Raw genomic sequence first — 57,671 nt, 5'->3', positions numbered from 1 at the left:
CTCACCATGGCCATACCCATCGGAGCCAACCTGGGCGGTATGGGAACCCCTATCGGAACACCGCCTAACGCCTTCGCCTTCAAGGTATTGAACGACCCAGCAGGACTCAACCTGGGCATCAGCTTCGGCGATTGGATGCTGATCATGGTCCCTATGGTGCTCATCATGCTCGTGATGGCATGGATCATCATACGCAAGATGTTCCCGTTCTCTGCCACGACCATCGAGCTCAACATCGAGGGCAACATGCAGCACAACTGGCGCACCACGGTAGTGGCCGTCACCTTCCTTGCAACCATCGTGCTCTGGGTATTCGGCAAGCAGCTGGGCATCAACGCCAACACCGTGGCCATGCTCCCTATCGCCATATTCGCCCTTACGGGAGTGGTTACAGCCAAGGACCTGAAGGAGATTGACTGGGCTGTCATCTGGATGGTGGCAGGCGGATTCGCCCTCGGATTGGCGATGAACGGCACCGGTCTGGCCGAGGCAGCCGTAAAGAGCATTCCGTTTGCAGAATTCAATCCGCTGGTCATCATGATCGTATCCGGACTGGTATGCTTCATCCTGAGTAACTTCATCTCCAACACCGCCACCGCTGCCCTGCTCATCCCAATCCTCACGGTGGTATGCGCCGGCATGGGCGACAAGCTCAACACCATCGGCGGCACCTCTACCATCCTCATCGGAGTAGCGGTATCGGCCAGCTGCGCCATGTCGCTGCCTATCTCAACCCCTCCTAACGCCATCGCCTACTCTACCGGACTCATCCAGCAGAGCGACATGGTGAAGGCAGGACTCACGGTGGGCATCCTGAGCATGATAGTGGGCTACGTCGTGCTCATCACCTTCTGCAAGATGGGCGTGCTCTAGAGGGGCATCATCTGCGAAAATACACATTATTATATATATAAAGGAATGAAAAAGATTGTTATAGGAATCGACGTAGGCATCTCTACGACCAAGATTGTGGGCATCGATGAAAGCGGCGTGGTGGTAAGCCCCATCCGCATCAAGGCCACCGACCCTATCACCTCGCTCTACGGAGCCTTCGGCAAGTATCTTCACGACAACAAGATTGCGCTGAGCGATGTAGAACAGGTGATGCTCACAGGCGTAGGTTCAGCCTATATCGACGAGCCCATCTACGGACTGCCTACCTCGAAGAGCGAGGAGTTCGTGGCCGACGGACTGGGCGCCCGATACGAGAGCAAGCTCGACCGCATGATTGTGGTGAGCATGGGAACCGGTACATCGCTCGTAAAATGCGATGACAACGAGATAAGACACATCGGAGGCATCGGCATAGGCGGCGGAACCCTGGCAGGACTGAGCCGCATCATGCTCAAGACCGATGACATCAAGCAGATCATCAACCTCGCCAAGGACGGCGACGTGAGCAAGATAAACCTGCTGATAGGCGACATCAGCGCCAAGCCTCTGCCCGGACTCCCGATGAACGCCACCGCATCGCTCTTCAGCAACGCCAAGGCCAACGCTTCGCGCGAAGACATCGCCATGGGACTCATCTGGATGGTGCTGCAGTCGATAGGTTCGGCTACCATCCTCTCATCGCTCGAATCGGGCATCAAGGATTTCGTGCTCATAGGCAACCTCACCCTGCTGCCGCAATGCCGCGAGGTGTTCCCAGCCATGGAGAAACTCTACGGAGTGAGGTTCAGAATACCGAAATACTCGGAATTCTGCACCGCCATCGGAGCTGCGCTCGACTATAAGCGACAAGCAAAATAATCACCCCCGAATCGCCGCAATGCCCTATACACGGGCGTTGCGGCGATTTTCATTTCCACCCCCTGCACGGCACACAGACAACAAGGGGAAAAACGCACACAAGCGCACAAAATGCGCAACACGCTGATAGATAACAACTTAAACGTTTCGGAAAACAGAAATTTGTCAAAGTTTTCCAAAACTTTTTCGTTTCCTACTGATTATCAGTAACTTAATATTTTTTAACGATAAAAAAGTTATCCAAAAGTAATTACTTTCAGAAATATTTTATATCTTTGCAATGTCAAAAGGAGGTACATATCTACCTCTTCAAGTCATAAAGACTTAATACTAAGTAATTTAAACATTAATCGTAAAAGTAATACTAAAATGATCCAGACAGTAGTAAAGCGTGACGGACGCATCGTTGGATTCAACGAACAGAAAATCATGGCAGCCATTCGCAAGGCCATGTTGCATACCGACAAGGGTGAAGATACCACTCTTATCGAGCAGATAACCGACCACATCTCTTATCGCGGCAAGAGCCAGATGAGCGTTGAGGCCATTCAGGACGCCATCGAGCTGGAACTCATGAAGAGTGCCCGCAAAGATGTTGCCCAGAAGTATATCGCATACCGTAACCAGCGTAACATCGCCCGCAAGGCGAAGACACGCGACGTGTTCATGAGCATCGTCAATGCCAAGAACAACGACATCACCCGTGAAAACGCCAACATGAATGCCGACACACCAGCCGGCATGATGATGAAGTTCGCTTCAGAAACCACTAAACCATTCGTCGACGACTACCTCCTCTCAGAGGATGTACGCGACGCCGTCATGCACAACTATATACATATTCACGATAAGGACTATTACCCAACCAAGAGTCTCACCTGCGTGCAGCATCCGCTCGACGTGATTCTGAACCACGGATTCACAGCCGGTCACGGTTCAAGCCGTCCAGCCAAGCGCATCGAGACCGCAGCCGTGCTGGCTTGCATCTCTCTCGAGACCTGCCAGAACGAGATGCACGGCGGTCAGGCCATCCCAGCCTTCGACTTCTATCTGGCTCCATACGTACGCATGTCGTACCAGGAAGAGGTGAAGAACCTGGAGAAGCTGACAGGCGAAGACCTGAGCAACCTCTATGATGCGCCAATCGACGACTACATAGAGAAGCCGCTCGACGGATTGCAGGGCCGCGAACGCCTGGAGCAGCACGCCATCAACAAGACCGTAAACCGCGTGCATCAGGCAATGGAGGCCTTCATCCACAACATGAACACCATCCACAGCCGCGGCGGTAACCAGGTAGTATTCTCAAGCATTAACTATGGTACCGATACCAGCGCCGAGGGCCGCTGCATCATGCGCGAAATCCTGCAGAGCACCTATCAGGGCGTAGGCAATGGCGAAACAGCCATCTTCCCTATCCAGATATGGAAGAAGAAGAGAGGCGTAAACTATCTGCCTGAGGACAGAAACTACGACCTCTACAAGCTGGCGTGCAAGGTAACAGCCCGCCGTTTCTTCCCTAACTTCCTGAACCTCGACGCCACCTTCAACCAGAACGAGAAGTGGCGTGCTGATGATCCGGAGCGCTACAAGTGGGAGATTGCAACCATGGGCTGCCGTACCCGCGTGTTCGAAGACCGCTGGGGCGAGAAGACCAGCATCGCCCGCGGTAACCTGAGCTTCTCTACCATCAACATCGTGAAGCTCGCCATCGAGTGCATGGGCATCGAAGACGAAAAGCAGCGCATCGACATGTTCTTTGCCAAGCTCGACAATATCCTCGACATCACAGCCAAGCAGCTCGACGAGCGCTTCCAGTTCCAGAAGACGGCGATGGCCAAGCAGTTCCCTCTGCTCATGAAGTATCTCTGGGTAGGCGCTGAAAACCTGAAGCCGGAAGAGACCATCGAGAGCGTCATCAACCACGGAACCCTGGGTATCGGCTTCATCGGATTGGCAGAATGCCTGGTTGCCCTCATCGGCAAACACCACGGCGAGAGCGAGAAGGCACAGGAGCTGGGACAGAAGATTGTTACCTACATGCGCGACCGTGCCAACGAGTTCAGCGAGCAGTATCATCACAACTACTCTATCCTGGCTACTCCAGCCGAGGGATTGAGCGGTAAGTTCACAAAGAAGGACAGAAAGCAGTTTGGCGTCATCCCTGGCGTTACAGACCGCGACTATTATACCAACTCTAACCACGTGCCTGTATACTATAAGTGTACAGCCCTGAAGAAGGCACAGATCGAGGCTCCATACCACGACCTGACCCGCGGCGGCCACATCTTCTATGTAGAGATTGACGGCGATGCTACCCACAACCCTTCTGTTATCGAGAGCGTGGTAGACATGATGGATAAGTACAACATGGGTTACGGCTCAGTAAACCACAACCGCAACCGCTGTCTCGACTGCGGCTACGAGAATGCTGACGCCCACCTCGAGGTATGTCCTAAGTGCGGCAGTCACCACATAGACAAGCTGCAGCGCATCACCGGTTATCTGGTAGGTACTACAGACCGCTGGAACAGCGGCAAACTTGCCGAGCTCCACGACCGAGTAACCCATATCGGAGGAGAAAAGTAGTGATTAGTGATTAATTATTAGTGATTATTGATTAATGATTAGCGTATTAAGCATCGTACATGATACGATGGTAGACGGTCCGGGCTTCCGCACATCCATTTATTGTGCGGGATGCCCCAACCATTGTCCGGGCTGCCATAATCCGCAGTCGTGGGACATCAGCCACGGCACGATGACCTCTACCGACGAGCTGATGAAGGAAATCATGAGCGACCCCTTCGCCAACGTCACCTTCTCGGGCGGCGACCCTATGTTTCAGGCAAAGGGCTTTGCCGAGCTGGCGCGCGCCATCAGGGAGCAGAGCAGCAAGAGCATCTGGTGCTTTACGGGCTATCTCTTCGAAAACCTCGTGAAGAATCCCGAGCAGCTGGAACTCCTCCGCCAAATCGATGTATTGGTAGACGGCCCCTTCGTACAGGCATTGCGCGATGAAGACCTCTTCTTCAGGGGCAGCAGCAACCAGCGCATCATCAACGTGCAGAAGTCGCTGAAAGAAGGAAGAGTGATAGAACTCAATCTTACAACAGAAAACCCGAATCCGGTATTGTAAATCTACATACCAGATTCGGGTTTCCCGTTTATTTTTTTCAGGCACGGATTACACGGATTTTCTTATCTTACAGAAGTTTCGCAAGTTTCAGTGATTTATCGGCATTCGCGCCATAAATCCGTGTAATCCGTGTAATCCGTGCCAAAATCATTATCTCTTAGCATCCTTCTCTTCGAGGTAGCTGATAGAACTCTGAATATAATCACGCTCCCACTCGCTCTCGTGCAATTTCTCATCGCCATAGAGCAGAAGATCGAGATCCAGCGGAACATCTACCTTACGATAAGGACCACGGGTTCTGCGTCCGCATCTCTGCTCCACACTCCGCAGCGCGGCAAGCACAGACTTCTTAGAGCAGATGGTCTCCCCCAACATCACCTGATTCAGAAACTTATCTGAATTCTCCAGTCCGATAGGCTCAGTCCACATGCGCGGACCGAAGAGGCTGTTCTTGAACATACATCTCAGATATTCATGCGCCTTCAACACATTCTCCTCCTGATTTCTGTTAGAGCCGATAGCTATAATTACTTTTGTACGAGTTTTCATTATTAAAATCATTATTTCTACAAAACAAGTCAGTTTCTCTCAGAAGAGACAGATAGCCCCTGCATTTGTATGTCATATTTTGTGCAAAGATATTAAAAATTTTGTAATAAACCGCGATTTATCCGTTTTTTTTTATATTTTTGCAGAATGAATCATCTAAAAGCAAACATTTTAGGGCTCGCTCTGCTCTGCTGCCTCCCGATGGGCGCACAGATGAAGTGGAACCAGGCCTATCAGACATATATCAATCAGTATAAGGATCTTGCCATCGAGCAGATGCTCCGTTACCGCATTCCAGCCAGCATCACCCTAGCACAGGGACTGTTTGAGAGTGCGGCAGGAAGGAGCGACCTCGTACGCCAGGGCAACAACCACTTCGGCATAAAATGTCACAACTGGACGGGCCCAACCCAGTACCACGACGATGATGCCCGGGGCGAATGCTTCCGCGTATACCAGGACGCAAGAGACAGCTACGAAGACCACAGCAAGTTTCTGGCGCGCCAGCCACGCTACGCACGCCTCTTCGAACTCTCGCTGCACGACTACAAGGGATGGGCTCGCGGACTGAAAGCCTGCGGCTACGCCACCAACCCGCAGTATGCCAGCAAGCTGATACAGATCATAGAGCTCTACAAGCTCAACCAGTATGACAAGGCCAAGCGCTACGACCGCTTCATGGCTACCCACAGCGGTACCGACCAGCCTGTAAACGCCGAAGGATTGCTGCACCCTATCCATATCTTCAACAAGAATTACTATCTCTATGCCCGCGAAGGCGACACCTTCAAGAGTATAGGCAAGGAGGTGGGCATCAGCTGGCGCAAACTGGCTCGCTACAACGAGCGCAACAAGCACGCCGTGCTGCACAAGGGCGACATCATCTATCTGAAAAAGAAACGCTCCAAGGCACCTAAGCAGTATAAGAAGCGCCCTCACGTGATACAGCCGGGCGAAAGCATGTACACCATCTCGCAGAAGTATGGCATCCGACTGGAGAAACTCTACAAGATGAACCATCTCGACCCTAACATCCCGGTAAGCGTAGGAACAAGACTGAGGGTGAGATAAGTGATTAGTGATTCGGTCACTTGGTGATTCGGTGAGAAATGTGAATGTGAATGTGAATTTTAAATGAAAATACAATGAAGAGAATGATATTATCCCTCGCCACCATGGCGATGCTGATGGCACCCGGCACAATAAAGGCGCAAAACTTTGACGACTATTTCACAGACAAGACGCTGCGGGTAGACTATACCTTTGCCGGCAACCAGAAACAGCAGATGATAGCAGTAGACGAACTCAACGTAATGCCACGCTGGTACGGAAAACGGCAGCGACTGGCCGAACTCCCGGTAGAGGGCAACGGACAGATAACCGTACGCGACCACCGCTCAGGCAAAATCATCTACCGCAACTCTTTCTCCACCCTCTTCCAGGAATGGCTCTCCTATCCAGAGGCAGAGAAGAACACGCAGAGTTTCGAGAACGTATTCCTCGTTCCGATGCCGAAAGATACCGTAGACATCACCCTCGACCTGCGCAACAACCGCCGCGAGATAACCACCACGCTCACCCACCAGGTAGCGCCGAAGGACATTCTGATTCATCAGAAAGGCAACAAGCCTACACCATACGTCACCCTGCAGCAGGCTGCCGACACCACCCGATGCATCCACATCGCATACGTGGCTGAAGGCTATACCGATGCAGAGATGCCTGTATTCCTGAAAGATGCGCAGGAGGCTACAGAGGCCATCTTCGCCCACGAACCCTTCAAGAGCATGAGAGACCGCTTCAACATCGTAGCCGTAAAATCGCCATCCAAGCAGAGCGGACCTAGCATTCCAGCCCAGGGCATCTGGCACGAGACCGCCCTCAGCTCTCATTTCGACACCTTCTACAGCGACCGCTACCTTACCACCCTGCATCTCAAAGACCTGCACAACTGGCTGGCAGGTACCCCCTACGAGCACATCATCGTGCTGGTAAATTCGGATAAGTATGGCGGTGGCGGCATCCTCAATTCATACAATCTCACCACCTGCCACCAGAAATGGTTCAAGCCGGTAGTGGTGCATGAGTTTGGGCATTCCTTTGCCGGACTTGCCGATGAATACGCCTACGAGCAGGAGCAGATACCGATGTATCCTCACGATGTAGAGCCTTGGGAGAAGAACATCACTACCCTTGCCGATTTCCACGGAAAATGGGAGAACATGATAGACAAGAAGACCAAGATTCCTACTCCGCTCTCAAAGAAAGAGAAGGAGGCGGTGAGCAAGGTGGGTGTCTTCGAAGGTGCCGGATACAGCTTGAAGGGCGTTTACCGCGGTGTGCAGGACTGCCGTATGCGCATCAACGAAACACCGGAATTCTGCCCGGTATGCAAGAAGGCGCTGCAAGACCTCATCGACTTCTACACGAAATAAAGAAATCATAAAAACATTATATCTATGAAAGAGCAAAACCTAAACATCAGATACATGGTGGCTCAGCTCTCGGAGTTGAGCCAGCAGGAGCAGGAGCTCGTAAACAGGGCGAAGGCTGCCACCAGCAATGCGTATGCTAACTACAGCCACTTCTATGTGGGAGCAGCCCTGCTTCTGGGCGACGGCAGGATCGTAATTGGAGCCAACCAGGAGAACGCCGCCTTCCCGTCGGGACTCTGTGCCGAGCGCAGCGCCATCTTCGGTGCCCAGAGCAACTATCCCGACCAGCCTATCCTGACGCTCGCCATAGCAGCGAGAAACGGGAATGGTTTCCTCAAGTCGCCTATCTCGCCATGCGGAGCCTGCCGCCAGGTGATACTGGAGATGGAAGACCGCTACCAGCGCCCCGTACGCATCCTGCTCTATGGCGAGAACGGCACCTACTGCTTCGACAGCATCAAAGACCTTCTCCCCTTCAGCTTCGTAGATTCGAACATGAAGGAATAAGATACAGAAAGGGTGTGGCATAAAGCTTGTCCTCTACAGTTTTAAGGCACGGATTACACGGATTACACGGATTTTTTATAAGATTATAATCGCTTAGATTAGAAACATAAATCCGTGTAATCCGTGTAATCCGTGCCTTATCTTATACCCTAGGCAAGAATCTTATGACACACCCGCTTCTTATTCCTCCCTATATTCAAAGCATCCTGCGGCAGGCTGCTCTTTCTTTCTCGGCAAACCATCACGGTCGGTTGCAGGCAGGGTTTCTGCATCTGCCTTACCTATTGCTGCCGACTCCTTGCGTAGATGGAAATCATACTTCAGATTGTCGGTGTCGAAAAGACGGAAATGCTTCTCGGCAAACACCGTCGTATCCTTGATGTCCTCATAAACCACATGGGTGAACTTCAGACTGTCGTCCGTCTCCAGCTTCTCCGTGCGCAACACACAATGGTCGAAGAGGAAATTGAAGGCATCCTCCTCTTTCGGAGCCTCCCAGACCACCTCATCATCATGATAGCCCGTTACGAGCGAATTTCTCACCTCGAAACGAGGCAGCGGAGAGGCAAAACCGATGGCAGACTCGCGGCGCCCGTCAAACGGATAGAACTGGGCTATGGTGCAGCCGTTTACCTCTACATCTCCACCCTCTACATAGAGCGGATGTTTCAGGCAGTTGGTTATCTGCGAGTTATAAATCTGCACCTTGGCAGAATCAATTCTCACACCGTAGCCCTGACTGTTATGAATCGTAGCGTTCTCAATGAGCAGTTTCTGCTTCGTAGCATCGCCCGCTTCTATCATCACAGCATCGTAGGCACTATGAATATCTGCAAACGAAATCCTGCAGTCATGAGCCGAAGACATCAGTCTGATTCCCTGCCATTGTCCCGGCGTGCGGTCATAAGGCAGATAATCGAACATGTGGTCCAGTCGGTCGCCCCGCATCACCACTTCCCTGTCCTTTTCGCCCTCAATCTTCAGCGAACCGAACACCTGCAAACCCGCATTCTCGTGGAAATAGAGTTGGGTGCCCGGAGCAATGGTCAGCGTAGCAGCCGAATCAACCCTGATGCCGCCATAAACCACTACCGGCAGCGTACTCTCCAGAAGCTGGTCCTGTTTCACCTCGAGCGAATTGAGTTTCATCGCATCCCATGAAAACGCCCTCAGGTTCACCTTCTGCTCCACGCCACTTTCCAGCGCAAACACCAGGTTATCGCTCACCAGCTGCGGCTTTTCGCTGTTCTGCATCGCCGAAGTCAGTTCTACGAACACACGTATGCTGTCACCCTTCCTGATCTCCACATTCAGCGTCTGGAATCCCGCTTCGCTGCCCAGATAAGATCCGTCAACATTCACCCTATAGCCCTTCTGGTTACCATTTTCCAGACGCACCGACTGGCAGCGCAGCCCCTTGCCCGTACGGTTGTAAACCCAGAAGCTTCGGGTAGGCGTAGGCACATTCGAGAAGGTGGTGTCCATCTTCAGCGTATCTACCGAAAACGAGAGCACATCTCCCCTCGACGTTGAGAAACTCTCATCGTCGGCACAACTGGCAAGCAGGGCGCTCATCGCCATCCCTACACCCATTATATACAAAAATCCCTTTTTCCGTTTCATATCTATAAAAACGGAAAAAGGGAAATATTATTGTATCTGATTCTACATAAACAAGGCAAAGATGGATGAGCCAACAACCGTCATCACACCGCAAACCACGATGCTCAGACTGCTCATGGCTCCCTCTATGGTACCCATTTCCATCGCCTTTGCCGTACCCAGCGCATGGGCAGAACAGCCGATGGCGATACCTTTGGCAATAGGCTCCTTGATGGAGAGAAGCTTCAGGAACTTCTCGGCAAAGATATTGCCCAGCACACCCGTTACGATGATGACAACCACCGAAACCGAAACATGACCGCCCAACTCCTCAGAAACGCCGATACCGATGGCGGTAGTGATGCTCTTAGGCAGGAAGGTAACGTAGGACGCATGGTCGAAATGGAAGATGAGGGCGAGAATGAGCACGGAGCAGAGACTCGCCAGCACGCCCGAAACAATGCCGATCAGCACAGCCCGATAATTCTTCTTCAGAAGCTCAACCTGCTGATAAAGCGGCACAGCCAGACAGATGGTGGCTGGTGTGAGCAGATAGCTGATACTGTTGGCGCCCGCCGAATAGGTTTTGTAATCTACGCCCGTCAGCAGGAGCGTGATGATGACGAGGATGATGGAGATGAGCAGCGGGTTCATCAGCGACCATCCCGTCTTCAGCTTCAGCAGCATGCCTATGCCGTAGGCAGCCAGACTGATGAGAACGCCGAAGAAGACAGAATCCTGGAATAACTGGTTCATTTCTTCGCCTCCTTTCCTTTTCTGATTACCATCTGCGTAATCCAGCCCGAAGCACCCATCACGACGAAGGTGCTGACCACCGTAACTACGATATACTGGAACCATGCATTGCCGATATCCTGATAGGAATCAATCAGTCCTACGGCAGCCGGAATAAACATCACGGGCATGATGGCAATGAGGAAACTGCTGGTTTCGCGGATATGCTTCACCTTGATCAGTTTTGTTTCCAGCGCAAGAAAGAGCAGGATGATGCCATAGATGCTTGCCGGAATAGGCAATGGCAGCAAAAAATGGAGCAATTCTCCAGCAAAGGAGAACGCTATGATTATCAAAAATTGAATTAAAAACTTCATGTTGAATTACTTTAAACCTTGAAACTTTGAACTTGGAACTTTATGATTACCATGTCTCCCTCCGAGCCACCGTTGAATCCGATTCCATCGGATTCCCTCAGGAAAAAGGTCCGAAAGAAGGCCAAAGGTAAAGCCCTCTCTTATATCAAGCTAACGTACTGCTCAATGAGGCTTGCCGTCTCTTCTACGCCCAGGCGCACAGTATCCAGGCAGATGTCGTAATCATCGGCATTTCCCCAGGTAAGGCCTGTATAATACTTATGATAAGCCACTCTGCAATCCTCGGTGTGCTCTACAAACTCCTCAGCCTCATCATACGAAAAGCCCTTCTCCTCCTGAATCTCCTTGATGCGAGCCTCCAGATTGCCGCTCAGGAAAACAGAAATCAGGTCTTTGCGCTCGCGGAAGATATAGTTTCCGCAACGGCCGATGATGATACAGTCTTCATCGCCTATCATATCGGCAAGTGTATGGAGCGGTTTTTCTGTCAGCGCCCTCTGCGTTTCGCCAAGCGACGACATCGAGAAGAGCAGTTCATCTACCGGCCGCTCATCGAAGAAAGCCTCCATCTCGTCGAGCACTCCTCTCTGTTCAGCCATTTCCATCATATTTTTACGGGTATAAAAAGGAATACCATACTTTTCGGCGAGCAGCTTGCCCACGCGAACAGCGCCACATCCACACTGGCGCGCTATCGTAATAATCATGATTCTATAAAATTAAAACGTATATAATAATTACTCTGTTCCGTTATCCACCTCCAGCCCATCCATGGCGGGAGTTTTATATAGCAAAAAAGCTAAGAAGATTTGACTCTTCTTAGCTTTCTTGTTGTCGGGGCGACAGGATTCGAACCTGCGACCACCTGTTCCCAAAACAGGCGCGCTACCGGACTGCGCTACACCCCGTTGGTGCTTTACTAAAGGTTTGACTGAGAGTAAATTGAGTCGGGGCGACAGGATTCGAACCTGCGACCACCTGTTCCCAAAACAGGCGCGCTACCGGACTGCGCTACACCCCGCTCACTCATCTCTACGACACCTTTTAAGCATTGCTTTAAGCATCATTTCTGAATTGCGAGTGCAAAGGTACTACATTTTTTCGATTCCACCAAATTTTTCCCTAATTTTTTTCAAAAAAATATGCATTTTAATGCAAAATGGCTGGGAAACAGGCAAAAAATAAGGGCAACCCCTATCCGGAATTGCCCTTATACCTTATTACATATATAGTAGCGGCAAAGAACCGCAACCATACTTGCTGAACTTTTAAATCAGAAATCTGATTTTACTTGATGATTCCCTCTTCTACGAAAATCTTCTTCAAGATCTGGACAGCCTGCTCAACCTGCTCTCTTGTATGAGTAGCCATGAGTGCGAAACGTACCAATGTATCCTGAGGAGCACAAGCTGGAGGAATAACAGGGTTGATGAACACACCTGCATCGTAAGCCATCTTGGTAACAACGAATGTCTTCTCAGCATCGCGTACGTAGAGAGGAATGATAGGACTCTCTGTCTCGCCAATCTCGAAACCTTCCTCGCGGAAACGCTTCAAGGCATAGTTGGTTACATCCCAGAGATTCTCGAAACGCTCTGGCTCATTCTGAATGATGTGGAGAGCCTCGAGAGCTGCTGCTGTGGCAGCTGGAGTGTTAGAGGCGCTGAAGATGTAAGTACGGCAGTTGTGACGGAGGAAGTTGATCGTATCCTTGTCTGATGCGATGAAACCGCCGATAGAAGCCAGACTCTTAGAGAATGTACCCATGATGAGGTCTACCTCATCGGTCAGACCGAAGTGGTCGCAGACACCACGACCCTGCTTGCCGAATACGCCAAGACCATGAGCCTCGTCTACCATGATAGAGCAGTTGTACTTATGCTTGAGCTTAACGATTTCAGGCAAGTTAGCCAGGTCGCCCTCCATAGAGAACACACCGTCAACAACGATGAGCTTGATAGCCTCCTCAGGGAGCTTAGAGAGCACGCGCTCCAAATCTTCCATATCGTTGTGCTTGTAGTGGAGCTGGGTAGCGAATGAGAGACGGCGGCCATCTACGATACTTGCGTGGTCGCGGTCATCGCAGATAACATAGTCGTTACGACCTACTACGCAAGCCAAGACACCCTGGTTAACAGAGAATCCTGTAGAGAAACACAAAGTTTCATCCTTGCCCATAAACTCAGCAAGCTCCTTTTCGAGCTGCACGTGCAAATCGAGCGTACCATTGAGGAAACGGCTTCCTGCACAACCAGAACCATACTTGTCGAGCGCAGCCTTTGCTGCATCAATAACACGCTGGTCGTTAGTCAAACCTTGATAAGCATTAGAACCGAACATCAGGATTTTATGACCATCGATGTCGGTTACCTCTGTCATCTGCTTACTTGTGATCTCGCGGAAATATGGATACACACCGGCAGCCATATACTTCTGAGGTTCACGATAATTCTTGTATCTTTCTTGTAATTGTCCCATTATTAATAGGTGTACTTTATTATCTTTTTTATATTTTTCTAAGTTTCAGGGTGCAAAGATACAAAAAAGAACTCAATAAATGGCTTTTTTTATAAGAAAGTTTACTTTTATAGTTTTTTTAATCGATATTTCTTGTTATTTTGGGTATTTTTATTACTTTTGCAGCCTAAATTTTACAAACTCTTGACTATATAATGAAGAAAAAGATACTTTTCATCATGAATCCGATTTCAGGAACAGCCAGCAAGGCGGCAGTTCCCAGTCTGATAGATTCTGTTTTGGACAAAGAGCTTTTTGAGTACGAGATAAGAATGACTGAAAGAGCTGGGCACGCTTCGGAAATTGCTACCGAAGCGAAGAACAACCATGTACATGTGGTTGTGGCGGTTGGTGGTGACGGAACCGTCAACGAGGTGGCCCGCTCACTGGTTCACTCCGATACTGCCCTCGGCATTCTGCCTTGCGGTTCGGGCAACGGACTGGCAAGACATCTGCTGCTCCCGATGAACCTGAAGAAATGCATAGAGGTCATCAACCAATGCCAGATTAGAGATCTGGATTATGGTGTCATCAACGACCACCCGTTCTTCTGCACCTGCGGCATGGGCTTTGACGCTTTCGTCAGCATGAAGTTTGCCGAGAGCGGCAAGCGTGGTCCTATCACTTATGCTGAAAATATCCTGCGCGAGGGATTGAAGTATAAGCCTGAGACTTACACGCTGGAGGACGAGACGGGCACCAAGCAGTATAAGGCGTTCCTCATTTCCTGCGCCAACGCATCTCAGTATGGCAACAATGCCTATATTGCCCCTCAAGCATCCATGAGCGACGGTTTGATGGATGTCGTCATCATGGAACCATTCGATGTAATCGAGGCGCCTCAGGTAAGTTTCGACATGTTCAACAAGACGCTGGACAAGAACTCGAAAATCAAGTCGTTCCGCTGCAAGAAGCTCCATATCACCCGCAGTCAGCCAGGCGTAATCCATTATGATGGCGACCCTGTAATGACGGGTGCAGAGATTGATGTTCACCTGGAAGAAAAGGGAATCAAGATGCTGGTGAACCCGTTTGCCAACAAGAACGACCGCAAGCCGAACATGATTCAGTCTGCCTTTGCCGATTTCTTCAACGACATCAATGCCGTGCGCGATGATATTCATAAAGACATCCAGCGCCAGAGCAAAAGAGTAGAAGCTATCAGCAAACTGGTACAGAAGAAGCTGAACCTTTGAAACAATGTTAAATGTTAAATGGTGATTTCCCTGAAGTTTCGCAAGTAAGCTCAGTTAATCATTAAACGCTATCCATTCAACATTTAACATTCAACATTCAACATTCAACACTCCTAGAAAAGGTAGAATTCTTCCATTATTTTCCTATACCATTCCGAGCGGTTTCCCTGCGAATCCATCATCGTTTCAACACACTCTTCGTAAGGCGAAATGCGATGCTTGGCAAAACTCAGCATAAAGCGCTTTGGCTGCTTGCGCTCTACCGTCCTTACACCACACTTCTGTATAAGATAAAAACCTAATATACAAGACTCTGCAACAAACTGCTCCACTACTTCTACGGGAACAATTGCAGAGAAAATACCATCATCAGAAAGTAACCGTTTTACACCCGCAAACAAATCGCGGAACGGAAGACTGTCCGTATGTCTCGCCATCGTCCTCTTACTGTCCGGATTTTTCAAGCTATCTACAAAGAACGGAGGATTGCTCACTATCGCATCAAAAACACCGGCAGCCTTCAAATCTTCAGCAGTCTCCAAAGCCTCAGCAGCTTCCGAAGCTCCCCCGAAATCCTGCAGTCTGCAGCATTCTATTTCCACCCTGTCGCGAAACGGACTTGCCATCACATTCTCCCTCGCCTGTCCGCAGGCATCAGCATCCATATCAATCCCCACTACCTCAGCTTCAGGAAAACGCTGCGCCATCATGAGCGAAATCAGTCCCGTTCCGGAACCAATGTCCAGAACCCGCCTGCCACCTTGCGCCCATGCACCCAGCAAAACGCCGTCAGTTCCCACTTTCATGGCACAACGGTCTTGCTCTATCTCAAACTGTTTAAATCGAAAATTACCCATAAATTCTTCTGTCTCTTTACAGAAGAAAACGAATGCGCCGCCGATTTATTTTATCGCAAACAGCAGAAATTGCCACTTCCACCTGCAAAAGCAGCTACTTACATCTATAAAAACGGGTACTAATATATAGAAAAAGCAATTTTATTATTAAATAATCTATCATCTTCCACGATATTTCATAAAAAATGAGTACCTTTGCACGGAAAATAGAAATCATAACAAAAAAATGGATAATAGAAGAACAAGTACCCGAATACAAATGATTGCAGATTACGAGGGCGACCCGAAAACCCTGATCGAAGACCAGGAAGAAGGCTTGTACCCTACCCTCTGCATGCGAGATATTGTAGTTTTCCCTACCAACATGACCCCTATCGTTGTGGGCAGAAAGGAAAGTCTGAATCTCGTCCGGATGCTGGAAAAGAAACCAGACACCATATTCTGCGTATTCTGCCAGAAGAACAAAGATACAGAATCACCCTACGAAGAAGACCTCTACCCTGTAGGTGTCTTCGCCAAACTCATCAAGGTGATTAAGATGCCTGGCACAGAGCAGATGAGCATCATCATCCAGGGTCTGGGCAGATGTCAGATGAAACATCTCGTTCAAAAAGAGCCTTACACAGTAATTGACGTAAAAAGTCTTCCGGAGAAATGGCCTGACGAGAACAACGATGAACTCTTCAGAATGCTCTACGAGAACTTCCATTACGAAGCGACAGACTATATCAAATCAAACGCCAACTATACTGACGAGGCCATCCAGGCAATCAACGAACTCTCGAGCATTCACATGCAGTGCAACTTCATGTGCTCCCTCCTCCCTTTCTCCATCGAGGATAAAATCAAGATGCTGAAAGAGGAAAATCTCAGCGAGCGCATCATGATTGCCATCAGATCCCTGAACAAGGTGCGCCATCTGCTACGCATACAGACTGAGATTGAGAATAAAACCCACTACGACCTTGATGAACAGCAGAAGGAATACTTCCTCAAGCAGCAGATTAAGAACATCAGGGAAGAACTGGGAGAAGGCAACGCCAGTCCGGAGAAGAAGGAGATTCTGGAGAAGGCGAAACAGAAGAACTGGAGCGAAGAGACAGCCAAGATCTTCAAGAAAGAAATTGCCAAGCTCGACACCCTGAACCCGCAAAGTCCTGACTATTCGATACAGATAGGATTCCTGCAGACCATGGTAGATTTACCTTGGAACTCCTACACCCAGGACGACCTCAGTCTGACCCGTGCCAAGCGCATTCTGAACCACGACCACTACGGCATGGAAAATGTGAAGGAGCGCATCCTGGAATTCCTCGCCGTAAGAGCACTGAACGGCGGCGGCAAGAGTCCTATCCTCTGCCTCTACGGTCCTCCGGGCGTAGGAAAGACCAGTCTGGGCAAGAGCATCGCAGCAGCCATGAAGCGCAAGTATGTACGCATGTCGCTGGGCGGTCTGCACGATGAAGCCGAAATCCGCGGTCACCGCCGCACCTATGTGGGAGCCATGCCGGGCCGCATCATCAAGAACATGCTGAAGGCAGGCAGCAGCAATCCTGTCTTCATCCTCGACGAGATTGACAAGGTGGCGCAGAGCAATTTCAATGGTGACCCTGCATCAGCCCTGCTCGAAGTGCTGGACCCGGAACAGAACAATGCCTTCCACGACAATTATCTCGATATGGATTACGACCTCTCCAAGGTACTCTTCATCGCCACAGCCAATGACCTGAGCGTCATTCCGCGTCCGCTCCTCGACCGTATGGAGCTGATAGAAGTAGGCGGCTACATCACCGAAGAGAAGACAGAGATTGCCAAGCGCCATCTCGTACCGGAAGAGCTGGAAAGCACCGGACTCGACAAGGTTTCGCCGAAGGTAAGTTTCAACAAGAATGCCCTCGAATTCATCATCGAGCACTATACCCGGGAGAGCGGCGTAAGACAGCTGAAGAAGCAGATTGACAAGAGTCTGCGAAAGATGGCTTACAAACTGGCCTGCAACCAGGAGCTGAAGAACTACACCATCACCCCTGCCGAAGTAAAAGACCTGCTGGGCAATCCGCCGTTCAACCGCGACATCTACCAGGGCAACGACTATGCAGGAGTGGTAACCGGACTAGCCTGGACCTCAGTGGGCGGCGAAATCCTCTACATCGAAACCTCGCTCAGCAAGGGCAAGGCAGGCAAGCTCACCCTGACCGGAAATCTGGGCGACGTGATGAAGGAATCAGCCATTATCGCACTGGAATACGTCAAGTCGCACATCGACCTGCTCCAGGTAGACTACCGCATCTTCGAGCAGTGGAACATCCACATCCACGTGCCTGAGGGAGCCACCCCGAAAGACGGTCCTTCTGCCGGAATCACCATCGCCACCAGCATCGCCTCAGCCATCACCCAGCGCAAGGTACGTGCCAACACAGCCATGACCGGCGAGATTACCCTCCGCGGCAAAGTGCTCCCGGTAGGCGGAATCAAGGAGAAGATTCTGGCAGCCAAGCGGGCAGGAATCAAGCACATCGTGATGTGCAGGGAGAACCAGAAGAACGTAGAGGAAATACCGGAGAAATATCTCAAGGGCGTAGACTTCCACTATGTAGAGAATGTGGCTGACGTCTGGCAGTTCGCGCTGACCGACGAGAAGGTGAAAAACCCTACAGACTTCAGCATTGAGGAAAATGATAAAAAAGAATAGAAATGAAATTTGAATTACAAGTAACAGATAAAGCAAGCGATGCGCGTACAGGCATCATCACCACCGACCACGGACAGATCAAGACCCCAATCTTCATGCCCGTAGGAACCGTAGGAAGCGTGAAGGGCGTCCACTTCGAGGAACTCAAGAAGCAGGTCATGGCACAGATTATCCTCGGAAACACCTATCACCTCTACCTGCGCCCAGGTCTTGACGTCATCAGGGCAGCAGGCGGACTGCACAAGTTCAACGGCTGGGACCGTCCTATCCTCACCGACAGCGGCGGCTTCCAGGTCTTCTCGCTCACCGGCATCCGCAAGCTCAAGGAAGAAGGCTGCGAGTTCCGCTCCCACATCGACGGCAGCAAGCACTTCTTTACACCGGAGAATGTGATGGACACCGAGCGCATCATCGGAGCCGACATCATGATGGCCTTCGATGAATGTCCGCCGGGACAGAGCGATTACCAGTACGCCAAGAACAGCCTCATGCTCACCCAGCGCTGGCTAGACCGCTGCATCAAGCGGTTCAATGAGACCGAGCCCCTCTACGGCTATCAGCAGAGCCTCTTCCCTATCGTTCAGGGCTGCACCTTCCCGGACCTGCGCCGCGAAGCAGCCAAATACATTGCCGACAAGGGAGCCGACGGAAATGCCATAGGCGGACTTGCCGTAGGAGAGCCTACCGAGGTGATGTATGAGATGATAGAAGTAGTGAACGAAATCCTGCCGAAAGACAAGCCGAGATATCTGATGGGCGTAGGAACCCCGCAGAACATCCTCGAAGCCATCGAGCGCGGCGTAGACATGTTCGACTGCGTAATGCCGACCCGCAACGGCCGCAACGCCATGCTCTTCACCTATCAGGGCACGATGAACATGCGCAACAAGAAGTGGGAGAAAGACTTCAGTCCGGTAGATCCAGACGGCTGCGACATCGACCTCGTAACCACGAAGGCCTACCTCCACCACCTCTTCAAGGCCCAGGAGCTGCTGGCGATGCAGATAGCCAGCATCCACAACCTCTCTTTCTATCTGCGCCTCGTGACCGATGCCCGCCATCATATCGAGCAGGGCGATTTCGTGGCATGGAAGAATTCCATCATCGACCAGCTTGGCCGAAGAATTTAAGTAAGCAAGCATCATGAAAGATTTTAAGAAAATAAGAAAACACCGCCGGCTCTACCGCACCGGCCGATGGGCTTCCCGCAAGTTCGGGTGGCTCATCAGGGCTGTGCGCTGGCTGGCTCACAAGCTCCGGTTCCTGCGCATATTCAGGTTTCTCAACCCGTTCAGGTACATCAAGAAGCTCGACTGGTACATTATCAAGAAGTTTCTGGGCTACTATTTCTTCTCCATCGCCCTGATCATCTCCATCGCCATCGTCTTCGACTTCAACGAGAACCTGTCAAAATTCACAGAGCACCATGCACCAGCGCGCGCAATCATCTTCGATTACTACGCCAACTTCGTGCCCTATTTTGCCAACCTCTTCAGTGCGCTGTTCGTGTTCGTGGCGGTCATTCTCTTCACCACCAAGCTGGCAAGCAATTCCGAAATCATCGCCATCCTGGCGTCGGGAGTATCCTTCAAGCGTCTCCTTCGCCCATACATGATTACCTGCGTGCTGCTCTCAGCCCTCTCCTTCGGACTCTCAGCCTACGTCATTCCCCACGGAACCGTTATCAGGCAGAACTTCGAGACGATGTACAAGAACAAGAAGAAGAATACCAGTGCCGAGAATGTACAGCTGCAGGTAGACAAGGGAGTGATTGCCTATATGCAGCATTACGACAACAGCATGAAACGCGGTTACGGATTCTGTCTCGACAAGTTCCAGGACAAGAAACTCGTAAGCCACCTCACAGCGATGGACATCCAGTACGACACCATTTCCGACAGCAAGTATCACTGGAAGCTGAGCAACTGGAAAATCCGCAAGCTCCAGGGCATGAAGGAGCATATTACGAGCGGAGCGCAGAAGGACACCATCATCATGATGGAACCTACCGACCTGGTCTATTCCAAGGGTCAGCAGGAAACCTTCACCAGTCCTGAGCTCCGCGATTACATCTCCAAGCAAATCAACCGCGGTTCGGGCAACGTAGTGCAGTACGAGGTAGAATACCACAAGCGCATCGCCTCTTCCTTCGCCTCGTTCATCCTCACCATCATCGGCGTCTCCCTCTCAGCCCGCAAGCGCAAAGGCGGCATGGGAGCAGCATTGGGCGTAGGACTTGCGCTGAGTTTCGGCTACATCATGCTGCAGACGGTTTCTGCCACCTTCGCCATTCAGGCCAACTTCCCGCCTGTCCTGGCAGCGTGGCTTCCAAACTTCCTCTTCGCCATCGTAGCCTACTTCTGCTACCGCAAGGCACCGAGGTAATTATCAATTAATAATTAAGAGTTTATAGTTTATAGCAGCCGTGCTCCCTATAAACTATAAACCGTAAACTGTAAACTATAGAAGAATGTATTTCGACGAATTAGATTTAAACGACAACGTGCTCGACGCATTATATGACATGCGCTTCGACACATGCACTCCAGTACAGGAAAAGTGCATTCCAGAGATATTAGAAGGTCACGATGTATTGGGTGTAGCCCAGACCGGAACCGGCAAAACCGCAGCCTATCTGCTGCCAGTATTGAGCAAGCTCGATGACGGCGGTTATCCGAAAGACGCCATCAACTGCGTCATCATGTCACCAACCCGCGAGCTCGCCCAGCAGATAGATCAGGCGATGCAAGGCTTCGGCTATTACCTGCAGGGCGTGAGCAGCGTAGCCGTATACGGCGGCAACGACGGCAACCGTTACGATCAGGAGTTGCGCAGCCTCCGCATGGGCGCCGATGTAGTCATCGCCACCCCGGGCCGCCTCATCTCCCATATCTCTCTGGGCAATGTAGACCTCAGCAAGGTAAGCTTCTTCATCCTCGACGAGGCCGACCGCATGCTCGACATGGGTTTCTCTGACGACATCAAGACCATCGCGGCAAAACTGCCAAAGACCTGCCAGACCATCATGTTCTCGGCAACCATGCCTGAGAAGATAGAAGAACTGGCTAAGACCCTGCTCAAGAATCCGGTAGAAATCAAACTTGCCGTCAGCAAGCCAGCCGAGAAAATCAAGCAGGAAGCATACGTATGCTACGAAACCCAGAAGATGACCATCATCAAGGACATCTTCAAGGCAGGCGACCTGAAGCGTGTCATCGTCTTCAGCGGCAGCAAATTCAAGGTGAAGCAACTCGCAGCCTCCCTCCAGCAGATTGGAGTAAACTGCGGAGCCATGCACAGCGACCTGGAACAGGCTGAACGCGACGATGTGATGTTCAAGTTCAAGAGCGGACAGTATGATGTTCTCGTAGCTACCGACATTGTGGCGCGCGGAATCGACATCGATGATATTGAGATGGTCATCAATTACGATGTTCCTCACGATACAGAAGATTACGTTCACCGCATCGGCCGTACAGCCCGTGCCAACCGCGATGGTAGAGCCATCACCTTCGTGAGCGAAGAAGACCAGTACTGGTTCCAGCAGATAGAGAAGTTCCTGGAGAAGGTGGTAGACAAAATGCCTCTCCCTGAGGGATGCGGCGAAGGTCCTGAATACATCAAGCTCAACAAGCCGAAGAAGAAAGGCGCAAACGGAAGAAACAACAGACGCGGTAACGGCGGAAACGGCGAGGCCGGAAAGAACAGTGCCAAGAACCGCCGACAGAAAGACCGCGACCAGACTTCTCACAAGCGTAAGCCAAACAAGCCAAACGAGCGTCAGGAAAAAGCACCACGCAGCAACGAACAGCAGCCACAGCAGGGCAATAACAAGCCTCAGCAGAAAAACGGCAAGCAGCCACAGCAGGGCAACAGGCAGCAGAACGCAAAGCAGCAGAACAGAAAGCCAGCCCAGCCAGGCGAGCAGCCAAAGAACAGCAACAGCCAGAAGCGCCGCAATAACAGCAATAACAGCAACCAGCAGCGCCCAGGCACCGAGAACAATGTTCGCCCAGGCAGCAACGGCCGTGGCAGAGGCGTAGCCCAGAAAAAGGGCGACAAGCCGGCTGCACGCAAGCACACCCCTATCGTAAATCCACAGAAGAAAGAAAACGCTGTGAAGACATTCATCAAGCGCATCTTCGGATTCAAGAAATAGATAAACTATCATCTTTTAAAAGGAAAGAGGAATGATGAAAGAGCTATCCCTCACCCCGCTCATGACCATCAGCCTCACACTGACGATCGGAATCATCATAGCCAAATGGGGCTATGATGATTTCAACATGCGCTTCTGGCTCATCATCTCCATCATTTCATGCGCCCCTGACAGCATCATCTTTTTCCTTACTGAGTTCTTAAGCCAAAAAACTTACTTCAGCAGGAGCCACCAGTTTCTCATCTTCTCCCAATGCGTGATGATTCATTTATGCATCCTGAGCCTTGGGGCTTTTCTTACCTGTAAGCAAATAGCTGATTCCCAAACCTCTGCACAACTGAAAAACTGGCAGGAACTGTCTTACCTCACACGGGCAAAAATCAATACCGAACGCTATAAAAGCAATATTGAAAGCAAACTGGTTTCCCTTCACGTAAAACAGCAAGACTATGCAGTCATCGCAGCCATGGCGCTGGGCGACAAGAGCGCACTCGATTCGAACACCCGAAACAGTTACTCCATTTCCGGAGCCAGTCACATCCTGGCAGTAAGCGGACTTCATATAGGCATTATCTTCCAGCTTTTTATCTTTCTGCTAGGCGGCAGAAAGTACTCAGTTTACACCATCATCCTGTCCCTCATCTCCATCTGGACCTACGTTTTTCTCATAGGATTACCGGCAAGTGCAGTCCGTGCAGCCATCATGCTTTCAGCCTACAGCTTAAGTTTAGCTTTCCATCGTACCGGTCTGCCGCTCAACATCTTAGCCTCAGCTTATATATTTATGCTCTTCATCAGTCCACTCTATCTTTTCGAGTTGAGTTTCCAGCTTTCGTTCCTGGCCGTAGCCTCCATTCTGCTGTTCTTCACACCCCTTTACACCCTCCTCCCCATCCGCAGCCGTTTCATCCGTTGGGCATGGGGACTCCTTTGCGTTTCACTGGCAGCCCAGATAGGAACCCTTCCGGTCATCGTCTACACCTTCGGCAGAATATCGTGCTATTCACTTCTCACCAATTACATCGCCATTCCCGCAGCAACCCTCATCCTATATCTTGGAGCAGCATTAATCCTGTTCTCCCCACTCACGTTATGGGCGCCCATAACACCGGTTGTCGCCCCACTCATCAGCCTTACATCAGGCGCCCTTACCAGCATCACCCAGTTTTTGAATACAGCCATAAAACTGATTAGCATGCTGCCTGGAGCAAGCATCGAAAACGTAAGAATCAGTCTGCCTCAGGTAATCAGTCTCTACGCTATCATCCTGCTCATTTATGCCCTATGGCGCAGGATAGATAAACAGAAGTCGTCAGAATGCAAGATTCCCTAAAACAGAAATAAAGGCTTAAACCCCGAAAAAACGTCTCTTATATAATAAGGTGTGCGTACACAAAAGCGCTACAAAACGTGGCTAAAAATGTTAAAAAATGACTTTTTTCTACTTTTTCTGCATTTTTTCTTTCTTTTTGTTGGTGTTTTCAAGAAAAACATGTATCTTTGCAAGCAGAAATAAAAAATAAGAATTTAAACACAATAAAAGATTAAAGATTATGAAAGCATCTGAAGTAATCGCGAATCTCCAAAGAAGATTCCCAAATGAGCCTGAGTACATTCAGGCAGTTAGTCAGGTTCTCGGTACTATCGAGGAAGAGTACAACAAGCACCCAGAGTTTGAGAAGGCAAACCTCATCGAGCGTCTCTGCATTCCAGACCGCATCATCCAGTTCCGCGTATCTTGGGTAGATGATAAGGGCAACGTACAGACTAACATGGGTTACCGCGTTCAGCACAACAACGCGATTGGCCCTTACAAGGGAGGTCTTCGCTACCACAAGTCAGTAAACTTGGGTATTTTGAAGTTCTTGGCTTTCGAGCAGACATTCAAGAACTCTCTTACTACTCTCCCAATGGGTGGTGCAAAGGGTGGTTCCGACTTCTCTCCACGTGGCAAGAGCAACAACGAGGTAATGCGTTTCTGCCAGGCTTTCATGACAGAGCTTTATCGTCACATGGGTCCAGACGAGGATGTTCCAGCTGGTGACATCGGTGTAGGTGGCCGTGAGGTAGGTTACCTCTTCGGAATGTACAAGAAGTTGACACACCAGTTCCAGGGCGTCTTGACCGGTAAGGGTCAGGAGTTCGGTGGTTCATTGATCCGTCCTGAGGCTACAGGTTACGGTAACGTATACTTCCTCTGCAACATGCTCGCTACCAAGGGTATTGACATCAAGGGCAAGACTGTTTTGGTTTCAGGTTCAGGTAATGTAGCCCAGTACACTATGGAGAAGTTGCTCCAGTTGGGTGCTAAGCCAGTTACATGTTCAGATTCAGACGGTTACATCTACGACCCAGACGGAATCGACCGCGAGAAGCTCGATTACATCATGGAGCTCAAGAACGTAGAGCGTGGCCGTATCAAGGAGTATGCAGAGAAGTATGGTGTAAAATATGTTGAGGGTGCTAAGCCTTGGTTTGAGAAGGCAGACATCGCTCTCCCATCAGCTACTCAGAACGAAATCAACGAAGAGGCAGCCAAGGCTCTCATCGCCAACGGCGTAATCGCAGTAAGCGAGGGTGCCAACATGCCTACTACTCCAGAGGCTATCAAGGTATTCCAGGATGCTAAGATTCTCTACTCTCCAGGTAAGGCAGCCAACGCAGGTGGTGTTGCCGTATCAGGTCTTGAGATGAGCCAGAACTCAGAGCGTCTGAAGTGGTCTCGTGAGGAGGTTGATGCTAAGCTCCACGACATCATGAACGATATTCACGCTAACTGCGTGAAGTATGGTACAGAGCCAGACGGTTACGTAAATTACGTAAAGGGTGCAAACGTAGCCGGCTTCCTGAAGGTAGCTAAGGCTATGATGGCTCAGGGCATTGTATAAGGCTAGAAAATTTTTAAACAAAATTAACACAATAGAAAAATAGGAAATTAGGAAATAGCGGGTCTGTGACAGATCCGCTATTTTTTGTGTCTACTCCTTCCCCCACTCCTTCTTTACATCAAAGCAGGGACAAGCTTTGTTGGCAAATTCATTATGACCATGAATCGTGGCTAACGGATATTCCTCCTTCAGCTGCTCGATGAGCGAGCGCATTGCCGCTTTCTGGTCTCGGGTTCTTGTATCCTTCGGCTTGCCTTTCTTTGATAAGCCGCCGATGTAGCAAATGCCTATACTGATGGAATTATGGCCCTTGCAATGGGCGCCAACCTCCTCTATCGCACGGCCTACATGAATGCTGCCGTCACGATAAATCACGAAATGATAACCTATGCAGCGCATTCCGCGCTCCCGGTGCCAGCGGTCAATATCCGCTACGGTGAAGTTGCGACCTTCCTTGGTCGCACTGCAATGAATGATGATTTCCCTTATCTTACGCATGATATTGAATATTAATTATTGAAAAATAAGCAGATAATTGAAGGGGATTCCGTCAACACCCAAATCCCTGATAAACAGATTGATTCTGCACGGTAGATGCTTTTTCTTCATCCTCTTGAATTCCTCATCCAACAACTGGCAAAATTCATTATAGCATTTTTCTGATTGCGTAACGATTCCGGTATAATGAGACCTGCCCAGAATAATACTCTTGTTTCTCAGACGTAGCGGACCGTTGCCAGGCACGAAGCGAGCTCTGCGCCTAACAGTACGAGGCACGTAATGGGATCTTAACAGAATAACAGGCTTGATCACAATTTCATATTTTCCTCTTTCATACTTATTTTTCTTCTTTGTCTCCGACACCTTCTTTTGCTTGGTAGGAATGAGAGAAATCTTATAACGTCCTGCTGGCAAATGACGGTTAGGACGTTCTAAGGTGTCGCAGAAAATCTTGCCACCTATAACCATTGTGCCATCCACACTCCATGGAGTGAAGCGACGGCGGAATATATTGATGTTCATGATAATTTACAATTAATAATTGATAATGAATAATTGGATCAAGGCCGGCCATTAAGGCTGATTTAAGAACCGAAAACCAAAATGACCGGAAATGACCATGACCGGAAATGACCGGATTTTATATGATAGAAGTAACTTTCTGATAACGCTTGTCTGGTAAAATACTGATCAAACCTTGACGCTTCCAATTCTTCAGCATCTGCCTTACCGTCTCATGGGTAGCAGTTGCGCCCTTTACGGCAACACTCTGCTGCTCTGCCTGCTCAAAGGTGAAAGTTACGTCAAGACGTTCGAAGATGGAATCATTCTTACCTCTATGTGTACGATCGTAGGGCGACTGACTGCAATAATTCTTGGATGAGAAAGCCTCTTCGATTCGGCTACGAAAGAAGTAGAGCGCATTATCCAACTGATAATCAGCCAGCACATCAAAGACATTCAGCATAGCTGGTGTCTGCGTCTTTACGAGCATTCCCTTCCACAAATCAGGCGACTCCTTCAGCTGTTTCTCGGCTCCATTGAAACCATGCTTCTGAATCAGCGTTTCCAGAACCTTGCAGAGCATGATGCAGGTCATCATTCTCATGGTGGTTGGACAGATACGGAAACGCTGGCGGGCTTTCACCTTGTCATCATTTTTCATCGTCTCCAGTCTGATCTGTTCCAGCCATTCCCTACCTTTATCCTCCAGCTTGGGCAGAACCACCTCACCGGTCAGCAAAGGCAGAAGATGAGCAATCTGAATGATGCGGTCGCGCTGACGTTCGTTCATTACATGCATGTTGTCAGAAAGTGGAGTGAAGGTATTATCGGGCGTTTTTGCCACGATGATACGGCTTTGGAAACCATCCGTATAATTGCTTACTACTCGATAGAGCGCATCAGGCGTTCCACACATCACTACGTTCCATAACAGTCTGTCTATATGAACATTCACTGCATCTGCACTTCTAGCTTCACGCTCATAGCTTGTTCCGTCGTAAGCCTGTCTCAACATGACTGAAAAGTCGCTCATTGCCGATTTCCACTTCTGTGCTACGGTGTCAGCTTCCGGAGTAAACGAGAAGGCGTGCTTGCCTTCCGTGTTAGCCAGTCGTTCAGCCAGATTTGCCACCGTATTGTTCAGTGTCAAGCATCTTACAGGCAGTTTCGGCTCTTCCGGCTGCTCCTTCTTGTTCTTGGCTGCACGTTTCTTGGCTCGCCATTCATCCTCCTTCTGCTGATACATTTTGTCCATTTCCTTCACTTCCGAAGTCCATGCGTCAATCACGGGGTCAATACTACCCTTGCCAGATGCAAAATCTCCGGCGATGTAGGAGATGAGGTTCAGCGAGTTCATCTTGCCGTGAACGGAAACCTTCACGCCCGTTGCGAGCATTCCGATGGCAGGACAGATGGCTGTGATTACAGGCAGTGCCAGTGCCGGACCCACTGCGCTGATGGAATCCCGAATGCCTTGCGGCAACTTAGGCAGCGCATTATAATAGAACAGATCATCCTTGGCGTTAGCCTCGTCCAGCGCATTTACCAGCGCCTCATTGTCAGCCGCCGAACCACCACCCGCATTTCCCTGCTTCATTCGTTCCTGACGGATGGCAGAGAGCACATCCTTCAGTCGCTTAGGCATTTGCGTGATTTTCTCGTTCAATGCCGAGTTGATGCAAGCCATCTTTTCCTGTTCGGGAAACCCATCGTAGCAGGGAATAATCTGAGCCAGCTGATTGCGGTCAAAACCACAGATGTGGCGCAGATTCACAGCCAGTTCAAAGGTCAGCGTATTGCGGTTGGAGCGCATCGGCTCCTGCCCATCATTATACATCTGCCACCACTTCTTAATGATTTCCCCATAAGGAATCCCGAGATAATTGTCCTGAGCAGCAGAAGTAGTTGAAGCAGAAGAAGCTGCTGCAGCAGAAGTTGACGCAGCAGAGGCAGAAGCAGTAGAGGCTGAAGCAGCAGAAGTAGAATTTCTCGAATTCTTAAATTCCTGCCCCTTAAAAACCCCTTGAGAATCCTTCTTGAATTCTTCCTTCCAAGGCTCATAATGCTTGTTTGCCTTGTGCGCCCCTTCCGGCAGTTCCTCCTGTCCGTATCTTTCACGCTCTTCCAGGACTTTCCCTTCAGCAGCCACGGCAGCCTCATCATATTCATCCTTGAAGAGTCGTGGCGAAAGGAATAGCAAATCTTCGTCATCCGATGTGGTCGTGAAATAAACCCGATTAATGTCGTGAGCCGAAGTATCCATTTCGCACTTGAGCATCGTAGCAATCCTCACCTGATTCTCCAAGATAGTCTTGCCCTTTTCGCGTTCAAACACCGCATGTCCGCCCTGTCGAGCACTGCGTTCCAGCATCAGCAGACCATACTTGTCCGGTTCTTTCAGCAGCAGCTTGGCAGCCTTGGCGAAAGCCTCCGGCTCATCCATATCAAATCCGAAAGCACCGCTTGGCAGTTTCATTCCCTTCACCACGCCTTGCGGATAATGGCCGGAATAATTAAACTGTACCAGTCTCCGTTTCGCAGCATCGTTTCCGGCACGAGCCAGGCGAAGATTCGCCTTCTGCTCATTGCTTCCACGCAGCTGCTTATACTCCTCTTCCGAGGTGATGGAGCGGGCAACCTTGTGCCCGTTCTCCACCTTAATTAAATAACAACTCATCTATCTTATTACTTATCGTTTTAATTGATAATCCACTAAAGCATCAGCCCCTTCTGCTGACTCAACAGTCAGCGTTTGGGCGATGTTGAGTCCCTCATGGCAGAACACCTTCAGCGTGAGCTGAATAGCCCCATCCTTGGTCTTGCTCAACCGACCATGCGCCAGTTTCTTAATCAGTTCCGACTGGCTTTTCGGCTTAGAAACTGCTACGAAATCAAATGTTCCGTCTTGCATTTGCTGAGCCACACCATGACGGCGAAAAGCTTCTACAACCCCCTGATTTACAGAATCAGGACTGAAGAGGAAATACTGCTTATCATCATAGTAAGCTATTCCACCGAGCTGCACATGCTGGCAGCCGTTATTATTCACCTGCTGGTTCTGAACATTGTTCTGAACCTTATTATTTTTCTTTGCATTCATAAAATCTTAAATTAAAATTGAAGATGAACGAAAGAAGTGTCGTAAGTTTCAGTTTGCGCAAATTATCCCGGGACAATTCTCACGCCACCTATTTCAATTCAAGATTAATTACTTGCCAAGTTTCTCAATGTCTGTAACGAGGATGTCTTGGTAAACCTGACCATTATACTCACGAGTCGTGAATCGGAGCGTAACCGCCACCAATGTTCCCGGAGCGAACTTACACTGGGCAATGTTGCCCAGCATTGCAGCAGCATACTGGTTCTCATACTTGCCGCCCATCTCCTGGAGAATGATGTTGCATTTCATCATCTGTCCGTTCTCACTTTTCTGACTCTGTACAGCGAAAGCCTCACCCTGCTGCACCACTCTCATAAACATTCCGTTCATAATCTATAAACCGCAAGGTCTAACTGACAGTATCGGCGAATCGGTACCACTATAGCGCATGAATCGGTACCATCATAGCACTGCATTCGGTACCATCGTATCACTTGAATCGGTACCATCATAGCGCCCCAATCGGTACCAAAAAGATGTAAAGTTCTGCTCATGTATAATAATAACCGCCTATCTTTGCAGAAGAATTTTTAAATCTGTATAGATATGGCACAAAGTAATGTAAACATGAGCAAATTAAAACGTTCATTTCAAATGCTAGCGGCAAAAATACCGCAACGCACCATTTGCGAGCAACTACACATGGGACGTGGCGTACTGAACCGTTACAAGACCTTGGCGGATTCCCAAGGTTTGTCCTATGGCGTGATAGGCCGCATGAGTGACGGGGAAATAGAATCTTTCCTTCAGTTGTCCAAACCCACAGCAGCCCCATCTTCCCAACGTCAGGTGCTGGACGGGCTGTTGCCTGAATATGTGTCAGACTTGTCGCATAACCGCTACCTCACCATTCAAGCCCTGCACGAGTCATACAAGAAGGAGCATCCCGACGGATATGGATACACCCAGTTCAAGAAGTCAATCCGTAAGTATCAGTACTCACACAACCTCAGCTTCCATAACACCTATATTCCTGGGGAAGAGATGCAGATTGACTTCGCCGGCGATACCCTGTGGCTTACCGACCCGAAGACAGGTGAGCTAACCAAGGTTGTCGTCTTGGTCTGTATCCTGCCATACAGCGGCTTGGGATTTGCCAAGGCTATGTACAACGCTTCCATGGAGAACTTCTTCGGCGGTATATCCGATGCCTTCTCTTACTTCGGCGGAACAACTCGCATAGCCAAGAGTGACAACATGAAGCAGTGGGTGAAGAAATACGACCGCTACGAGCCAGCGTTCAATGATGCAGCCGTGGAATGGGCCGCCTACTACGATACAACCCTCCAAACCTGCAGGGTTCGCACTCCCAGGGACAAAGGTCCAGTCGAGGGACTCGTCCAAAAGACCTACAATGCCGTCTACGCTCTGCTACATGACGAGGTGTTTTACAATCTACCGAGTATGAATGCCCGTATCTATGAGTTGATGGACGGCTTCAATGAAAAGCCGTCCAGAACGACAGGGAGAAGCAGACGTGACATCTTCGAGGCGGAAGAGCAACCTACGTTGGGCAAACTGCCCATGACTCCATACCGCTTCAGATATCGCAAGGAGGTGAAACTGTCCGGTACCTATCACGTCATGGTTGACAAGCACAACTATAGCGTGCCATACCAGTATGTCGGGCAAAAGGTGAGCGTACTGTGGGACTTAGATACCGTGGAGGTTTACTCCGGGAGTTCTCGCATAGCCATCCATCAGCGTCGCCAAGGATCTGGATACAGCACGCTTGACGAGCATATGCCAGACAAACATCTTGCCTACAAGCACGGACAGGGATATAACGCCGCCTATTTTCTGGAGGAGGCAGCATTGGTTGGCAGCAACACCACTTCCGCAGTCCAATCCATCCTCAATCGCACGAAGCATGTCGAGCAGTCGTACAAGTCCTGCCAAGGAGTCCTGTCTCTCAAGCGCAAGTATGGCAAGGAGCGCCTGGAGAAGGCCTGCAAGCGTCTGGCAGGTTGTTCATCCATCACCTACACGACCATCCGCAACGTATTGGAGAAGAACCTTGACCAAGTTGACGGGGAAGAAACAGTCTCAAATGTGCCACAGAACGACTATGTGAGAGGCGCGGAGGCATTTATGAACATTTAAACATATATAGTAACATGAACTTACAAGAAACCATCATACAACTCAACGAGTTGAAACTCAGAGGTATGTCATCCTCCTTCGAGGCCATGACCAGCCTTCCTGTACAGAACCGCCCATCCCTGGAAGTCGCCATCTCCAAGATGGTGGATGCAGAGGTGCAGGACAGACGAGATCGAAAGACCGCCATGTATCTAAAAATCAGCAAGCTTAGATATACGGCACTCTTAGAGGATGTCATCTGTGGAACAGACCGCAACTTCACCAAGGATGACCTTGCCGCCATTGCCGACTGTGCCTTCATACGCAGACATGAGAACTTGCTCATACAAGGAAAGTGCGGCTGCGGAAAATCCTTCCTTGCCTGTGCCCTTGGAAGACAGGCTTGCATGCTAGGCTACAGAACTCTCTATCTCAATATGAACAGCTTTGTGGAGAAAGTTGCACTCAGCAAGCTGGATGGGTCGTACCTGAGGATGATAACCAATCTGGAAAAGTATGACTTGCTCATATGGGATGACTTCGGGTTGCAGCCAATGGATGACAAGACCAGACTCGCAATGCTTCAAATCCTAGAAGAGAGATACGAAAGAAAGTCCGTCATTATCGCCTCACAGCTTCCCATTGCCAAATGGTATGATTACATAGGTGATCCTACCTTGGCAGATGCCATTATGGACCGTTTGGTGGCAAATGCAAGTAAAATAGAGTTAAAAGGCGATTCTATGCGCCAGAAATTGAAAAAATAAATTACCTTTGCAAATTGAAAAGCAGAACTGAAATCTTGGTACCGCTTGCAGCGATACAAGCGGTACCGATTGCAGTGATAGCATGGTACCGATTACACCGCTACGCTTGGTACCGATACAGCGCTATCGTCAGTCTAACCTTCCTTTAAGGTTTTCTTTAATCCGCCCAACCTTGCTAAAGCTGGTGCAAAGATAGCAACACTTTCGATGCGGCGGAATAGTTGGTGAAAGAATGCCCCCTCATCTTTTCACCACTTTTTATTTCAGCTCCGCTTCAAGGATGTTTTTCATCACGATAAGCAGGCTGACGGCTCCGTCGCCCCCACAGGCCATTCGCCGTTCATATTCCTTATTAATAAGGTCGAAGAAGAGTTTCAGATAGAACCGCTCCGTAGCTTTCTTCATCTTCTTCCCGTCTCTGATATTCCTCAGCGTAGGATAGTTGATGCTGCTGTCGAGCCTTGCCAGTTTGCTGTGCGTATAGCCCAGCTTGATGACGGCTTCATAGGCAATGCCCAGAGCCGTAAGCTGATGTTTTTTTCTGCCATGATTCCTGATCGGTTTGCGAGAGAAGCCGTGGATTCCCGATGGCCATCTTCAATCACGTTGTGAGGTTCCCCGCCTCCGCTCAGGTTAATACTAAAATAAAAACACTCGGAAATGAGAAAACTGATTCCCAAATCCGAGTGCAAAGATAAGATAAAATTATATAAGTGCCTAAAAACAAAATCGGTCATTCCCGGACGACCGAAAATGACCGAAAAAGACCAGCATTTTTACTGGTTACCAAAGGGTTACCCTTTCTTCCTTTTCAATTTTCATAAAAACATTTTTAAAAACATATAAAGCCTTTCAACGCATTTTTTATGTTTTTATACGATAGAGAGTCCATCTTTTTTGTCCCTCAGCAGTAATTTTCAACTCCTCAATTAGTGATTTGATTTGAATTTGAATTTTACGTAAAGGAATCTCTTTACCTATTCGTTCATGAATATCTGTTACAGAGCAAGGCCCATAAATTTTAAGGTCCTCCATTATAAGTTCCTTCAATCTGTAATTTTCAATCCTCTTCAATGTAGTTTTCCCCTTGTATTGACTATCTTTCAGAACTCTAGGATCAACTTGATATTCTTTAGATTTCGAACGTTTATCGGTAGCAACCACATACCCTTTTTCTATCAAAGGATGTAACCAAGAGCGCAAGGCATCAGCATCTTTCAAATGAAGTAATTTGATGAGCCCTGTAGCCGTAATACTTTCATTTTGAGCAATCAGGCCAAGACAGATAAGCTGCTTTTGTTTAAAAAGCATATTTCTCTCAGCATGATCAATAACCTTTATCATCTCCTGACTTATAATTCGACGATCAATTCTAACCTTAACCCAATCTTCACCTTCTTCTACATAAGGGACAGTCTTGCCATTAGACAACAATGTTTCATACATCATATCATATCCAGAACCTTCCCGCTCCATCAGGTGCAAAGCATAGAAGATTCCCGCCATGTGTTCGTTTCGTTTTTTGGTGCTATGAAGAATATTCTCCACAGTTATTCCAAGTGGTAACCGACCAGGATTAACTATCTCCATATATTCCGGATAGATATTGATGAATATATCACCACGAATGGTATAAGGCCTATGAACAAGAGCGTTGGATATCAACTCTCTTATAACACTCTCTGGATATGCAGGTATATTACGTCTGAACATTCCATCGCTGATTTCTGAACTTTCGCGCCATTCAGGAACCTCATTCCAAATTTCATTTATCTGCTCATATGGAGTCTTGCTAAAATCATCCCATAACCATTTATTAACTTTGTCCCCATATGAATCATATTTAATTACTTGAATCACAGGGGCATTCATAATTCTTCCTCTTTGTGTCTGCTTGCCTATAAATAATACACCTAACTGCGTCATCTTGTCAGAATCAGCATCAGTCATATAATAATAATCCAGCAATTCTTTTACATCCTTCTGTTTTACAAAAGAAGAGACACGATCAGAATGCTTGATAAGATACAAAAAATTATTCAGTTTCTCCTCATCAGCATCATGCCAGCTGAAAGTAGAAATTATATCCTCCCAGTTCAAACATCCTTTATCTGCAGCCAGACGAGCAATATCTTCCGACCCCACAGGCATACTATTATCACCTATACGAATATAAATTTTACCGGAAGAAGTCACCGCAATAGCACTAGGGTTTCTCTGAATATGAAGGCGTACAAATTCTCCTCCATTCTCTGCAATAATGATTTCTGCTGAAATACTAACCCCATGCGTTAATCCGGAAATTTTATTCACTATAATCGTAGGAAGTTCTTCTGGAATAGCCTGTTCTTTAGGAGGTAATGTTTCTCCGTCTTCTATTCCTATATCCATACAACCACCCTGAGCATTACTAAAAGCAACACAATCCTTGGCTAGTTCAGGAAAATCAGCCTTTTTCCCAAAAACCGTCATTAACGACTTAGCATCATATATCGAATTTTCTTTCATTTTTCAAAATCCTATAGTTTTTTAAATACTTCTACCATCCCATTGTAAGCAGAATCATTGTAAGGCTGTTTGCAAGGGTTCGTATAATCCTCGAAACTAGACTTTGCAATTTTTGCGAATCCCTTTACTTCCTCATACTCTTTTAAAGTAGGTCTTTTTATAACCCCAGCATCTATGGCAGCCCTTACAGGCATAGCCAGATCCTTAGGCTTCTTTTTTACCGATTGATATTCCCTAATCTTAGAAAGAATAACATCAGTTTGAGAAGGTTCTTTTACAAAAGGACACCCAGGAGAGGTTAAATCTTCTGTTGATGAATAATTATCAAACCATCCTTCAGGATATTTTACGTCTAACCTATATTTATCTGCATTACCTTTAAGTATATCTTCGATAATACAAATCTTGTCAAGCGTATAGAAGAATAGAGTTTCTTCTTCCTTTGTTAAACCATTAAGATGATGCATAAAATATTTGGCAACGTGTTCGATTCCATCTTTGTATTGCATACGTTGCATCCAACTTTTACCGAGAGTGGTTTCTCTAAAGCTAGTAATCAGATTATTGCGTTCTTCTTGCAAAACTTCAAGATTGAGCGGAGATGGAGACTCATCCAATATATCCTTTATTTCAGGCAAAGAGTCCTCATACGACATAAACAAACGATAGAGAAAAGCAATCTGTTCACATCCTTTAGGATAATTAGAAGTCTTAGGCTGTACAGAAATAAAAAAATTAAGCCGACTGTTATATTCTTCAATTAGGCTCCCAATAAACATATTTACAAAATTCCTTATACTTTCATCAGCCATATTGTATTCTATTTTACCACAAGCAGTATCAATGAACTGAGGTGAATCCAACGTATAATGATCAAAAGCTTCCTGACCTAAAATTTCCCTTAACATGGCACTGTAAATAGAAGATTTCAGAACTTCTCTCACATTTGGCCAGTTACCTTGGCGAACTATAAGACATTTGCTCTCATCAAGCAGATACTTAGAATAATCAACTTTAGTACAACGTGGGCAGATAAAAGAGAGTAATTCAGCATCGTGTCTTAGTTTAGTCTCAATATTCCACATTTTCTTAACAAAAAAATAGAGCGAGGCTATGAATTCTAAACTCTCTGTTTGAGTAAAGAATAATTCTGCATACGATTTCAGAAAGTCCAAATCTTCTATTTTTACATACAAGAGTTTTTCTTCATAATCTTTTTCTTCGGAAACACTCTTGCGACGACAGAAAGTTTCATATTTCTGTTTATAAGAATGTACCTCTTCTGTTTCAAATCCCAAATGAACATAGTAAACATCACAAAACGTTCTCCAATATTTCTGGTGAAGTTTGGTGATGTCAAATATCATTGACTGTGTTTCTGTCAAGGGCATAAAACTACTCATAGGCATAAATGATTTTTATAGGTTTACAGAATTATCTATTGTTTTAGAACTATATAGGCAAAATATGGGTTCAGAGAATCAAACAACATTCCTGCTTAATTTCTTCTGCAATCTCCTCAATTGGGGCTTGTATGAGTTCGCTCCCTTCAAAATCTCCCAAATCAAGAACTTCTCCCATTGCCTTGAGCAGACGAGCATAAAAGTTCTTATCTCCCGTAAGATGCTGCCAAAAATCAGAACCACACAACACAGGATAATGTGTAGCTATCGTCTTATAATAATCAGAAAGATTATCTTTCTCACCATATAAAACTCCTACTACGAGATCCTCAAACTGTAAGTCTAAACTTGGCTGGCTTATAAGAGGTTTGAAATAACAGAGAACAGAGGCAATATCATCCTTGTTTATCGTTTTGACTCCTGCCTTGAACTGACAGAATTTACGGCGACCATCAACAGCATCAACAAATTCGAAATCAATACCATCAAAATTGGATGCTCCTCCGGTAACTTCCTGAAGCAGGGAAACTAATGACTGAACATTTTGTTCGCTACTTGCATCAATAACCTTATCATATATATATGGATAAACTAAAGCCTTAGCTAAACCAATAATTTGAGAATCTTCCTTTATGAATGCTGCAAGATAGTTGATTAGAAACGGATTTATATCAAAGCTACTCAGATGAAGCTTATTCAGATTCTTCAAATGATTAGGAATGATAATAGAACGGAAATATTGCTTTCCACTTTCTATAATTGCTTGTTTTTGCTGTTCTGTCATTTCCTTATATATTAAATTTTATATTTATAGCCTGCTTTTTATAGCAGAATTGCCTTCAAAGGTACAAAATAATTGCGAAACATCTACATTTTATTATAAATATTAACACAAAAATGTAGAAAAAGACTTACCTAGGGATTTTACCTTTTATACAAGGAAATGAGTATAAAAGCTGATTATGTAAATAATGCTTACCGCCCCAAAACAGAGCAATATTAAAGGAAGAAACTATTCAAAGGATAATAACATAAAAAATACTTAGGATAGCCATGTTCGATATTTTTACTCTTCTATATAAAGAAGCAAAAGAACTGATATCAAAGTGGTTTTATAGATTTCCAAAGGGAAAAACGCAAAAATGCTCTTCCTCACATCAATTCATGCTCCAAAGAAAGGGCATTTATGGCTGAAATGAGAGCGAAGGGAAGGCGAAAAGTGGGGCAAAAAAGCAACGATATTGTAGGAAAGGACGCTGACATATGTAGTTTATTCCCATACATTTATATACAGACAAAAAAAAATAAATGTCTTATTATAAATCATTAATACAAAACAAATTACAAGTACAATACTAGCATAAAAGAGTATTAATTAAAGCCTCAGAATCCGGTCATTAATGCCCGGTCATTTTCGGTCATTAAGGTTTTCGGGGGCGAAAAAGAGAGCTATAATATAATATTAAAATATTTAATATATATTATAGGGGCTAAATGACCGGAAGTGATTTTTCTTAATGACCGATAATGACCGGTCACTAATGACCGGATGCAGCCCGTTGCCATGAATCTCTTCACCTACTCTCGAAAGGCTCCATTTCACAAGATTCCGGAAAACTGAATTCAAGTTGCCGGAAAAGTATTGCTTCCTACAGCGCTTTTTCGTACCTTTGCACCAGCAATCGAAAGAAAGCTATTTTGTACCTAAAGGCGGTCATCTATGAAGACCGAGACAGGGAACAAAAGATGACAGGCGCCGGTCATCAATGAAGACTCTGAAAAGGACAAGAAAAAGCATCTGGGAAATTGTGATTTAATAAACTCTTTAAAGCATAACATAGTATGATTAATTACAGCATCGTAATGCGTAGCGTGAACGCAAATCTTCTGGAAATCAACCAGGCGAAGTCACGCATCAACCAGGCGAAGAAGGAGGGTAAGAATCCTGACCAGAAGGACCTGGAACTCGTGAAGACTGAGAAGCAGAATGCTTTCGCCATCTCACAGTACACTGACATCATGACCATCGAGAAGTTTGCCAAGCACATCACCTCTCATGGCAGTGTCTATTCGAGAGCCGACATCAGCGCCATCCTCTACATCGCCGTAGACTGCATGCGTGAAATGTTGCTCGAGGGCAAGAAAATCCGTCTGGGCGACCTCGGTGATTTCTCTCTCCTTCTCACCTCGAAGGGTGCCGAGGATGCTGACAAGTTCACCGCTCAGAACATCACCGGCGTGAAGGTTCAGTGGGAGCCTGGTCAGGAGTTCAAGAACCTTCGCGATGACGCCGAGTTCAACCTCGTAGCCAGCCGCAGTGCTCAGGCAGCCGTTATCAAGGCGATTAAGGAGGGTAAGACCAACGTTGACCTCAACGCGCCAACTACTCCGGATAATACGCCAGGCGGTTCTACCCCAGGTGGTTCAAACACCGGTCAGACCGGCAGCGATGGCCAAGGCTCTGAATCAGGCGGCGGTACTACCGGCAAGGACAATACTGGCGACGGCCTCGAATAGCCCAAGGATAGACTGGCTAGGGTGCTAACCCCTAGCCCAGCCTATCCGCCCACAAAAAATTCAACATTCAACACTCAACATTCAACATTCAAAAAAGATGAAAGCGAACACTTGGAAAACAATTCTTCAGATAGCCATCAGCATACTGACCGCTATCGCTACTACGCTTGGAGTAACGAGCTGCATGGGATAAAAACCAAAACGACCGCTCACCTCAATATGAGGAGAGCGGCCATTTTTGTTCTACCGAGAATTCCGGTCATGAAGGGTCAAAGTCATGAAGGGTCATTATCATTTTCAAACCGGTGTATCGGTGGCTGAATCATTGAAGAGGGTGGCGGGCATATCTATTTTCCCAGTTGGGAGGGGAATGAAAAGGAATGATTTTCCGGAATCTGACGGAACGAAAAAGCCCCCGATGCATCTCGCACCAGAGGCTCAAGAGTTCATTTAATTTTTATGAAGCACAACCAACTTTTGGTTGCACATCGTTCAAACATACTGTAAAACTGGTTTATCTATCAAGAGACCAGCGTCTAAATCTCCTTTTATTTTGGCAATGCCTTGCCTTATTCTTTTCAAGCTCTTGGCCTGTGGCACCTTGATGCCAGCGGCATATTGCCTGAGCAATGATGCATTCATACCGATATACTTTGCAAAAGCGGAGATACTAATCGTAGTATTAACTATGTTTAAGCTTTCTGACCATCAGAAAACGGTTGCTTGTAAATCCGCTTTAATATTGCTCATGCAGGCGTTGAGTCGCTGATGTCCCCGGCACGGAATCGTGTCGGGGACTGAGTTGAGTTATCGAACATGTTAGCTATGCTAACTGCAATGCACTGATGCGATTGCTTATTTCCTTGACTGCCTGGTTAAAAATGCCTTTCTGCTCCTGGTTGAGCGTATAAATCTTTCCACGCACCTGATATCCGTTGAGACGCTGCAAAAGCCATGATGCGCTCTTATTGAAATAGGTCTTGGCAATATAAGAGATAGGAAGCAGTTTGTAATCCTCCGCATCTATCTGGCTTCGGAGAGCTTTCATTTCGCTCTCCAGGCGAGTTACATTCTCCTCCACGAATGGTTTTGCCACTTCAGCAACAGCATCCTTATCCATCTTTTCCAACTTAGCGATAATTTCTTTTTTTCGCTCTTCGCTCCTTGCATCGGTATTACCAGCAAGAGACTGATATTCCTCCAATAAAATCTTAATATTTTCCATATCAATAATATATTTTATAATCTCCTCCCAAAGGAGGGGAAGTGAAACTTTACTTTCTATTCTTCATCAGTCTTGAAAGGTCATCTAAGAGATAATCAAGTCTCTTTTCGATTTCCTTCTGTGAAAGACCGGTGAATTTCACGATTCGGAGAAAGTCTTCGATTTCCTTCTTCTTTCTCTCGATTTCATTTTCTAAATCTTCTTGCATAGCTTAAAAATCTACTTGATTAAACATGTTCCTTAACTCGATTGCAAAGGTACATAATAATTTTAATATGTACAAATATCCCATAATAAATTTATTATGTATAACACATTTTTAACGTCTTGATACGGGAAATGAGCGGAAAAAAAGCGTATCTTTGCAGGAAAGAAATGTTTCACCTATTTATATATATAAGGTATGGAAAAGATAATAAGTAATAAGGCAGCCTCCTTTGTCAGCATGGAGCTTGCCAGATATGCGCTGGAACGGGCAGACCTGAGAGCCAGCAGCATCCTGACCGCTATCGCTACTACGCTCGGAGTAACGAGCAGCATGGGATAAAACAAAAACGAGGGTGTGTCACAAGCCACACCCTCTCTTTTTTTGTTTCTACCTAAAAGCCGGTCATGAAGGGTCAAAGTCATTAAGGGTCATTATCATTTTCAAACCCTAAAGATTCCGGTCATTTCCGGTCATGGTCATTTCCGGTCATTTTCATTTTCTTATGCCTTGCCCCCTAGAGAAAAATCAAACCGGTGTATCGGTGGCTGAATCCTTGAAGAGGTCATCGGCTGATGGAATCTCATCTTCATCAAACCACTTCTTCAACTTGTCCTGAGCCTTTGCTTTTACATCTTCTGAAACCTCACCCCAAACTTTCTTGAGCACAAACAGCAATACGGCAAGGTCATCGCCCAAACCGGCAATAGGTATGGCGTCTGGAATCACATCGAGCGGACTGATGAGATAACCCAAGGCTCCTACAATCAGAGCCTTGTCCTTCAGCGAAACCTTGTCACTCTCTAACGTATAATAGAGAATGAGCGCTGTATAAACCATCTTGGCACCGGCACGTTTGGCAACATGCGAAATCTTCTCGACAAATGCACGCTGGGTGAATTTGTCCTTATAGTCCATAAAGTCTGGTAATGTCATACTACTTATAGTTTATAGTTTATAATTTATAGTTTACAGTTACGACCGCTTCTCGTAGAAGAGGACTGCCTTGATGAAGGTCTCCATCTTAGGCTCCTTATGATGGCTCACGCGATAGGCGATGATCATCTGAAGAAGTGCCTTGACAAAACACGCCAGCAGCAGACCGATGATGACGGCTATGACCGTGGCGAGCATCTTGCCGTTGTCGTAGACGGGTGACTTGTCCGGGAAACAGGACAGCACCAGTACGGGGAGGACGGTGATGAAACCGCCGATGGTGAGCTGGCTGCGCTTGGAACCGCCCATGTCGAGTATTGCCTGCTTATCGAAAAGATAATCATCCAGCTCCATACGGGTAATGCCGTAGTTCTCAAACTTTGGAAAATCGGGCTCATTGCCATATTTCTCAATCTTGCCCGTTACCTTATGTTCGAAATCATCTAATATCTGCTTTTCCGGTTCTCTGAGTTTCATAATCTTGCTAGTTTTTAAAATCGTTTAAAAGTGAATGCATCTTATACCTTATTATATATAAAGGCTGCGATGCAGAAAAAGAAAAAGAAAACAGTGCCCCTGTAAGCCGAGTTCTGTGTTCTTACATCAGATATGCTGTTATGCTGTGTTCATATCAGATATAAGAATGTCTGTCATTTATCTAGTCCCAAAGTCACCCTTGGGCTCAAGCACTCTACCCTCCACAGCAGCCCTAAGGCAATCGGACGAGCCGCCCTCAATCTGCGGTATACATGAGCTTACAGCTCCCAGATGGCACAGCCTGGCGATCACCCGCCAGCTGGTGGTCTCTTACACCACCTTCTCACCCTTACTCTCACCACCCCAGACTGGACAAACGGGATAAGTGAAAGCGGTTATTTTCTTCTACCGACACCTACTGTCACCAATAGCTTCTAGTTTCGGAAGTGGGATGCTCTATGCTGCCCGGACTTTCCTCTCGCACCTGAAAGATGCCAGCGACAGACCGGAGCACTGCTTTCGACATGCAAAAGTACAAAAAACTTTTGATACTATCGCATGATTCCTCACTTTTTTATGCATCATTAATTATTCGCAAGGCTGTTTTTCACTCTTTTCCCCGGTAAAACCGAGTTTCTGAGTCCCTATTGTTTAACAGATATTTATCAATCAGCAGAAGATAGTTACATATACAGAACTAACGTTTTCGTGCTTACATTCAAATATTTGTAAATTTAGGGAATTTCTTGTTTAATAGCCGTTAAAGTGTTAATTTGAAATGTTAAAACGGAATAAATTTATGCACAGAATGAAGCGTATCTCAAAAAATGACCCTATATTTGCAACCGGAAAACAGAGCGGTGCATGACAAGCTGACTTTTGGCATGATATTAGCTGTTGCAGTTCCAAGGAAAAGAAAAGTAAACAATAAAAAAATAAAGAGACATGAAAAAATTAAGTAATTATGTTGTGGCTGTGCTCTGCGTTGGTTCGCTCGCATTTTCAGCCGGTGCTTTCATGAAAGTAAATGCTACACCTGCAGCTACCGCTGCGCCAGCAGGGCAGCCTGTAGACTTAACCTATGCTGCCGAGAAGGCGCTGCCTGCTGTAGTACATATTAAATACGTACAGAACTCGAAGGTGAAGACGGTAGATGTGCAGGACGACCCATTCGGAGGTTTCTTCGACCCGTTCGGCTTCTTCGGCAACCCGGGACAGGGCAACGGAGGTACACGCAAGCAGAAAGTACAGACTCCGAAGAGAGAGGCTACCGGTTCGGGCGTCATCATCAGCGCAGACGGTTACATCGTTACCAACAACCACGTGGTAGAAGGTGCTGACGAGCTGACCGTAACGCTGAACGACAACCGTGAATACTCTGCACGCATCATCGGAACCGACAAGAGTACCGACCTCGCCCTCATCAAGGTAGACGGCAAGAACCTGCCTACCCTGCCTATCGCCGACAGCGACAAGGTGAAGGTGGGTGAATGGGTCATCGCAGTGGGCAATCCATTCGGCCTGAACAATACGGTTACAGCCGGCATTATCTCTGCCAAGGCACGTTCACTCGGTGCCAACGGTGTAGAGAGTTTCATCCAGACCGATGCTGCCATCAACGCAGGTAACTCGGGCGGTGCACTCGTCAACACCCAGGGCGAACTGGTAGGCATCAACGCCATGCTCTATTCACAGACCGGTTCTTACTCCGGCTATGGTTTCGCCATTCCTACCTCTATCATGAATAAGGTGGTAGACGACCTGAAGAAATACGGCAGCGTACAGCGCGTGATGCTGAGCATACAGGGAAGCGATGTGCTGAACTATATCAACGCCCAGAAGGAGAACGGCAAGGATGTGAACCTGGGAACCAATGAGGGTGTTTACATTGCCAAGGTTGATGAAGACGGCAACGGTGCTGATGCAGGACTGAAGGAAGGTGACGTGATTACCAAGGTTGACGGCAAGAAGGTGACCAAGATGGCTGAGCTGCAGGAAATCCTGAACGGCAAGCGCCCTGGCGACAAGATGAGCATCACCTACCTGCGCAACAAGAAGGCAAGCACCAAGACCATCACGCTGAAGAATGCCCAGGGTAATACTTCGGTTATCAAGAGTGCCGACCTCGACGTGCTCGGCGGCAGCTTCCGCCCTATTACTGAGAGCCAGAAGAACCAGCTCAACATCAAGTATGGTGTAGAGGTGATGAAGGTGAACAGCGGCGCCCTGAAGGATGGTGGCATTTCACGCGGTTTCATCATCCAGCGCATCAACGACAACAACATCACATCGCTCGATGACCTGCAGAAGGCTGTAAAGAGTGCTTCTACCAGCAAGGACCCAGTGCTCTACATCCAGGGTATATGGCCAACAGGCAAGAAGGCTTACTTCGCTGTTCCGCTGCAGAAAGACTAAGGGTAAGAGTTTTAAGAGAAACGTCTCATGATTGAGTAGTGAAAAAGGCTTTTTTACTGCCAAAAAACTCAAGAAACAGACAAAAAACAATAAAATAGTAGGTATTTCTGAAAAATATCTACTATTTTTTTTGGTATTTAAACAAAAAAGTGTATTTTTGCAACTACTTAAAATTTGATGCCAGCATGAGACAATTAAAAATTACTCAGTCAATTACGAATCGCGCAAGCGCATCGTTGGAAAAATATCTTCAAGATATTGCTCATGAGGAGCTGCTCTCTACAGATGAAGAGGTGGAGCTCGCTCAGCGTATAAGAAAAGGTGACCGTAGGGCATTGGAGAGATTAACAAAAGCCAATCTCCGTTTCGTGGTGTCTGTTGCCAAACAATACCAGAACCAGGGGCTCAGTTTGCCTGATCTTATCAACGAAGGAAATGTGGGGCTTATCAAAGCCGCACAGAAGTTTGATGAAACCCGAGGCTTTAAGTTCATCTCTTACGCCGTATGGTGGATTCGCCAGAGCATTCTGCAGGCCATAGCCGAGCAGAGCAGAATTGTGCGCCTTCCGCTCAACCAGGTGGGAAGCGTTAACAAGATTAACAGAGAAATGAGTAAGTTCGAACAGGAGTTTGAACGCAAACCGAGTTTAGACGAAATGGTTGACCGCGTAGACTTGCCGGAAGACAAGATAGAGGACGCCATGAAGGCTTCGTCAACAAGCCGCCACCTGAGCGTGGATGCTCCTTTTTCTGATGATGAAGAGGGCAGCATGCTCGACCTGCTGGCCAATTCGGATGATCCGACCGACAATGAACTGCTGACAGAGTCGCTGAGAGCAGAAATAGAAAGACTGCTCAAGACGCTGCCGGACAAAGACCAGAAAATCATTGCTGCCTTCTATGGCATAGGAACACCTGAACTGACGCTCGAAGAAATCGGAACCAAGTATCATCTCACCAGGGAAAGAGTACGCCAGATCAAGGAAAAAACGATAAGGCGACTCCGGAACAAAACGACAGATAAACTGCTGAAGTCCTATCTGGGATAAGGAAAGATCCTGCATGACTGATGGGGCAGACAGCACAAAACAAAATAAGACAGAAAAAGAAATGAAAATTACAAAAATTGCATTAGCATCTATTGCATTAGCATGTTTCAGCTCGCTCTCTGCATCAGCCAAGAACGAAGTTAAGACTGCATACATCTTTGGATTTGCCTCGTCGTTTAATGACTCTACAGTCTATTTCACAGACGTTCAGAAGGTTGATTCTGCCTATTTCACCCGCAAGAACAAGTTTCTGGTAAGCCGCGAGAACTATTCATACCAGTTGCGCGACTATCTGGAGCAGAAAGGTGCCGGCAACCGCACGTGTATCGTGATGTTCGACTTCAACCAGAAGAAGGCTGAAAAGAAATGGAACAAACTCTATGCAAGATACGTTCAGAAGCCAAAGGCTAAGAAGGCAAAGAACGGACAGCAGATGAACGATGCGCCTAGCCCTTATCAGGTGAAGACCATCAACCCTACAGATTTTCATTTTTCATCTGTTCAGCCAAACGATGAAGAGGTTGAAGAGGTAAAAGTGAAGAAGGCTAAAAAAGCCAAGAAAGAAAAGCGCAGAAAAGGCGCTAAAACTGAATAAGAAGTCAAACGATCCTTACTCCGCAAAGTAATAAGGTTAACATTAAATTAAGAAGCCATTCCCGTTTTCTGCCGGGAATGGCTTCACTTTTTTATATCATATCATTTTCTACTTCAAATTCTGCTTGAACCAGTCAGCTATCTGGCGAAGCAGATGGTTGCGGGTATTGCCACCCGAAATGCCGTGATTACGGTTCGTGTACCACAGGGTCTTGAAGTCCTTGTCTGCCTGAACCAACGCCTCAGCATATTCGAAGGTATTCTGCGGATGCACATTGTCATCTGCCAATCCGTGACAGATAAGCAACGCACCATGCTGCTGCTTTACACGCTCGATAGGGTTCACCTTGTAACCCTCTTCGTTCTCCTTAGGAGTGCGCATGTAGCGCTCAGTATAAACCGAATCATAGAAGCGGTAGCAGGTAGGAGGAGCCACAGCCACACCTGCCTTGAACACAGGACGGCCCTCGCTCATACTCATCAGCGTATTGAAACCACCATAGCTCCAGCCCCAAATGCCGATATTATCCTTGTCTACATAAGGCAGAGAACCCATGTAGAGAGCTGTCTCAACCTGGTCTTTCGACTCTAAATCGCCCAGACAGAGATAAGTAGACTTCTCAAACTCAGCTCCTCTACCGCCTGTTCCACGACCATCTACGCAGGCAATGATGAATCCTTCCTGAGCAAGATAATAATCGAAAGCACCGCCATTGCCCATACTGCCCGTGCTCCATGAATCGAGCACCTGCTGGTTGCCCGGACCGGAATACTGGAAGAGGATGACAGGATACTTCTTGCTGGCGTCGAAATCTACAGGCTTCACCATCCAGCCGTCCAGTTTCACACCTTCGGAAGTGGTGAAAGAGAAAGTCTCGCGCTTGCCCCAATTATACTTTCGGGTCTTTTCGAGCAGCTGCTTGTTGTCTTCCAATGTCTTGATGAGCTTGCCCTTGTTGCTGCGTACGGTGAAGACATAAGGATGGCTGTAGCTGCTCCAGGTATTGACGAAATAGCGGTAATCGCCCGAGAAGTTAGCCGAGTTGGAACCAGCCGCATCGGTAAGGCGCTCCACCTTTCCGTTCTTATGAGCCACGTAAACCTGGCGGTCGTGCGCATTGAGCTTGGCAGCCTGGAAATATACATCGCCCGTCTTCTCATCCATTCCGTAGATAGAGGTAACATCATAGTTGCCCTTCTCTACCTGGCGCAGGAGCTTGCCGTTCATATCATAGAGATAGAGATGCATGAAGCCGTCGCGGTCGCTAGGCAGCAGGATATTCTTCTTGCCCACGATACTGTTTTCAATCACCTCTTCCTTTACAAACTTAGGCACACTCTCCTTGATGAGCATCCTGCTCTTGCCGGTGAAAGGATTGACTGCATAGAGGCGCATGTCGTCCTGATGGCGGTTCATCGTATAGACAATCAGACTGTTGGCATCTGGCGATGTCTTGATGCGTGGATAATAGCCGTCGGAATCTACAGGCACATCGAGCGCCACGGTCTTGCCGTTCTTCATATCATAGCTCCAGAGGCTCACCTTAGAGTTGTCCTGTCCAGCCTTAGGATATTTATAGGAATACTCTCCCGGATAGTCGTGATACTCGCTATGGGTAGGATGAGAACCTTCGAACATCTGCAGAGAATAAGTCTTTACGTGCGATTCGTCGAAGCGTATCCATCCGATGGCAGTTCCATCCGCATTCCATGCAAAGGCGCGGTTGAAGCTGAACTCCTCTTCGTAAACCCAATCAGGAATACCATTGATTACCTCGTTGAACTTACCGTCGCGGGTAATCTGGGTTTCCTTATCTCCATCGGTAACAAAGAGATTGTTATCCTTTACGAAGGCGATGTGGCGTGAATCAGGCGACCAGGTAGCCACCTGCTGGTTAACGCCCTGGGAAAGTTTCTTCAAACTCTTCTTGGCAATATCGTATACGAAATACTCAGCCTTGAACGAGCGGCGGTAGATAGCCTCGCGATGGGTCATGATAAGCAATTTCTTACCATCAGGACTGATTACATAACCCTCTATCTGTTCGAAGGGAGCCTTGACGGCGTTCACATCGAAGAGGATGCTCATCTGCTTGCCCGTCTTGAACGAATAACTGATAACCTGCTTGCCATCATTGCTGATAGAAGCGTACAAATCGGTGCCATCAATAGGGTTAATACCGGTAACATAAGAGGCAGCAAACTCGCCGGAGGTAATGGCCTTCAGGTCGAGTTTATCTGCAGCTTGCATTGCTGAAACCATCATGACAGTTGCAATAAAAACTGGGAATCTTTTCATGTGTTAATCTTTATGTAATGCCTCAATAGGCGAATAATCTTCGTCCTTGAGCAGTTCTTTTACTGTTACTTTAGGGTTGCGCTTTACATAAGCGTTGATTGTATTCACATACTTGGTCTTGAAAATCTCCTTGCCCATCGCCTTGTTTACAGCCCACATAATCTTGCCCATGTGCAGATCGCGGTCGAGCTGCGGACGGGTGTCGAACTGATCCATCGGATAGATGCTCAGCAGATAGAAGGTAAGGCAATCAGGCACAATATACTGGCGCGACATGGTGCTGCGCTGCTGCGGCGTATAGAACTTCTTGTAGAGCGGATAGTTTTCGCCCATGTATTTATCGAGCGAAATTCCTACTGAGTGCTGTCCTACTACGATGCTCTGGTCGAGAGCGCCAATCTGGGCATAGAAACAAGGCTGCTGGAGCTCCGGAATCCAACTGTTCAGACGCGAGAAGGCAGATTTCAGCTGCTCGTTGATGTCATCCATATTGGCAAATTCTGCCTCAGCATCGGCAATAAGTGCCTGCAGGGTAGAATCCTGATAGAACATGAGGAAACGGTTGCTGATATTGGCGTCGGTAATGGTGCCAAGCTGGAGCATTTTCTCTATCAGCGTACGGGTTTCTATCGGGTAATCGGTGTTCATCTGCTGCAGGGCTGAGAAATCACCGGTAGTAAGATATCTGCTTTCCAATCGGTCGTAACGCTGTACCGACAGGGGCACAGCCTCTCCTTCCTCGTTCGGCTTGAACTTAAACTCGCAGGCCGAACTGAGAAGCACAATTGCTAATATGACTATATAATTAAAAAACCTTTTCACGATAATTTACAAATCTTCGAGTTACGACTGCAAAAATACTAAAAATTATTTAAATTACCAAGCTTTTTTGCTAAAAAATTCATACGCATTCGCAAAAAAAATGGGATTTTCTCTTAAATTTGTTTGCAAAATAGCCAGCAATGAGCAAAACGTAAGGCTTTTTTGCTCATTGCTGGCTATTTGCGCAGTTTTTCTGCTTATCGGATGATAAAAGAAACTGCTTATCGGATGATGACAGAAACAGAAACCTGAACCGGCTCTTCTATCTGCTTCTTCCAGGCTTTCAACCACTCATACCACTCCTTCTCGCCCTTGAAACCATAGGTTTCGTTGGCACTGGTATAAGCAAGCTTATAACTGAGCTGGCTGCCTGCAGGTTTCACCACCTGAGTATAGCAATCCTTATTGGCTGGCTGCTGACTTACCAGGGCTGACTGTGGCACATAAATGCCCAAGCCTACGGTCTCCAGCTTGTGCTTTCCATCGTCCTTGCCTGTTGGCCAGTCGCTGCCATAACAGCCTCGCAATCCCTTGCCATCAGCAAATTCGCTGGAACCCTTCACGTTGATGAGTCCTGTAGCAAACTGATAATCAGAAACATCCTTGTTGAAGAATACATCTACATCGAAATCGCGATGACCGGCATAGATGGTGTAACGGATGGTGGCATTGACAGGCTGCAAGCCCGGAGCCGGAACCCAACCCTTATCCACGACTTCGACGATGGCACGGAGCGGACCTTCTGAAATGACGCGCTGCTCCTGGTATTTCACGTTGTTGAACAGCACCTGTTCTTTACCGTCCCAGCCACGGAGCGCACCCAGTCCGTAGGTATTGCCTACCCAGAGGCAATCATCGCCCGAACCAGCCTGAATCTGCTCTTCTGAAGGATAGAACTGCGTATCCTGAACCACCAGTCCCTTGTTGATTTTGCCATAAAGATCGATGGTCTGACGATGGTCGAAATAAACACGCATGGCAATCAGTTCACTTTCGAAGCAGATGCCATGAGAATGGACGTAGTGATAAGGATCCTTGGTTTTCTTATCAAACGAGATGCTACGCAGATAAATATCCTGCCTGTTCTTAGCCAGCTTCCTGTTTCTGCTTGGCAAGCAGAGTTCGGCAAAGGTACGAGCCGGATACTGTGCCTGCTCACCCTCACGATAGAGGTACACCTGATAGGTCTTGGTTTCTTTCTTGCCCAAATCGGCAAGGAAACAGAGTTCATCGTTGGTACAATCGCGGTTGGTGTCATCGAGCTGTGAAGGAATCTCCTTGCCGTCAACGGTTACTACAGCGCGCTGAATGTCGCCGATAGCGCCCAACTTGCTGAGATCTACCACCACCGGAGCATCGGTTCTTGCCACCTTGGAAGGATTGGAAACCGACACCTGGAAATTAGCCTGCGCCTGGGCTGACAGAACCATCAGCGAAACCAGCGCCATCATCATTTGTTTTTTCTTCATAGATTTTTAAGTTTGAAGTTTGTTTTATTATTGTCTACAACTGCGAGAAGAGTTTCTTGCCCTTGGCGTAATATTGCCAGATGATAGAGAGATTGTAAACCTGCGGAATCTCCTCCTTCACCCTACCCGCCTGTATCTTTCTGCGATCTTCGTCAAATTCATGTTTCCATGCCTTGAAAGCCCTGCGCGCCTTGAAGATAGCCTTGAAGTCGCCCCAGTTGCGATTCAGAACCAATGTCTCGAAAGCAGCAAGGTAATCCAGGAATCTGCGCATACGCATTACATGAGACAACTCCGTATCACTCAGATTCTTATAAAGCATGGTTAAATTGTTTCTAAAATTCAGATAAGTCTTCATCGGATTGCTTTTCGGCAGGGTTCCACCACCCACATGATAAACCTCACTCTCAGGAATGCAATAGATTCTTCTGCCCATCAGACGCAAGCGCCAGCAAAGATCTATCTCTTCATTATGGGCAAAGAAGCGGCCGTCTAAACCGCCGGCAGTCCAATAATCCTTTGAGCGGATCATCATACAGGCACCCGTAGCCCACAAGATTTCCTGCTGGTAATCATACTGCCCGTTATCGCGCTCTACCGTATCAAAGATGCGGCCGCGACAGAACGGATAGCCGTATTTGTCGAGGAATCCGCCGCAAGCGCCAGCATACTCAAAACTGTCCTTATCGTATTCCGCAAGCAGCTTAGGCTGGCAGGCAGCCACCTGCTGATGCGAATCCATAAACTCGATGAGCGGTGTAAGCCAATGATGCGAAACCTCCACATCGCTATTCAGGAGCACATAATACGTTGCATCAATCTGCTTCAAGGCACGGTTATAGCCTTCAGCAAAGCCGAAATTCTGCTCCAGCACGATGGTCTTCACCTGAGGAAACTGAGTCTCCAGAAGGTGCATCGAACCATCAGAGGAAGAATTGTCTGCCACCCAGATTTCAGCATCCTGACGGGAATATTCGATGACATTCGGAAGATACTTTGCCAGCATCTTCTGTCCATTCCAGTTTAATATAACGATTGCTACTTTTGCCATATTTATTGTAAACTCTTTAATCTGTTATTCAGGAGATTGGTAAACTCATAGTTCTTGAGTCCCCATTTGGGAGCAATCAGCAGTTCTTTGGGCGACTGACTGACGAAGCGCTCCAGCACCAAATCCTTTCTGAGCAGACGGATGTATTTCACGATGACATCAATATATTCCTCTACCGTGTAAACATGGAAGGGATGCTCAGCATATTCCTGTGCCAGCCGAGTGCCCCTGATAATCTGCATCTGATGAATCTTGAGAATATCAAGCGGCAAGGAAGAGATGAGAGGAGCCTGGCGCAGACTTTCTTCCGCATCTTCTCCCGGCAAACCGATGATGATGTGGCCGCCCGTAAGGATTCCCCTGGCATGAGTACGCTCTACGGCACTACGGCAACAGGCAAAATCATGTCCACGGTTGATGCGTTTCAAGGTTTCATCATTGGCACTCTCAATGCCATATTCCACCAGCACGAAGGTTCGGCGGTTCAGTTCTTCCAGATAATCGAGCAATTCATCGCTCACACAATCCGGACGGGTTCCGATAACGATTCCCACCACATCTGCCACCTCAAGAGCCTCTTCATACATCTGCCTCAGTTGCTCCACCCTGGCGTATGTATTGGTATAAGCCTGGAAATAAGCCAGATATTTCATATCAGGATACTTCCTGCTGAAGAAAGCCTTTCCCTCCTCCAGCTGTTCAGTAATCGACTTTTTCCGGTCGCAATAGCTCGGATTGAAGGTGCGGTTGTCGCAATACGTACATCCGCCACTCGAAATCCTTCCATCTCTGTTAGGACAGGAGAATCCCGCGTCTATCGAAATCTTCTGAACACGGAAATCAGGAAACTGCTTCCGGATCCATGTTCCAAAATCGTTGTAATACATTGGACTTTGAACTTTACGATTAACCCTTTTTACTTAGCCCTATTAACTATAAACTATCAATTATAAACTATCAACAAGCCCTATTTACTATAAACTATCAACTAAAGAAGCTCTCCCTTCAGCGCCGTCTTATCGTGATTAAAATCACCCAGGCGAACCTTGATAAGTTGGTTGTCGTATTCTTCCTTGGCGAGAGCCGGCGAAAGTTCTACGCGGATATAGTTCTTGGTGAATCCATGCATTGCCTTGCCTCTTGGCGCCTTTTCGAAGAGAACCTCAGCCTCAGTACCGATGTATTGGGCATAGAATTCCTGCGTCTTCTGATCACTCAACTCCAACAGTCGCTTGGAGCGCTTCTTCTTCTCCTTCTCGTCAACCACATACGGAATCTTCAAGGCAGCCGTGCCCGGACGCTCAGAATAAGGGAAGACGTGAAGCTGGGTAACAGGCAGACTCTTCAGGAACTCATAGCATTCTTCAAAACACTCCGGAGTTTCGCCGCGACAGCCCACCATCACATCGACACCGATAAACGCATCAGGCATTTTCTCCTTGATAAGGTTCACCTTGTGGGCGAAGAGCGCCTTGTCGTAACGACGGTGCATCAGCTTGAGCACCTCATCGCTTCCGCTCTGCAGAGGAATATGGAAATGAGGCATAAAAGCACGGCTCTGGGCACAATACTCTATGAGATCATCATCACAGAGATCAGGCTCCAGACTCGAGATGCGGTAACGCTTGATTCCTTCTACCTGATCCATCGCCTTGACAAGGTCGATGAATCGCTCGTGGGTAGTCTGACCGAAATCACCGATATTCACACCGGTAATGACGATTTCCTTACCGCCTTCAGCAGCCGCCTGCTCACATTGAGCCACAAGCGACTGGATGCTCGGGTTGCGCGAATTGCCTCGGGCAAATGGAATGGTACAATAGGTGCAATAATAATTGCAGCCGTCCTGTACCTTCAGAAAATAACGGGTACGGTTGCCACGCGAGCAAGAAGGCTGGAAGGTCTTGATTTCCTTCGTCTTCACGCTATAATGCTGATGAAGAGCCGCAGCATCGACGTTCTGAGAACTTTCCGTATCGACGTTCTGAGGAGTTACCGCATCGCCGTTCTGAGGGGCCTGAGCAGTCAATCCGTTTTCCTGGGCAAATTTCTGCGCCCATGCATCGCTGAGATATTGAATCAAGTGCGCCTTCTCGTTAGCACCCAACACGAGGTCTACACCCTCTATCTTGCTGACATTCTCAGATTCGAGCTGCGCATAACAGCCCGTCACGATAACGAATGCACCCGGATTGTTTCTCACCATCCGGTGGATAGCCTGACGGCATTTATGATCGGCAACTTCTGTTACCGAGCAGGTGTTAATCAGACAAATATCAGCTTTCTCCCCCTTTTTAGCAGTAATGACGCCCATGTCTTCGAGCATTTTGCCAAAAGTGGAAGTTTCAGAGAAGTTGAGTTTGCAGCCTAGCGTATAGTAAGCTGCCTTTTTACCTTGGAAGGCACTTGAATCTATCATAAATTATCTTTTCTAAAATTCTAAAAGGTAACCTAAAAAAAAAATGAAACATAGTCTCTATAAAACGAAAAAGCCGCTAGACCGAAGTCCAGCGGTTGTTTCTCTCATTTTTTCGTTCGCAAGTAATTTCAAATTACTTAGCAGAATCAGCAGCAGCTGTATCAGCAGCAGCAGTGTCAGCAACAGTTGTATCTACCTGAGCTGTGTCAGAATCAGCAGAAGCTGTGTTCTGAGCTGTTTTGTTACCACATGATGCGAAAGAGATAGCTGCGATAGCTACGAACATAAAAACTAATTTCTTCATTTTCTTTGCTTTTTTAAAATCTGTAAAACAATCATTTGTTCTTTTGAACGATGCAAAGGTAAGCATTTTTTTGATACGTTGTTCTTTTTTTTGCGATTTTTTTTTAGGTGATTTTGTAACAAAATTACAAATCGCTAAAAATCAGCCACTTACAAAATGCTAACAAAGGTTAAAGTTTTTAATGTGCTCGGGAACAGCCTAATTTTAACACTTTTCGGTGTTTTTAGCGTAACAAGGGTGCGCGCCAACACCTCTTCAGAGCAGCACTATATACATATAATAAGGTACGCGCGAGAGGGAAAGAACAGAAACTTTTTCTGCATGAGAAAGAAGATTTTCTGCATGAGAGAGAAGATTTTCCCAAGAAATCGTCCCCAAAAACTTTGATTGCCGAGAATTTTTCGTAACTTTGCACTCAAAACAAAGAAACAAACAGACAGAAAATGATACAGCTAAAAGAAAATCAGGGCATTCCCCGCAGCATTCTCCTGATGATGGCTATCGTCGCAGGACTCACCGTAGCCAACTGCTACTACAATCAGCCGCTTCTCGAACTCATCCGCCACGACCTGGATATTACCGAGCAGAAAGCTAACCTCATCACCGTCATTACCCAGATAGGTTATGCGCTGGGCTTATTCTTCCTCATCCCCTTGGGCGACATGCTTTCGCGCAAGAAACTCATCCTTGTCAATATGACCATTGCTGCATTGATGGCTATCGTGATGGCTGCAGCGCAAAACGTATGGATGCTCTGGGGAGCTTCACTGCTGATTGGCGCCTGTTCCGTGATTCCGCAGTTCTTCATTCCGATAGCCGGACAGTTCTCAGAACCCAAGAACAAGAGCAGGAATATGGGCATTGTACTCTCCGGACTGCTGACGGGCATTCTTGCCTCACGAGTAATCAGCGGTTACATCGGCGAATGGCTGGGATGGCGGGAGATGTTTATCATAGCTGCTTTCGTGATGGTATTTTGCATGGGAATCATGCTGCTCATGATGCCTGAAATGAAGCGCAACTATGTTGGAACCTACAGAGGGCTGATGACCACGATAGCAGAAATTTTCTTTTTCCATTCTTCTATCCGCATCTATTCCACCCGTGCAGCCTTCGGGTTCGGCAGTATGATGGCAATATGGTCTTGTCTGGCGTTCCATCTGGCGCAGCCACCTTTCAGCGCAGGAAGTGATATGGTAGGAATGCTCGGACTTTGCGGAATCATGGGAGCCGTTGCTGCCAGTGGTGAGGGAAAACTGATTCCGAGGTTTGGCATTCGAAAATTCAATCTGTTCGGAGCAGGAATGCAGATCATCGCCTGGGCAATAGCCTTGGTTTTCGGCGACACTTACGCCGGACTCATCGCAGCCATCATCCTGGTTGACATCGGTCTGCAATGTCAGCAGCTCAGCAATCAGAGTGGTTGTCTGCAGGAGATTCCGCAGGCAGCCAACCGCGCCAACACCATCTTCATGACCAGCTATTTCATCGGTGGTTCGCTAGGCACTTTCTGTGCCGGTTACGTCTGGACGCAAGCCGACTGGCTCGGTGTCTGCATCGTAGGAATCGCCTTCGCCATGATTTCCCTGCTTATCACGCTAAACTGCAAGAAATAAACATATAAAAAAGAAAAGAGATTATATTCCCGACTTACAGGAACATAATCTCTTTTCTTATTTGATAGAGACTGAAGCCGGCATTTCTGCCGAAATGCTTCAACTACATCTTTTCATCTCCGTACATTTCCGTCCACCAGGAAGCATCGTCCTGCAACCACTTGGCAAACCAGGCAAAGATGGTGTTCTGCCATTTCAGTCGCTTCTCGTAGTCGATGATGTGATGATCCTGACCATCTACCAATACCATCGCCGTAGGACGGCCAAGAAGTTTCAGCGCTGTATAGAGCTGGATACTCTCGCCCACAGGCACATTATTATCAGCCGTGCCGTGAACAAACAGCAGCGGAGTATGAATCTTGTCGGCATTATAGAGTGGACTCTGATCTACAAAGAGATGCTTGTTGGTCCAAGGATATTCGTTCGCCATAGAAACTTCGCTGTAGCTGTAGCCCCAATAGCCCTCACCCCAATAGCTGGTGTGGTCGCTGATGCCTGCATGCGAGATGGCGGCTGCAAAGAGGTCGGTCTTGGTCTGAAGATACTGAGTCATGAATCCGCCGTAGCTTGCGCCGATGCAGCCAATCTTCTTGCGGTTTACGAAAGCATGCTCATCGCAGAAAGCCTGGGTGCTGGAGATGATGTCTTCAGCCACTCCCTCGCCTGCCGTGTCTACATGGCGGGCAGAGAATTTCTGACCGAATCCGGTGGCTCCACTAGGATTTACAACCAGCACTACATAGCCCATCGCTGCATAAACATGATGAGGATAACGGCTCTGGAACATGCGGCTCGTAGGACTGCATCCGCCATAATAGTTCACTATCATCGGATACTTCTTGGCAGCATCAAAATGAGGTGGCAGATAGTAACGGCAGCAAAGGGTGTCGCCTCTTGAATTGACAAAATTCCAAGCCTTGCATTCGCCCAATTCAACATCCTTCAACTCGCGCGCACTCAAATCGTCAACCAATTGCGATTTCAGCGCCTTCGTATTCATCTTATAGAGTCGGTCGGCATTGGATGCACTCTGACCGGAGAAAGCCATTTCTGCTGCAGAAGATGCAAGCGAGAAACTCTTGATGTACTCTTCAGGAGTCTTGAGAAGCGTAAACTTACCCGATTTCGGATTGAGCTGGAAGAGGTGCACGCAGTCTTTATCTTCAGCTGTAAAATAGATGTTTCCATCTACCTTGCTCCATTCCGTGCTCTGCACATTCGGATTGAAATCCTTGGTCAGCGGACGAACCTTCTTGTCCGACAAGGTCATCAGATAGAGCTGGGTGTCGATCATGCTAGGCGTCTGTCCTTCTTCCACATTCTTTCCTATGCCGTTGAAAGCTTCCGGCGAAGCGCTCACGAGAATGCTCTTGCCATCTGGCGAGAACTGGGCGCTGTTCAGAAATTCGCCCTTTTCTATCAGGGTTTCTACCTTTGGCGTTGTGGCTCCAGATGCATTCATACTGCCCAAATCCAGACGGTAGAATGATGTCAGGGTTGTAGGACGCTTGGTGAGTCGCTCCTCCCCCTTGCCTATCAGCAGATAACGCGAATCGGCAGAAATATCCATCAGATAGATGTTGTGGTAACCGAAGGTAAGCGGCTGGAGAATGCCCGAAGCAAGATCATATTTGGCGAGATTGCTGCGCTCGCGCCAACCAGGCTGTCTGTCTTCCGGTTCTTTCACATCATAAACTTGCGGATCCTTTTTTCTGCCTTCAGTAGTGAGCGTATAGATGAGCGTTTTTTCATCGGGTGTAAACTGGAACCAGCCTTCAGGAAGATGGCTTGCCAGCACTTCGCGCTCCATCGTCAGCGGATTGATGGTGATGAGCTGCAATGTGCCATCCTGCTTTTCTTCTCCGGCAATACTGCTGTCGCTCGCCTTCTGCGTGAAATACAGTTTATTGCTTGAAGGCATCCACTTCACGTCTTCCTCAAAT

52 protein-coding genes, 2 tRNA genes and 1 other RNA gene (2 of these 55 cut by a window edge) are annotated in these 57,671 nt (G+C 47.6%); 23 read left to right on the top strand and 32 right to left on the bottom strand.

From position 1 onward, the window contains the following. The 4 genes from ONT08_RS08065 to nrdG all read left to right on the top strand — a co-directional run. Positions 1-873 carry the 3' portion of an SLC13 family permease gene (locus ONT08_RS08065; RefSeq protein WP_264959668.1) on the top strand. Its footprint begins 594 nt before the window's first position, so the window shows 873 of its 1,467 coding nt (coding positions 595-1,467); its start codon lies off the left edge, out of view; the stop codon is at positions 871-873. A 45-nt stretch (positions 874-918) separates the two neighbouring features. Next, a complete protein-coding gene (gene coaW / locus ONT08_RS08060; protein ID WP_022121336.1) occupies positions 919-1,752 on the top strand; it encodes a type II pantothenate kinase in 834 nt (277 codons plus the stop codon). 369 nt (positions 1,753-2,121) lie between these two features. Continuing rightward, a complete protein-coding gene (locus ONT08_RS08055) occupies positions 2,122-4,341 on the top strand; it encodes an anaerobic ribonucleoside triphosphate reductase (protein WP_215652719.1) in 2,220 nt (739 codons plus the stop codon). Positions 4,342-4,375: 34 nt separating this feature from the next. Beyond that, positions 4,376-4,891, top strand: coding sequence for an anaerobic ribonucleoside-triphosphate reductase activating protein (gene nrdG / locus ONT08_RS08050; protein WP_022121338.1), 516 nt, complete (start codon positions 4,376-4,378; stop codon positions 4,889-4,891). Between the two features lie 150 nt (positions 4,892-5,041). Here the strand turns inward: nrdG and ONT08_RS08045 are convergent, their stop codons facing one another. Beyond that, positions 5,042-5,440 (bottom strand): 2-amino-4-hydroxy-6-hydroxymethyldihydropteridine diphosphokinase, encoded by a 399-nt coding sequence (locus ONT08_RS08045; protein ID WP_194252372.1) that lies wholly within the window; start codon positions 5,438-5,440, stop codon positions 5,042-5,044. 147 nt (positions 5,441-5,587) lie between these two features. Here ONT08_RS08045 and ONT08_RS08040 point away from each other — a divergent pair, with 147 nt between their 5' ends. The 3 genes from ONT08_RS08040 (at position 5,588) to cdd (ending at position 8,382) form a co-directional block, all read left to right on the top strand. Further along, positions 5,588-6,511: a glucosaminidase domain-containing protein gene (locus ONT08_RS08040; RefSeq protein WP_254974003.1), complete on the top strand. Its 924-nt coding sequence runs from the start codon at positions 5,588-5,590 to the stop codon at positions 6,509-6,511. Between the two features lie 74 nt (positions 6,512-6,585). Beyond that, on the top strand, positions 6,586-7,875 hold the full coding sequence (locus ONT08_RS08035; protein ID WP_181992715.1) for a M64 family metallopeptidase: 1,290 nt from the start codon (positions 6,586-6,588) through the stop codon (positions 7,873-7,875). Positions 7,876-7,899: 24 nt separating this feature from the next. Beyond that, on the top strand, positions 7,900-8,382 hold the full coding sequence (gene cdd, locus ONT08_RS08030; RefSeq protein ID WP_118254108.1) for a cytidine deaminase: 483 nt from the start codon (positions 7,900-7,902) through the stop codon (positions 8,380-8,382). A gap of 180 nt (positions 8,383-8,562) precedes the next feature. Here the strand turns inward: cdd and ONT08_RS08025 are convergent, their stop codons facing one another. The 7 genes from ONT08_RS08025 to spt all read right to left on the bottom strand — a co-directional run bounded on the left by ONT08_RS08025 (position 8,563) and on the right by spt (position 13,574). Continuing rightward, the gene (locus ONT08_RS08025; protein ID WP_264959667.1) at positions 8,563-10,005 is read right to left on the bottom strand and encodes a right-handed parallel beta-helix repeat-containing protein; all 1,443 of its coding nucleotides are present in this window, start codon (positions 10,003-10,005) and stop codon (positions 8,563-8,565) included. Between the two features lie 42 nt (positions 10,006-10,047). Further along, positions 10,048-10,740 carry an LrgB family protein gene (locus ONT08_RS08020; protein ID WP_006849545.1) on the bottom strand — a complete coding sequence of 231 codons (693 nt, stop codon included), beginning with the start codon at positions 10,738-10,740 and terminating at the stop codon, positions 10,048-10,050. Beyond that, on the bottom strand, positions 10,737-11,096 hold the full coding sequence (locus ONT08_RS08015; protein WP_117586910.1) for a CidA/LrgA family protein: 360 nt from the start codon (positions 11,094-11,096) through the stop codon (positions 10,737-10,739). Before ONT08_RS08015 ends, ONT08_RS08020 begins: the two co-directional genes overlap by 4 nt. A 140-nt stretch (positions 11,097-11,236) precedes the next feature. After that, positions 11,237-11,803 (bottom strand): AAA family ATPase, encoded by a 567-nt coding sequence (locus ONT08_RS08010; protein ID WP_117586911.1) that lies wholly within the window; start codon positions 11,801-11,803, stop codon positions 11,237-11,239. Positions 11,804-11,930: 127 nt separating this feature from the next. Then, a tRNA-Pro gene (locus ONT08_RS08005) sits at positions 11,931-12,004 on the bottom strand. 39 nt (positions 12,005-12,043) lie between these two features. After that, positions 12,044-12,117, bottom strand: a tRNA-Pro gene (locus ONT08_RS08000). A gap of 266 nt (positions 12,118-12,383) precedes the next feature. After that, entirely contained in the window at positions 12,384-13,574 is a 1,191-nt protein-coding gene (spt, locus tag ONT08_RS07995; RefSeq protein ID WP_264959666.1) for a serine palmitoyltransferase, read from the bottom strand. Between the two features lie 194 nt (positions 13,575-13,768). On the opposite strand from spt, the gene ONT08_RS07990 reads away from it, so the two are divergent. Then, the gene (locus ONT08_RS07990; RefSeq protein ID WP_264959665.1) at positions 13,769-14,809 is read left to right on the top strand and encodes a diacylglycerol/lipid kinase family protein; all 1,041 of its coding nucleotides are present in this window, start codon (positions 13,769-13,771) and stop codon (positions 14,807-14,809) included. A gap of 113 nt (positions 14,810-14,922) precedes the next feature. Here the strand turns inward: ONT08_RS07990 and ONT08_RS07985 are convergent, their stop codons facing one another. Beyond that, a complete protein-coding gene (locus tag ONT08_RS07985; RefSeq protein WP_264959664.1) occupies positions 14,923-15,666 on the bottom strand; it encodes a tRNA1(Val) (adenine(37)-N6)-methyltransferase in 744 nt (247 codons plus the stop codon). A gap of 226 nt (positions 15,667-15,892) precedes the next feature. On the opposite strand from ONT08_RS07985, the gene lon reads away from it, so the two are divergent. The 6 genes from lon (at position 15,893) to ONT08_RS07955 (ending at position 25,405) form a co-directional block, all read left to right on the top strand. Further along, positions 15,893-18,358: an endopeptidase La gene (gene lon, locus ONT08_RS07980; protein WP_117586914.1), complete on the top strand. Its 2,466-nt coding sequence runs from the start codon at positions 15,893-15,895 to the stop codon at positions 18,356-18,358. 2 nt (positions 18,359-18,360) lie between these two features. Further along, positions 18,361-19,488: a tRNA guanosine(34) transglycosylase Tgt gene (tgt, locus tag ONT08_RS07975; protein ID WP_006849113.1), complete on the top strand. Its 1,128-nt coding sequence runs from the start codon at positions 18,361-18,363 to the stop codon at positions 19,486-19,488. A 13-nt stretch (positions 19,489-19,501) separates the two neighbouring features. Beyond that, a complete protein-coding gene (locus ONT08_RS07970) occupies positions 19,502-20,743 on the top strand; it encodes an LptF/LptG family permease (RefSeq protein ID WP_118085928.1) in 1,242 nt (413 codons plus the stop codon). 85 nt (positions 20,744-20,828) lie between these two features. After that, the gene (locus ONT08_RS07965; RefSeq protein WP_264959663.1) at positions 20,829-22,517 is read left to right on the top strand and encodes a DEAD/DEAH box helicase; all 1,689 of its coding nucleotides are present in this window, start codon (positions 20,829-20,831) and stop codon (positions 22,515-22,517) included. 31 nt (positions 22,518-22,548) lie between these two features. Beyond that, complete coding sequence (locus tag ONT08_RS07960; protein WP_264959662.1) at positions 22,549-23,850, top strand: ComEC/Rec2 family competence protein; 1,302 nt, start codon at positions 22,549-22,551, stop codon at positions 23,848-23,850. 220 nt (positions 23,851-24,070) lie between these two features. After that, the gene (locus tag ONT08_RS07955) at positions 24,071-25,405 is read left to right on the top strand and encodes an NADP-specific glutamate dehydrogenase (protein ID WP_117586919.1); all 1,335 of its coding nucleotides are present in this window, start codon (positions 24,071-24,073) and stop codon (positions 25,403-25,405) included. 90 nt (positions 25,406-25,495) lie between these two features. On the opposite strand, the gene ONT08_RS07950 is transcribed toward ONT08_RS07955, so the two are convergent. The 5 genes from ONT08_RS07950 to ONT08_RS07930 all read right to left on the bottom strand — a co-directional run bounded on the left by ONT08_RS07950 (position 25,496) and on the right by ONT08_RS07930 (position 29,900). After that, positions 25,496-25,903, bottom strand: coding sequence for an N-acetylmuramoyl-L-alanine amidase (locus tag ONT08_RS07950; protein WP_119235969.1), 408 nt, complete (start codon positions 25,901-25,903; stop codon positions 25,496-25,498). 15 nt (positions 25,904-25,918) lie between these two features. After that, positions 25,919-26,428, bottom strand: coding sequence for a DUF5675 family protein (locus tag ONT08_RS07945; RefSeq protein ID WP_264959661.1), 510 nt, complete (start codon positions 26,426-26,428; stop codon positions 25,919-25,921). Positions 26,429-26,546: 118 nt separating this feature from the next. Continuing rightward, on the bottom strand, positions 26,547-29,087 hold the full coding sequence (locus tag ONT08_RS07940) for a YfjI family protein (protein ID WP_264959660.1): 2,541 nt from the start codon (positions 29,085-29,087) through the stop codon (positions 26,547-26,549). A 12-nt stretch (positions 29,088-29,099) separates the two neighbouring features. Then, positions 29,100-29,510 (bottom strand): hypothetical protein, encoded by a 411-nt coding sequence (locus ONT08_RS07935; RefSeq protein WP_215652439.1) that lies wholly within the window; start codon positions 29,508-29,510, stop codon positions 29,100-29,102. 108 nt (positions 29,511-29,618) lie between these two features. Beyond that, positions 29,619-29,900, bottom strand: coding sequence for a DUF3127 domain-containing protein (locus ONT08_RS07930; RefSeq protein ID WP_264959659.1), 282 nt, complete (start codon positions 29,898-29,900; stop codon positions 29,619-29,621). 216 nt (positions 29,901-30,116) lie between these two features. Between ONT08_RS07930 and istA the strand changes: the two genes are divergently transcribed. After that, entirely contained in the window at positions 30,117-31,673 is a 1,557-nt protein-coding gene (istA, locus tag ONT08_RS07925) for an IS21 family transposase (protein ID WP_264959393.1), read from the top strand. A gap of 14 nt (positions 31,674-31,687) precedes the next feature. Then, entirely contained in the window at positions 31,688-32,419 is a 732-nt protein-coding gene (gene istB / locus ONT08_RS07920) for an IS21-like element helper ATPase IstB (RefSeq protein WP_118201903.1), read from the top strand. Positions 32,420-32,677: 258 nt separating this feature from the next. On the opposite strand, the gene ONT08_RS07915 is transcribed toward istB, so the two are convergent. From ONT08_RS07915 to ONT08_RS07900, 4 genes are all read right to left on the bottom strand, one after another. Further along, on the bottom strand, positions 32,678-32,824 hold the full coding sequence (locus ONT08_RS07915; protein ID WP_264959658.1) for a hypothetical protein: 147 nt from the start codon (positions 32,822-32,824) through the stop codon (positions 32,678-32,680). 459 nt (positions 32,825-33,283) lie between these two features. Beyond that, positions 33,284-34,927 (bottom strand): ATP-binding protein, encoded by a 1,644-nt coding sequence (locus ONT08_RS07910; RefSeq protein WP_264959657.1) that lies wholly within the window; start codon positions 34,925-34,927, stop codon positions 33,284-33,286. An 11-nt stretch (positions 34,928-34,938) separates the two neighbouring features. Beyond that, positions 34,939-36,330, bottom strand: a complete 1,392-nt coding sequence (locus ONT08_RS07905; protein ID WP_264959656.1) for a hypothetical protein — start codon at positions 36,328-36,330, stop codon at positions 34,939-34,941. 70 nt (positions 36,331-36,400) lie between these two features. Next, positions 36,401-37,114: a PmeII family type II restriction endonuclease gene (locus tag ONT08_RS07900; protein ID WP_117588194.1), complete on the bottom strand. Its 714-nt coding sequence runs from the start codon at positions 37,112-37,114 to the stop codon at positions 36,401-36,403. A 1,058-nt stretch (positions 37,115-38,172) separates the two neighbouring features. On the opposite strand from ONT08_RS07900, the gene ONT08_RS07895 reads away from it, so the two are divergent. Then, positions 38,173-38,847 (top strand): HU family DNA-binding protein, encoded by a 675-nt coding sequence (locus ONT08_RS07895; protein WP_437183603.1) that lies wholly within the window; start codon positions 38,173-38,175, stop codon positions 38,845-38,847. A gap of 97 nt (positions 38,848-38,944) precedes the next feature. Next, positions 38,945-39,040 carry a smalltalk protein gene (locus ONT08_RS07890; protein WP_153072405.1) on the top strand — a complete coding sequence of 32 codons (96 nt, stop codon included), beginning with the start codon at positions 38,945-38,947 and terminating at the stop codon, positions 39,038-39,040. A 299-nt stretch (positions 39,041-39,339) separates the two neighbouring features. Here ONT08_RS07890 and ONT08_RS07885 read toward each other — a convergent pair whose 3' ends face one another. From ONT08_RS07885 to ONT08_RS07875, 3 genes are all read right to left on the bottom strand, one after another. Beyond that, positions 39,340-39,489 carry a hypothetical protein gene (locus ONT08_RS07885; RefSeq protein WP_254973377.1) on the bottom strand — a complete coding sequence of 50 codons (150 nt, stop codon included), beginning with the start codon at positions 39,487-39,489 and terminating at the stop codon, positions 39,340-39,342. Positions 39,490-39,670: 181 nt separating this feature from the next. Beyond that, positions 39,671-40,072 (bottom strand): DUF5053 domain-containing protein, encoded by a 402-nt coding sequence (locus ONT08_RS07880; RefSeq protein ID WP_006847481.1) that lies wholly within the window; start codon positions 40,070-40,072, stop codon positions 39,671-39,673. Positions 40,073-40,121: 49 nt separating this feature from the next. Next, positions 40,122-40,280, bottom strand: a complete 159-nt coding sequence (locus ONT08_RS07875) for a hypothetical protein (RefSeq protein WP_153081167.1) — start codon at positions 40,278-40,280, stop codon at positions 40,122-40,124. Between the two features lie 195 nt (positions 40,281-40,475). Between ONT08_RS07875 and ONT08_RS07870 the strand changes: the two genes are divergently transcribed. After that, entirely contained in the window at positions 40,476-40,619 is a 144-nt protein-coding gene (locus ONT08_RS07870; protein ID WP_006847479.1) for a hypothetical protein, read from the top strand. A 186-nt stretch (positions 40,620-40,805) separates the two neighbouring features. On the opposite strand, the gene ONT08_RS07865 is transcribed toward ONT08_RS07870, so the two are convergent. The 3 genes from ONT08_RS07865 to rnpB form a co-directional block, all read right to left on the bottom strand. After that, positions 40,806-41,213, bottom strand: coding sequence for a YkvA family protein (locus ONT08_RS07865; protein WP_118080795.1), 408 nt, complete (start codon positions 41,211-41,213; stop codon positions 40,806-40,808). Between the two features lie 39 nt (positions 41,214-41,252). Next, on the bottom strand, positions 41,253-41,690 hold the full coding sequence (locus ONT08_RS07860; RefSeq protein ID WP_119236162.1) for a hypothetical protein: 438 nt from the start codon (positions 41,688-41,690) through the stop codon (positions 41,253-41,255). Between the two features lie 86 nt (positions 41,691-41,776). Beyond that, an RNA gene (rnpB, locus tag ONT08_RS07855) (RNase P RNA component class A) lies at positions 41,777-42,207 on the bottom strand. A 428-nt stretch (positions 42,208-42,635) separates the two neighbouring features. On the opposite strand from rnpB, the gene ONT08_RS07850 reads away from it, so the two are divergent. From ONT08_RS07850 to ONT08_RS07840, 3 genes are all read left to right on the top strand, one after another. Further along, positions 42,636-44,105, top strand: coding sequence for a trypsin-like peptidase domain-containing protein (locus ONT08_RS07850; RefSeq protein WP_254973373.1), 1,470 nt, complete (start codon positions 42,636-42,638; stop codon positions 44,103-44,105). Between the two features lie 185 nt (positions 44,106-44,290). Further along, positions 44,291-45,154, top strand: a complete 864-nt coding sequence (locus tag ONT08_RS07845) for a sigma-70 family RNA polymerase sigma factor (RefSeq protein WP_119236163.1) — start codon at positions 44,291-44,293, stop codon at positions 45,152-45,154. Positions 45,155-45,215: 61 nt separating this feature from the next. Further along, a complete protein-coding gene (locus ONT08_RS07840; RefSeq protein ID WP_264959655.1) occupies positions 45,216-45,749 on the top strand; it encodes a hypothetical protein in 534 nt (177 codons plus the stop codon). Positions 45,750-45,857: 108 nt separating this feature from the next. Here the strand turns inward: ONT08_RS07840 and ONT08_RS07835 are convergent, their stop codons facing one another. The 7 genes from ONT08_RS07835 to ONT08_RS07805 form a co-directional block, all read right to left on the bottom strand. Then, positions 45,858-48,047: a S9 family peptidase gene (locus tag ONT08_RS07835; RefSeq protein ID WP_264959654.1), complete on the bottom strand. Its 2,190-nt coding sequence runs from the start codon at positions 48,045-48,047 to the stop codon at positions 45,858-45,860. A gap of 3 nt (positions 48,048-48,050) precedes the next feature. Further along, positions 48,051-48,830 carry a gliding motility protein GldB gene (locus ONT08_RS07830; protein ID WP_254973369.1) on the bottom strand — a complete coding sequence of 260 codons (780 nt, stop codon included), beginning with the start codon at positions 48,828-48,830 and terminating at the stop codon, positions 48,051-48,053. Between the two features lie 260 nt (positions 48,831-49,090). Further along, positions 49,091-50,338, bottom strand: a complete 1,248-nt coding sequence (locus ONT08_RS07825) for a DUF4861 domain-containing protein (RefSeq protein WP_264959653.1) — start codon at positions 50,336-50,338, stop codon at positions 49,091-49,093. Between the two features lie 34 nt (positions 50,339-50,372). Beyond that, complete coding sequence (locus ONT08_RS07820) at positions 50,373-51,389, bottom strand: glycosyltransferase family 2 protein (protein WP_119236165.1); 1,017 nt, start codon at positions 51,387-51,389, stop codon at positions 50,373-50,375. A 2-nt stretch (positions 51,390-51,391) separates the two neighbouring features. Then, positions 51,392-52,276, bottom strand: coding sequence for a TIGR01212 family radical SAM protein (locus ONT08_RS07815; protein WP_118254083.1), 885 nt, complete (start codon positions 52,274-52,276; stop codon positions 51,392-51,394). Between the two features lie 101 nt (positions 52,277-52,377). After that, complete coding sequence (gene mtaB, locus ONT08_RS07810) at positions 52,378-53,808, bottom strand: tRNA (N(6)-L-threonylcarbamoyladenosine(37)-C(2))-methylthiotransferase MtaB (protein WP_118086138.1); 1,431 nt, start codon at positions 53,806-53,808, stop codon at positions 52,378-52,380. A gap of 133 nt (positions 53,809-53,941) precedes the next feature. Next, entirely contained in the window at positions 53,942-54,112 is a 171-nt protein-coding gene (locus ONT08_RS07805) for a PG1828 family lipoprotein (protein WP_181985933.1), read from the bottom strand. A gap of 443 nt (positions 54,113-54,555) precedes the next feature. Here ONT08_RS07805 and ONT08_RS07800 point away from each other — a divergent pair, with 443 nt between their 5' ends. Beyond that, positions 54,556-55,728, top strand: coding sequence for an MFS transporter (locus ONT08_RS07800; protein ID WP_264959652.1), 1,173 nt, complete (start codon positions 54,556-54,558; stop codon positions 55,726-55,728). Between the two features lie 103 nt (positions 55,729-55,831). Here ONT08_RS07800 and ONT08_RS07795 read toward each other — a convergent pair whose 3' ends face one another. Continuing rightward, positions 55,832-57,671: the 3' portion of a S9 family peptidase gene (locus ONT08_RS07795; RefSeq protein ID WP_264959651.1), read on the bottom strand. The gene runs 710 nt beyond the window's last position; 1,840 of the gene's 2,550 nt are visible here — the last part of the coding sequence; its start codon lies beyond the right edge, outside the window; its stop codon occupies positions 55,832-55,834.

The sequence above is a fragment of the Segatella copri genome, assembly GCF_026015465.1.
GTDB lineage: Bacteria > Bacteroidota > Bacteroidia > Bacteroidales > Bacteroidaceae > Prevotella > Prevotella copri_E.
The sequence above is the reverse complement of the archived record's forward strand: the minus strand, read 5'-3'. Positions and strand labels throughout refer to the sequence as shown.

Bases quoted from the DNA above. Each gene is read 5' to 3' on its own strand.
- ONT08_RS07965 (WP_264959663.1), top strand. From the start codon at position 20,829: ATGTATTTCGACGAATTAGATTTAAACGACAACGTGCTCGACGCATTA.
- istA (WP_264959393.1), top strand. From the start codon at position 30,117: ATGGCACAAAGTAATGTAAACATGAGCAAATTAAAACGTTCATTTCAA.
- ONT08_RS07805 (WP_181985933.1), bottom strand. From the start codon at position 54,112: ATGAAGAAATTAGTTTTTATGTTCGTAGCTATCGCAGCTATCTCTTTC.
- lon (WP_117586914.1), top strand. From the start codon at position 15,893: ATGGATAATAGAAGAACAAGTACCCGAATACAAATGATTGCAGATTAC.
- ONT08_RS07835 (WP_264959654.1), bottom strand. From the start codon at position 48,047: ATGAAAAGATTCCCAGTTTTTATTGCAACTGTCATGATGGTTTCAGCA.
- ONT08_RS07815 (WP_118254083.1), bottom strand. From the start codon at position 52,276: ATGTATTACAACGATTTTGGAACATGGATCCGGAAGCAGTTTCCTGAT.
- ONT08_RS07870 (WP_006847479.1), top strand. From the start codon at position 40,476: ATGGAAAAGATAATAAGTAATAAGGCAGCCTCCTTTGTCAGCATGGAG.
- ONT08_RS07860 (WP_119236162.1), bottom strand. From the start codon at position 41,690: ATGAAACTCAGAGAACCGGAAAAGCAGATATTAGATGATTTCGAACAT.
- ONT08_RS07910 (WP_264959657.1), bottom strand. From the start codon at position 34,927: ATGAAAGAAAATTCGATATATGATGCTAAGTCGTTAATGACGGTTTTT.
- ONT08_RS07820 (WP_119236165.1), bottom strand. From the start codon at position 51,389: ATGGCAAAAGTAGCAATCGTTATATTAAACTGGAATGGACAGAAGATG.
- ONT08_RS07955 (WP_117586919.1), top strand. From the start codon at position 24,071: ATGAAAGCATCTGAAGTAATCGCGAATCTCCAAAGAAGATTCCCAAAT.
- ONT08_RS07845 (WP_119236163.1), top strand. From the start codon at position 44,291: ATGAGACAATTAAAAATTACTCAGTCAATTACGAATCGCGCAAGCGCA.
- ONT08_RS07940 (WP_264959660.1), bottom strand. From the start codon at position 29,087: ATGAGTTGTTATTTAATTAAGGTGGAGAACGGGCACAAGGTTGCCCGC.
- spt (WP_264959666.1), bottom strand. From the start codon at position 13,574: ATGGGACAATTACAAGAAAGATACAAGAATTATCGTGAACCTCAGAAG.
- ONT08_RS08015 (WP_117586910.1), bottom strand. From the start codon at position 11,096: ATGAAGTTTTTAATTCAATTTTTGATAATCATAGCGTTCTCCTTTGCT.
- ONT08_RS07890 (WP_153072405.1), top strand. From the start codon at position 38,945: ATGAAAGCGAACACTTGGAAAACAATTCTTCAGATAGCCATCAGCATA.
- ONT08_RS07800 (WP_264959652.1), top strand. From the start codon at position 54,556: ATGATACAGCTAAAAGAAAATCAGGGCATTCCCCGCAGCATTCTCCTG.
- ONT08_RS07865 (WP_118080795.1), bottom strand. From the start codon at position 41,213: ATGACATTACCAGACTTTATGGACTATAAGGACAAATTCACCCAGCGT.
- ONT08_RS07885 (WP_254973377.1), bottom strand. From the start codon at position 39,489: ATGAATGCATCATTGCTCAGGCAATATGCCGCTGGCATCAAGGTGCCA.
- ONT08_RS07945 (WP_264959661.1), bottom strand. From the start codon at position 26,428: ATGAACATCAATATATTCCGCCGTCGCTTCACTCCATGGAGTGTGGAT.
- ONT08_RS07850 (WP_254973373.1), top strand. From the start codon at position 42,636: ATGAAAAAATTAAGTAATTATGTTGTGGCTGTGCTCTGCGTTGGTTCG.
- ONT08_RS07990 (WP_264959665.1), top strand. From the start codon at position 13,769: ATGAAGAAAAAGATACTTTTCATCATGAATCCGATTTCAGGAACAGCC.
- mtaB (WP_118086138.1), bottom strand. From the start codon at position 53,808: ATGATAGATTCAAGTGCCTTCCAAGGTAAAAAGGCAGCTTACTATACG.
- ONT08_RS07970 (WP_118085928.1), top strand. From the start codon at position 19,502: ATGAAAGATTTTAAGAAAATAAGAAAACACCGCCGGCTCTACCGCACC.
- ONT08_RS07905 (WP_264959656.1), bottom strand. From the start codon at position 36,330: ATGAGTAGTTTTATGCCCTTGACAGAAACACAGTCAATGATATTTGAC.
- ONT08_RS07935 (WP_215652439.1), bottom strand. From the start codon at position 29,510: ATGAATGCAAAGAAAAATAATAAGGTTCAGAACAATGTTCAGAACCAG.
- tgt (WP_006849113.1), top strand. From the start codon at position 18,361: ATGAAATTTGAATTACAAGTAACAGATAAAGCAAGCGATGCGCGTACA.
- ONT08_RS07840 (WP_264959655.1), top strand. From the start codon at position 45,216: ATGAAAATTACAAAAATTGCATTAGCATCTATTGCATTAGCATGTTTC.
- ONT08_RS08035 (WP_181992715.1), top strand. From the start codon at position 6,586: ATGAAGAGAATGATATTATCCCTCGCCACCATGGCGATGCTGATGGCA.
- nrdG (WP_022121338.1), top strand. From the start codon at position 4,376: ATGATTAGCGTATTAAGCATCGTACATGATACGATGGTAGACGGTCCG.
- ONT08_RS07875 (WP_153081167.1), bottom strand. From the start codon at position 40,280: ATGCAAGAAGATTTAGAAAATGAAATCGAGAGAAAGAAGAAGGAAATC.
- ONT08_RS07825 (WP_264959653.1), bottom strand. From the start codon at position 50,338: ATGAAGAAAAAACAAATGATGATGGCGCTGGTTTCGCTGATGGTTCTG.
- ONT08_RS07930 (WP_264959659.1), bottom strand. From the start codon at position 29,900: ATGAACGGAATGTTTATGAGAGTGGTGCAGCAGGGTGAGGCTTTCGCT.
- ONT08_RS08025 (WP_264959667.1), bottom strand. From the start codon at position 10,005: ATGAAACGGAAAAAGGGATTTTTGTATATAATGGGTGTAGGGATGGCG.
- ONT08_RS07950 (WP_119235969.1), bottom strand. From the start codon at position 25,903: ATGCGTAAGATAAGGGAAATCATCATTCATTGCAGTGCGACCAAGGAA.
- cdd (WP_118254108.1), top strand. From the start codon at position 7,900: ATGAAAGAGCAAAACCTAAACATCAGATACATGGTGGCTCAGCTCTCG.
- ONT08_RS07900 (WP_117588194.1), bottom strand. From the start codon at position 37,114: ATGACAGAACAGCAAAAACAAGCAATTATAGAAAGTGGAAAGCAATAT.
- ONT08_RS08045 (WP_194252372.1), bottom strand. From the start codon at position 5,440: ATGAAAACTCGTACAAAAGTAATTATAGCTATCGGCTCTAACAGAAAT.
- ONT08_RS08010 (WP_117586911.1), bottom strand. From the start codon at position 11,803: ATGATTATTACGATAGCGCGCCAGTGTGGATGTGGCGCTGTTCGCGTG.
- ONT08_RS07880 (WP_006847481.1), bottom strand. From the start codon at position 40,072: ATGGAAAATATTAAGATTTTATTGGAGGAATATCAGTCTCTTGCTGGT.
- ONT08_RS07960 (WP_264959662.1), top strand. From the start codon at position 22,549: ATGATGAAAGAGCTATCCCTCACCCCGCTCATGACCATCAGCCTCACA.
- ONT08_RS07895 (WP_437183603.1), top strand. From the start codon at position 38,173: ATGATTAATTACAGCATCGTAATGCGTAGCGTGAACGCAAATCTTCTG.
- coaW (WP_022121336.1), top strand. From the start codon at position 919: ATGAAAAAGATTGTTATAGGAATCGACGTAGGCATCTCTACGACCAAG.
- istB (WP_118201903.1), top strand. From the start codon at position 31,688: ATGAACTTACAAGAAACCATCATACAACTCAACGAGTTGAAACTCAGA.
- ONT08_RS07915 (WP_264959658.1), bottom strand. From the start codon at position 32,824: ATGAAGAAAGCTACGGAGCGGTTCTATCTGAAACTCTTCTTCGACCTT.
- ONT08_RS08055 (WP_215652719.1), top strand. From the start codon at position 2,122: ATGATCCAGACAGTAGTAAAGCGTGACGGACGCATCGTTGGATTCAAC.
- ONT08_RS08020 (WP_006849545.1), bottom strand. From the start codon at position 10,740: ATGAACCAGTTATTCCAGGATTCTGTCTTCTTCGGCGTTCTCATCAGT.
- ONT08_RS07985 (WP_264959664.1), bottom strand. From the start codon at position 15,666: ATGGGTAATTTTCGATTTAAACAGTTTGAGATAGAGCAAGACCGTTGT.
- ONT08_RS08040 (WP_254974003.1), top strand. From the start codon at position 5,588: ATGAATCATCTAAAAGCAAACATTTTAGGGCTCGCTCTGCTCTGCTGC.